The 56,349-nt window shown below is 71.0% G+C and carries 61 protein-coding genes and 1 riboswitch (2 of these 62 cut by a window edge); of the genes, 40 read left to right on the top strand and 21 right to left on the bottom strand.

All coding sequences use genetic code 11. From position 1 onward, the window contains the following. The 35 genes from ACWD5Q_RS06660 to ACWD5Q_RS06490 form a co-directional block, all read left to right on the top strand. Positions 1–563 carry the 3' portion of a helix-turn-helix domain-containing protein gene (locus tag ACWD5Q_RS06660; protein WP_451425926.1) on the top strand. Its footprint begins 244 nt before the window's first position, so the window shows 563 of its 807 coding nt (coding positions 245–807); the start codon falls outside the window, past its left edge; the stop codon is at positions 561–563. Beyond that, on the top strand, positions 560–721 hold the full coding sequence (locus tag ACWD5Q_RS06655) for a hypothetical protein (RefSeq protein ID WP_451425925.1): 162 nt from the start codon (positions 560–562) through the stop codon (positions 719–721). The genes ACWD5Q_RS06660 and ACWD5Q_RS06655 overlap by 4 nt, the downstream gene beginning before the upstream one ends. A gap of 88 nt (positions 722–809) precedes the next feature. Further along, positions 810–1,178, top strand: coding sequence for a hypothetical protein (locus ACWD5Q_RS06650; protein ID WP_451425924.1), 369 nt, complete (start codon positions 810–812; stop codon positions 1,176–1,178). Between the two features lie 53 nt (positions 1,179–1,231). After that, a complete protein-coding gene (locus ACWD5Q_RS06645) occupies positions 1,232–1,747 on the top strand; it encodes a hypothetical protein (protein ID WP_451425923.1) in 516 nt (171 codons plus the stop codon). Beyond that, positions 1,744–1,989, top strand: coding sequence for a hypothetical protein (locus ACWD5Q_RS06640; RefSeq protein ID WP_451425922.1), 246 nt, complete (start codon positions 1,744–1,746; stop codon positions 1,987–1,989). The genes ACWD5Q_RS06645 and ACWD5Q_RS06640 overlap by 4 nt, the downstream gene beginning before the upstream one ends. A gap of 96 nt (positions 1,990–2,085) precedes the next feature. Beyond that, positions 2,086–3,021, top strand: a complete 936-nt coding sequence (locus ACWD5Q_RS06635) for a hypothetical protein (RefSeq protein WP_451425921.1) — start codon at positions 2,086–2,088, stop codon at positions 3,019–3,021. After that, positions 3,018–3,161, top strand: coding sequence for a hypothetical protein (locus ACWD5Q_RS06630; protein WP_451425920.1), 144 nt, complete (start codon positions 3,018–3,020; stop codon positions 3,159–3,161). Before ACWD5Q_RS06635 ends, ACWD5Q_RS06630 begins: the two co-directional genes overlap by 4 nt. Then, positions 3,158–3,424, top strand: coding sequence for a hypothetical protein (locus tag ACWD5Q_RS06625; RefSeq protein ID WP_451425919.1), 267 nt, complete (start codon positions 3,158–3,160; stop codon positions 3,422–3,424). The genes ACWD5Q_RS06630 and ACWD5Q_RS06625 overlap by 4 nt, the downstream gene beginning before the upstream one ends. Positions 3,425–3,484: 60 nt before the next feature. Then, a complete protein-coding gene (locus tag ACWD5Q_RS06620) occupies positions 3,485–4,213 on the top strand; it encodes a hypothetical protein (protein WP_451425918.1) in 729 nt (242 codons plus the stop codon). Between the two features lie 84 nt (positions 4,214–4,297). Then, positions 4,298–4,702 carry a helix-turn-helix domain-containing protein gene (locus tag ACWD5Q_RS06615; protein ID WP_451425917.1) on the top strand — a complete coding sequence of 135 codons (405 nt, stop codon included), beginning with the start codon at positions 4,298–4,300 and terminating at the stop codon, positions 4,700–4,702. A gap of 300 nt (positions 4,703–5,002) precedes the next feature. Further along, positions 5,003–5,575, top strand: a complete 573-nt coding sequence (locus tag ACWD5Q_RS06610; RefSeq protein ID WP_451425916.1) for a DUF4352 domain-containing protein — start codon at positions 5,003–5,005, stop codon at positions 5,573–5,575. Between the two features lie 16 nt (positions 5,576–5,591). Next, complete coding sequence (locus ACWD5Q_RS06605) at positions 5,592–5,867, top strand: HNH endonuclease (protein WP_451425915.1); 276 nt, start codon at positions 5,592–5,594, stop codon at positions 5,865–5,867. Between the two features lie 2 nt (positions 5,868–5,869). Further along, positions 5,870–6,085, top strand: a complete 216-nt coding sequence (locus tag ACWD5Q_RS06600) for a hypothetical protein (protein WP_451425914.1) — start codon at positions 5,870–5,872, stop codon at positions 6,083–6,085. 6 nt (positions 6,086–6,091) lie between these two features. Further along, complete coding sequence (locus tag ACWD5Q_RS06595; RefSeq protein WP_451425913.1) at positions 6,092–6,529, top strand: AAA family ATPase; 438 nt, start codon at positions 6,092–6,094, stop codon at positions 6,527–6,529. Between the two features lie 180 nt (positions 6,530–6,709). Next, on the top strand, positions 6,710–6,988 hold the full coding sequence (locus tag ACWD5Q_RS06590) for a hypothetical protein (protein WP_451425912.1): 279 nt from the start codon (positions 6,710–6,712) through the stop codon (positions 6,986–6,988). Beyond that, entirely contained in the window at positions 6,924–8,453 is a 1,530-nt protein-coding gene (locus ACWD5Q_RS06585; RefSeq protein ID WP_451425911.1) for a terminase, read from the top strand. Before ACWD5Q_RS06590 ends, ACWD5Q_RS06585 begins: the two co-directional genes overlap by 65 nt. A 13-nt stretch (positions 8,454–8,466) precedes the next feature. Then, complete coding sequence (locus ACWD5Q_RS06580) at positions 8,467–8,682, top strand: hypothetical protein (RefSeq protein WP_451425910.1); 216 nt, start codon at positions 8,467–8,469, stop codon at positions 8,680–8,682. Further along, positions 8,679–9,854, top strand: coding sequence for a phage portal protein (locus ACWD5Q_RS06575; protein WP_451425909.1), 1,176 nt, complete (start codon positions 8,679–8,681; stop codon positions 9,852–9,854). Before ACWD5Q_RS06580 ends, ACWD5Q_RS06575 begins: the two co-directional genes overlap by 4 nt. Further along, positions 9,847–10,533: an HK97 family phage prohead protease gene (locus ACWD5Q_RS06570; RefSeq protein WP_451425908.1), complete on the top strand. Its 687-nt coding sequence runs from the start codon at positions 9,847–9,849 to the stop codon at positions 10,531–10,533. The genes ACWD5Q_RS06575 and ACWD5Q_RS06570 overlap by 8 nt, the downstream gene beginning before the upstream one ends. Before the next feature lie 135 nt (positions 10,534–10,668). Continuing rightward, complete coding sequence (locus ACWD5Q_RS06565; protein ID WP_451425907.1) at positions 10,669–12,177, top strand: phage major capsid protein; 1,509 nt, start codon at positions 10,669–10,671, stop codon at positions 12,175–12,177. Between the two features lie 67 nt (positions 12,178–12,244). After that, positions 12,245–12,583: a hypothetical protein gene (locus ACWD5Q_RS06560; RefSeq protein ID WP_451425906.1), complete on the top strand. Its 339-nt coding sequence runs from the start codon at positions 12,245–12,247 to the stop codon at positions 12,581–12,583. Positions 12,584–12,598: 15 nt separating this feature from the next. Next, complete coding sequence (locus ACWD5Q_RS06555; RefSeq protein WP_451425905.1) at positions 12,599–13,426, top strand: head-tail connector protein; 828 nt, start codon at positions 12,599–12,601, stop codon at positions 13,424–13,426. Beyond that, positions 13,423–13,887, top strand: coding sequence for a hypothetical protein (locus tag ACWD5Q_RS06550; RefSeq protein WP_451425904.1), 465 nt, complete (start codon positions 13,423–13,425; stop codon positions 13,885–13,887). Before ACWD5Q_RS06555 ends, ACWD5Q_RS06550 begins: the two co-directional genes overlap by 4 nt. Before the next feature lie 23 nt (positions 13,888–13,910). Continuing rightward, positions 13,911–14,120, top strand: coding sequence for a hypothetical protein (locus ACWD5Q_RS06545; RefSeq protein WP_451425903.1), 210 nt, complete (start codon positions 13,911–13,913; stop codon positions 14,118–14,120). Between the two features lie 3 nt (positions 14,121–14,123). Beyond that, on the top strand, positions 14,124–15,110 hold the full coding sequence (locus ACWD5Q_RS06540; protein ID WP_451425902.1) for a phage tail tube protein: 987 nt from the start codon (positions 14,124–14,126) through the stop codon (positions 15,108–15,110). Positions 15,111–15,117: 7 nt separating this feature from the next. Continuing rightward, a complete protein-coding gene (locus ACWD5Q_RS06535; protein WP_451425901.1) occupies positions 15,118–15,624 on the top strand; it encodes a hypothetical protein in 507 nt (168 codons plus the stop codon). Positions 15,625–15,632: 8 nt separating this feature from the next. Next, on the top strand, positions 15,633–16,088 hold the full coding sequence (locus ACWD5Q_RS06530) for a hypothetical protein (RefSeq protein ID WP_451425900.1): 456 nt from the start codon (positions 15,633–15,635) through the stop codon (positions 16,086–16,088). Between the two features lie 130 nt (positions 16,089–16,218). Further along, positions 16,219–19,410, top strand: coding sequence for a hypothetical protein (locus ACWD5Q_RS06525; RefSeq protein ID WP_451425899.1), 3,192 nt, complete (start codon positions 16,219–16,221; stop codon positions 19,408–19,410). Then, positions 19,410–21,854 (top strand): hypothetical protein, encoded by a 2,445-nt coding sequence (locus tag ACWD5Q_RS06520; protein WP_451425898.1) that lies wholly within the window; start codon positions 19,410–19,412, stop codon positions 21,852–21,854. The genes ACWD5Q_RS06525 and ACWD5Q_RS06520 overlap by 1 nt, the downstream gene beginning before the upstream one ends. A 9-nt stretch (positions 21,855–21,863) precedes the next feature. Next, on the top strand, positions 21,864–22,298 hold the full coding sequence (locus ACWD5Q_RS06515; protein WP_451425897.1) for a hypothetical protein: 435 nt from the start codon (positions 21,864–21,866) through the stop codon (positions 22,296–22,298). A gap of 2 nt (positions 22,299–22,300) precedes the next feature. Continuing rightward, positions 22,301–22,798 (top strand): hypothetical protein, encoded by a 498-nt coding sequence (locus ACWD5Q_RS06510; RefSeq protein ID WP_451425896.1) that lies wholly within the window; start codon positions 22,301–22,303, stop codon positions 22,796–22,798. Between the two features lie 69 nt (positions 22,799–22,867). Continuing rightward, positions 22,868–23,734, top strand: a complete 867-nt coding sequence (locus ACWD5Q_RS06505) for a hypothetical protein (protein WP_451425895.1) — start codon at positions 22,868–22,870, stop codon at positions 23,732–23,734. A gap of 2 nt (positions 23,735–23,736) precedes the next feature. Continuing rightward, complete coding sequence (locus tag ACWD5Q_RS06500; protein WP_451425894.1) at positions 23,737–24,597, top strand: peptidoglycan-binding protein; 861 nt, start codon at positions 23,737–23,739, stop codon at positions 24,595–24,597. 12 nt (positions 24,598–24,609) lie between these two features. Further along, a complete protein-coding gene (locus ACWD5Q_RS06495; RefSeq protein WP_451425893.1) occupies positions 24,610–24,837 on the top strand; it encodes a hypothetical protein in 228 nt (75 codons plus the stop codon). Beyond that, positions 24,834–25,124, top strand: coding sequence for a hypothetical protein (locus tag ACWD5Q_RS06490; RefSeq protein ID WP_451425892.1), 291 nt, complete (start codon positions 24,834–24,836; stop codon positions 25,122–25,124). Before ACWD5Q_RS06495 ends, ACWD5Q_RS06490 begins: the two co-directional genes overlap by 4 nt. 108 nt (positions 25,125–25,232) lie before the next feature. On the opposite strand, the gene ACWD5Q_RS06485 is transcribed toward ACWD5Q_RS06490, so the two are convergent. Next, positions 25,233–25,430 carry a GntR family transcriptional regulator gene (locus ACWD5Q_RS06485; protein WP_451425891.1) on the bottom strand — a complete coding sequence of 66 codons (198 nt, stop codon included), beginning with the start codon at positions 25,428–25,430 and terminating at the stop codon, positions 25,233–25,235. 151 nt (positions 25,431–25,581) lie between these two features. On the opposite strand from ACWD5Q_RS06485, the gene ACWD5Q_RS06480 reads away from it, so the two are divergent. Together ACWD5Q_RS06480 and ACWD5Q_RS06475 are read left to right on the top strand one after the other, a co-directional pair. Further along, positions 25,582–25,788, top strand: a complete 207-nt coding sequence (locus ACWD5Q_RS06480) for a hypothetical protein (RefSeq protein WP_451425890.1) — start codon at positions 25,582–25,584, stop codon at positions 25,786–25,788. Positions 25,789–26,065: 277 nt separating this feature from the next. Continuing rightward, entirely contained in the window at positions 26,066–26,266 is a 201-nt protein-coding gene (locus ACWD5Q_RS06475) for a DUF397 domain-containing protein (RefSeq protein ID WP_451425889.1), read from the top strand. A 68-nt stretch (positions 26,267–26,334) separates the two neighbouring features. Here the strand turns inward: ACWD5Q_RS06475 and ACWD5Q_RS06470 are convergent, their stop codons facing one another. The 14 genes from ACWD5Q_RS06470 to ACWD5Q_RS06405 all read right to left on the bottom strand — a co-directional run bounded on the left by ACWD5Q_RS06470 (position 26,335) and on the right by ACWD5Q_RS06405 (position 42,092). Then, complete coding sequence (locus ACWD5Q_RS06470) at positions 26,335–26,562, bottom strand: helix-turn-helix domain-containing protein (protein WP_451425888.1); 228 nt, start codon at positions 26,560–26,562, stop codon at positions 26,335–26,337. A gap of 195 nt (positions 26,563–26,757) precedes the next feature. Beyond that, the gene (locus ACWD5Q_RS06465; protein WP_451425887.1) at positions 26,758–27,726 is read right to left on the bottom strand and encodes a Ppx/GppA phosphatase family protein; all 969 of its coding nucleotides are present in this window, start codon (positions 27,724–27,726) and stop codon (positions 26,758–26,760) included. Continuing rightward, positions 27,723–28,403 (bottom strand): DUF501 domain-containing protein, encoded by a 681-nt coding sequence (locus ACWD5Q_RS06460; protein WP_451425886.1) that lies wholly within the window; start codon positions 28,401–28,403, stop codon positions 27,723–27,725. The genes ACWD5Q_RS06465 and ACWD5Q_RS06460 overlap by 4 nt, the downstream gene beginning before the upstream one ends. An 84-nt stretch (positions 28,404–28,487) precedes the next feature. Beyond that, positions 28,488–28,964, bottom strand: coding sequence for an FtsB family cell division protein (locus tag ACWD5Q_RS06455; RefSeq protein ID WP_451425885.1), 477 nt, complete (start codon positions 28,962–28,964; stop codon positions 28,488–28,490). 100 nt (positions 28,965–29,064) lie between these two features. Then, positions 29,065–30,351, bottom strand: a complete 1,287-nt coding sequence (gene eno / locus ACWD5Q_RS06450; protein ID WP_451425884.1) for a phosphopyruvate hydratase — start codon at positions 30,349–30,351, stop codon at positions 29,065–29,067. A 304-nt stretch (positions 30,352–30,655) separates the two neighbouring features. After that, positions 30,656–31,381, bottom strand: a complete 726-nt coding sequence (locus ACWD5Q_RS06445; protein ID WP_451425883.1) for a transglycosylase family protein — start codon at positions 31,379–31,381, stop codon at positions 30,656–30,658. A gap of 3 nt (positions 31,382–31,384) precedes the next feature. Then, positions 31,385–31,552: riboswitch (cyclic di-AMP (ydaO/yuaA leader) on the bottom strand. A gap of 198 nt (positions 31,553–31,750) precedes the next feature. After that, positions 31,751–32,830 carry a transglycosylase family protein gene (locus ACWD5Q_RS06440; protein ID WP_451425882.1) on the bottom strand — a complete coding sequence of 360 codons (1,080 nt, stop codon included), beginning with the start codon at positions 32,828–32,830 and terminating at the stop codon, positions 31,751–31,753. Positions 32,831–33,041: 211 nt separating this feature from the next. Continuing rightward, positions 33,042–34,328 (bottom strand): cytochrome P450 family protein, encoded by a 1,287-nt coding sequence (locus tag ACWD5Q_RS06435; protein ID WP_451425881.1) that lies wholly within the window; start codon positions 34,326–34,328, stop codon positions 33,042–33,044. A gap of 236 nt (positions 34,329–34,564) precedes the next feature. Further along, positions 34,565–35,647 (bottom strand): nucleoside triphosphate pyrophosphohydrolase, encoded by a 1,083-nt coding sequence (locus tag ACWD5Q_RS06430; RefSeq protein ID WP_451425880.1) that lies wholly within the window; start codon positions 35,645–35,647, stop codon positions 34,565–34,567. A gap of 113 nt (positions 35,648–35,760) precedes the next feature. Beyond that, the gene (locus ACWD5Q_RS06425; RefSeq protein ID WP_451425879.1) at positions 35,761–36,414 is read right to left on the bottom strand and encodes a SurA N-terminal domain-containing protein; all 654 of its coding nucleotides are present in this window, start codon (positions 36,412–36,414) and stop codon (positions 35,761–35,763) included. A 192-nt stretch (positions 36,415–36,606) separates the two neighbouring features. Continuing rightward, positions 36,607–37,434 carry a glycoside hydrolase domain-containing protein gene (locus tag ACWD5Q_RS06420; protein ID WP_451425878.1) on the bottom strand — a complete coding sequence of 276 codons (828 nt, stop codon included), beginning with the start codon at positions 37,432–37,434 and terminating at the stop codon, positions 36,607–36,609. A gap of 323 nt (positions 37,435–37,757) precedes the next feature. Then, positions 37,758–39,239 (bottom strand): protein kinase domain-containing protein, encoded by a 1,482-nt coding sequence (locus ACWD5Q_RS06415; RefSeq protein WP_451426002.1) that lies wholly within the window; start codon positions 39,237–39,239, stop codon positions 37,758–37,760. A 38-nt stretch (positions 39,240–39,277) separates the two neighbouring features. Beyond that, positions 39,278–39,832: a hypothetical protein gene (locus tag ACWD5Q_RS06410; protein ID WP_451425877.1), complete on the bottom strand. Its 555-nt coding sequence runs from the start codon at positions 39,830–39,832 to the stop codon at positions 39,278–39,280. A gap of 208 nt (positions 39,833–40,040) precedes the next feature. Beyond that, positions 40,041–42,092: an N-6 DNA methylase gene (locus ACWD5Q_RS06405; RefSeq protein WP_451425876.1), complete on the bottom strand. Its 2,052-nt coding sequence runs from the start codon at positions 42,090–42,092 to the stop codon at positions 40,041–40,043. Positions 42,093–42,370: 278 nt separating this feature from the next. Between ACWD5Q_RS06405 and ACWD5Q_RS06400 the strand changes: the two genes are divergently transcribed. Next, positions 42,371–42,610 (top strand): hypothetical protein, encoded by a 240-nt coding sequence (locus ACWD5Q_RS06400; RefSeq protein WP_451425875.1) that lies wholly within the window; start codon positions 42,371–42,373, stop codon positions 42,608–42,610. Positions 42,611–42,766: 156 nt separating this feature from the next. Next, complete coding sequence (locus ACWD5Q_RS06395; protein WP_451425874.1) at positions 42,767–43,510, top strand: hypothetical protein; 744 nt, start codon at positions 42,767–42,769, stop codon at positions 43,508–43,510. 85 nt (positions 43,511–43,595) lie between these two features. Here ACWD5Q_RS06395 and ACWD5Q_RS06390 read toward each other — a convergent pair whose 3' ends face one another. From ACWD5Q_RS06390 to ACWD5Q_RS06375, 4 genes are all read right to left on the bottom strand, one after another. Then, positions 43,596–44,360: an HNH endonuclease family protein gene (locus ACWD5Q_RS06390; RefSeq protein WP_451425873.1), complete on the bottom strand. Its 765-nt coding sequence runs from the start codon at positions 44,358–44,360 to the stop codon at positions 43,596–43,598. 188 nt (positions 44,361–44,548) lie between these two features. Beyond that, positions 44,549–48,091, bottom strand: coding sequence for a transcription-repair coupling factor (mfd, locus tag ACWD5Q_RS06385; RefSeq protein ID WP_451425872.1), 3,543 nt, complete (start codon positions 48,089–48,091; stop codon positions 44,549–44,551). Positions 48,092–48,468: 377 nt separating this feature from the next. Next, complete coding sequence (locus tag ACWD5Q_RS06380) at positions 48,469–51,048, bottom strand: ABC transporter permease (RefSeq protein ID WP_451425871.1); 2,580 nt, start codon at positions 51,046–51,048, stop codon at positions 48,469–48,471. Continuing rightward, complete coding sequence (locus ACWD5Q_RS06375; RefSeq protein ID WP_451425870.1) at positions 51,045–51,833, bottom strand: ABC transporter ATP-binding protein; 789 nt, start codon at positions 51,831–51,833, stop codon at positions 51,045–51,047. Before ACWD5Q_RS06375 ends, ACWD5Q_RS06380 begins: the two co-directional genes overlap by 4 nt. Positions 51,834–52,309: 476 nt before the next feature. Here ACWD5Q_RS06375 and ACWD5Q_RS06370 point away from each other — a divergent pair, with 476 nt between their 5' ends. Then, positions 52,310–53,812, top strand: coding sequence for an MFS transporter (locus tag ACWD5Q_RS06370; protein ID WP_451425869.1), 1,503 nt, complete (start codon positions 52,310–52,312; stop codon positions 53,810–53,812). Positions 53,813–54,054: 242 nt separating this feature from the next. Here the strand turns inward: ACWD5Q_RS06370 and ACWD5Q_RS06365 are convergent, their stop codons facing one another. Together ACWD5Q_RS06365 and ACWD5Q_RS06360 are read right to left on the bottom strand one after the other, a co-directional pair. Next, the gene (locus ACWD5Q_RS06365) at positions 54,055–54,939 is read right to left on the bottom strand and encodes a cellulose-binding protein (protein WP_451425868.1); all 885 of its coding nucleotides are present in this window, start codon (positions 54,937–54,939) and stop codon (positions 54,055–54,057) included. A 322-nt stretch (positions 54,940–55,261) separates the two neighbouring features. Then, positions 55,262–56,349, bottom strand: partial view of an SUKH-4 family immunity protein gene (locus tag ACWD5Q_RS06360; RefSeq protein WP_451425867.1) — the end only. The gene runs 1,537 nt beyond the window's last position; only the last 1,088 of its 2,625 coding nucleotides appear in the window; its start codon lies beyond the right edge, outside the window; it ends in the stop codon at positions 55,262–55,264.

Genomic DNA, 56,349 nt, shown 5'->3' with positions numbered 1-56,349 from the left:
GCGTCCTTACGCGGAAACGACGGCCGAACGCGTCCGCGGTCTACCAGTTGCTCATCCCGACCGGCCGCCTCGACTGGACTGCGCACATCCATCACATGACGGACACCCGGCAGCGTCGCGCACGCCAGTTGGAGAAGGAGCGGATGGTTGCCGAACTGACCCGGACAGCGTCCGTGGACGTCATCCGGACAGCGTCCGCGGATGATGTTCCGGATAGCGTCCGCGGCGGGGGTTCCGACCCCTCTGAAGAAGCCCCGGACAGCGTCCGCGGACGCCCCCGGACAGCGTCCGCGGACACCTTCCGGACAGCGTCCGCGGCGGGGGTCTACCAGTACCCCCCTACCTACGGTAGGGACCCCCTCCCCGACCACGACATGGCTGATCACTCACCCAAGCCACAGACGCGCGCGGGCGAGGCCGCCGAAGACGAGTCATCGAGGGGTGAAGGCCCGGAGCCCGCGCCCGCGTTCGCGCGCTGCAAGAAGTGCCGCATCCCGCTACTCCGCCCCGGGCGCACCGTCTGCCACCACTGCGACCACGCCCACGAACGGAGCGCCTCGTGACGCCGTACGAGCGCCTCCTCGCTGAGGCCATCCCCACCCGGCCCCCAGCCAAGCCCCCGCACGACCCGTGGACACCCGACGAGCAAGCCCAGCACCTCGCCGACCTTGAAGCCGAGCTCGCCGCCATCCACCGCGAACGCCGCCAGCCCGCCGCCTGACCCGGCCAACTGGACTCCACCCAACTGACCAGTCGGTCAGCAACCACTGCGCCCGGCCGAGCGGCACACACCACCGAGGAGACACACCATGACCGCCGATCCCCGAGTCCGTCGTCTCGCCGAGCACCGGCAACGCATCGCCCACGAAGGCATCGGCTACCTGCCTGCGTGGGACGACCTCACCCCGGAGCAGCGCGAGCAGTCCATCCGCGAGGCCGCCAACTGGCTGCGCGCCGCAGTCGAGGCAGGGATCGCCCCGCTCGCCGAACGCCCGTCCGACGAGCACGACGCGATCCTCCTCGACAACTACGGCCAGATCTGGGGCGAATACCAGACCAGCCCGCCCTCCCACGGCGACGCGATCCTTCGCCTCGTTTGGGCCTCGGAGCAGTGCAGCTCCAAGGAGGAACTGGAGAACGAAGGCACCGAGTTCCGCCTCATCGGCTGGAGCGAGTAGCCCACCCCCTGACCCCGCCACACCGCAAACCAAGGCACCGAAAGGACCACACCATGCCTGAGCCCCTCACCAACCAGCAGCTCGACGAGATCGACGCCCGCGCCAACGCCGCCACCCGCTGCCCCGAAGCCGTCATCAACGGCCGCCAGGACGGCCAGCACACGTGGACCGGGTCGATGACCCACCTGCGATGCGAGCTTTGCAACTACACCCGACCCCGAGGGGAACGCGCCGAGGAGACCGCCGCGCTCGTCGCCGAAGTCCGCCACCTCCGCGCCACGTTGGAGCAGATCCGGCACCTGCACAAGGACTCCCCGATGGGCCCCTGCCCCGTCTGCATCGACGCCGACGCCATTGCGGAAGGCCGGGACGGGCTGATGCCGTATCCGTGCCCGACAGGTCGTCTCGCGGGCGCACAGGACTGCGACCCGCCGGAACGGCACACCTGCCACAACCAGAAGACGGCGGCTGGCCCGGACTGGCAGTGCCCTCACTGCTCCACGCTGCCGCCCGCCCTCAACCCCGCCGCCGCTGGTTCGGCTGCCGCGAGCGAGGACGGTGGACAGTGAGCGCCGTCGCTCAGGCCCCGCTTTTCGAGGTCGACGACCACGGCCAAGCCGTGCAAGCCGTGTACTCGGTGCACTGCTTCTTCGACTGTGGACACCGGGTCAGTACCACCGATCCGCGCGAGTCCCACGACCGGATGGAACAGCACTACAGCGAGCGACACGCGGCCGACATCCGGCGCGCGCTGACCGTGGACCCGCCGTCCCCGACGGATCCCCCACAGCGACGTCGGCGACGACGCTGAACCGCCCGACCGCGTGGCCACCAACGCCACGGCCGGCCTCCTGTTGGAGCCAGGAGGCCGGCCGGGCACCCCGAACCTACCAACCTGGAGTTGATCGTGAATCAGCCCCGCCACACCCCGGCTGAGGCCGTGCAGTACTGGTACGACGCGGCCGTCGAACGGCGCGAGGAGCGCGACCGCCTGCGGGCCGTCGTCGCCCGCATTCGGCAGATGACCGACGCGTGGGAGCAGCAGCTCCCTGAGGTGATCCGGACCCCGGCCGTCGTGTCCGCGCTGCGTGCCGCGCTGGAGCCCGCCGCCGCGTCTGCCGTGGTGTCCCCGCCGACGGGCCGGACCGCTCTCCGCGACCGTATCCGCCGCGCCGTCTGCGAGGCCGAGGGCTTCGCCTGGGACAGCGACATGCTGGAGCCCGACGAGTACGGCGAGGTCGCCGACGCGGTGCTGGCCGTGCTCCCCGAGCCGACGAGCCGGGCCGCCGAGGAGGCTGCCGTCGTACCCCCACCCGCCCTCACCGAGGTCGGCCGTCTTCGAGCGCAGGTCGAGGTGCTGACGCAAGACATGGCGCGCAACCAGGGCTTGGCCAAGGTGGGCGCGCGGTGCATGCGTGAAGGGCACCAAGGGCTGATCGAGACGGGCCGTGTGGTCCTCGAAGGCCACCGTTTCGCTCTGTCAGTCAAGCTCGACCTCGGCACGGGAGCGCCGTGGGATGCGATCTACGAGCGGGTGCAGGAGCTGCGCCGGTTGGCCGCCGAGGCGCAGCAGCAGCGTGGCACCGAGGCGCCGACGTCGTTTGTGCTGTGGCTGGACGCCTCAGACGGATCGGTCCCCACGCACGACGGCGTCCAGTGGCCGGACGGAACAACAACCATCCACCACCGCCACTTCGGGTACACGACCACGCACCACGACCCTGAGGCGGCCCGCCGCGCGGCTCACGGCGAGCAAGGGCGCATCGTATGGCCCCACACCGCTACCGAGCCCGCCCCTGTGGCGCAGCAGCCCGCGGCAGCCGAGGAAGGGGAGGCGTCGTGACCGCCCCAACCGCCCCTGGCCTGTACGCCATCGCAGGCCTCATCTGCTGGACCCTCGGCTGGCTGTTCTTCCTCGCCGCCGGCATCACCGCCCTCGCGACCGCCATCCGCCAATTCCGCAACGCCCGGGGGAATCCGTGATCGTCCACGACGCCGCCGAGGCGTTCACCGACCTCATCGCCGCCGCGGTCGCCTGGGTGCAGATCCTCGCCGGACTCGCCGCGATCGTCCTGTGCGCGCTGCCGCTGTGCGTCGCCCCAGCCGTGAGAGCCGCACGACGGGCCGTCGCACGGCCGTCCTGGGCTCGCGGGCGCATCCTGGCCCGAATCATCGCCCGACGCACCCGCACAACGCCCTGGGCGCACACACAACCACTCGACCGCGACTACGAGGAAGCAGCATGACCGAACAGCCCACCACCTGAACCACCCCCGCACGCACGCCCGCAAGGAGCGCACCCCACGATGACCGCCCTGACGAAGGCCCGCCTGGAGACCATCGCCGTCCGCTGGACCGACCTCCAAGACGCCCTCGCCACCACCGGCACCACCACCTGGCCCCCCGCCGGCCGCATGAGCGACTACCTCCGCGCCCTCGAGCAGGCCGACGCCGAGCTGGTGGAGGCCGCACGCTGGCAGGCCGCCTACAACCGGCAATTCCTCGACCGAGACCCTAACCAGGTCGGCGAAACCCGGCCCCCGCTGCGCATCACAGTCCTCGACACCATGCGCGCCGTCGAGGCCGCGCTCGTCGCCACCGCGGACCAGGTCGCCGCCATCGTCCAGCGCTCCCCCATGACCCTCGCCCCCCGCTCTTGGCCGGCCGCCGACCGGGCCCGCCGCGACCAGCTGGCGCACGCCGACGCCACCGACCCCAGACGCTGGCGCTACACCAGCGACCGCACCGCACGGCGCGCCGCCCTGTGGCTCCTCGCCCGCGTACAAGGCGCACCCGGCCCGTTCCAGCCGCTCCCCGACCGCGAACACCAGCTCATCGCCAACGTTGCCGCAGGCGCAGCCGAGCGCATCGAACGCGCGCTCGACATCGGCGCCCGCACCGCCACCATCGCCACGCCCTGCCCCCACTGCGCCGGCCGCCTCGAAATGCACGGCGGCGCCGGCACCCAACCCGTCGCCCACTGCACCCAATGCGGCCGAACCTGGACCGGACGCGACGCGACCGCCGTAGCCTGACCCCCAGACAGCAGCGCGGGCCCGCACCGGCGACTCCACCGCCGTACGGGCCCGACTCACCACGAACGGGAGACCCCCCCGACCATGGCTATCACCCAGCCTACCGACGCCCTCACACGCGCCGAACGCCAGCGCCGCGTGCGCCAACTCGCCGCCGAAGGCATGACCCAGCGCGCCATCGCGCGCCACCTCGGTATCCACCACCGCACCGTGGCGCGCGACCTCAGCGCCACCCCTGCACCAACCGCCGCTACGCCGCCCGCGCCGCTCGCGCCGGACGACGCGCCAGCCGCGGCCACCAGCGGCGCACACCCCGCGCCACGCCTCCTCCACGAACTCGAACCGAGCCTGATTCAGGACCTCAACGTCCTCACCGACCCCCACACCGGCCAACTCCTTGCACCACTCCGCCAGTACATCCGCGCCGCAGCCACCCACCGCCGCGCCGCACTGCGAAGGGTGGCGCAGCGCTTCACCGACACCGCATAGGTTGCGGATCGCTGGCAGCCCTGCGATCATCGGCCTCACGTCCGGCGTGCCCGGACACAGAAACTCACAACGAGCCCCGGCCACTACATGCTCAAGCAGGCCGGGGCTTCGTCGTGCACACACATCCGCCGCCTGGCGATGAGGCCAGGGAGGTCTCCTCTGCGGGCAGGGGCACGGGTCGCAGAGAGTGCGCGGCGACCAGGCGGCGGATCCAACGTCACAAGACAGCCACAGCGCCCACACGGCGCCTCCACGCGGTGCATGATGCCCCCTCAGCAACAGCAGACCCGTGGGGGGATCATGCACGCCCGTAGAGCCGCCTGTACCGTCCTGCTCATCGCGGCCGCCTCAACCGCCTGCAGCAGCGGTGAGCCCGAGCCGCGAGTCACTGTGACAAAGACCGTCACCGCCACTCCCAGCGACGAGGCCGCCGCGGACTCGACCTCTGGTGTCCTCAAGATGGGCGTCAAGAAGACCATCGACGACAGCGGCAACAACATCCACATCACCGTCCAGGGTGTGGAATACCAGCAGCCCTACAAGGGGCCGCAGCCCCAGAAGCCAGAGGACTTCCAGGGCGGCGACATCTGGGCCACGGCCAACGTCAAGGTCTGCAACATCAACGGGGCGAACATCTCCGTCGATCAGACCGCGTGGTCCCTCGCCTACGCAGACGGGACCAGCATCGAGATCACAGGCAACACCGGAGGCGACATGCCCAAGCCGGAGTATCCGATGGGCAAGACCATCCAGCCCGGGCGCTGCGCGGCCGGGCTTATCGCGTTTCCCGTGCCCAGCAAGAAGCGGCCCGAGCGGCTCGTGTACGAGCCCGAAGGAGCCAGCCCGACCGAATGGGCCATCCCCAAGGGGTAAGTAGGAGGTGGCGCCCGTGGCCGGCAACCCGCGCAACGGGCGCCCCTACCGCAGGCTGTGCGCCTGGCTCCGTGCCCAGCGCCTTCCGTGCTGGTGGTGTGGCCACGAGATCGGCTACCAGCTGGACGCCCGGCACCCGCTGAGCTTCACCCTCGACCACGAGGTGCCGCTGTCCAAGGGCGGCAGCCTCCTCGACCCAGCCAACGCCCGCGCCGCGCACCGCCGATGCAACAGCGCCCGTGGCAACCGGACGAAGACGCGGCAGCCTGTACGGTCGTCACGGAGGTGGTGACCATGGCCATTCCAGCGCGCGCTGTACCGTTCGCTCTACGCCTCACCGACGGCCGAGTCTGGGGTGGCGCAGAGTTCCCCGACGGCTTCGTCTGCCTTCACCACCCCGACGAGCCCACGGTGTGCACCATCGCTACATCCCTCGACGCTCTGCTGGCGGACCGGACGCCTGGTCACCCGCTGCACGGCGCTGAGGTGGTGGAGCGCGAGTGGTGGTGACGCCCTGTGCTCTACGTCATCACCGGCCCGCCGGCCGCAGGCAAGTCCACGTGGATCGACGCGCACGCCAAGTCCACCGACATCGTCATCGACCTGGACCGCATCACCCGCGCACTCACCGGACCAGGCGCACCGGCCTGGAACCAGAACCCGCTGCAGCTGCGCGTCGCACACCGGGCCCGCTACGCAGCGATGCACGAGGCATTCGAGCTGCGCGACCAGGTGGACGTGTACCTCATCCACACCATGCCCAGCCGCAAGGCCCTGGCCAAGTACAAGCGCCTCGACGCACGCATCGTGACCGTCGACCCCGGGCGTGACATCGTCATGCAGCGGGTCGAGGCGATGCGGGACCCCGAGATGCAGCGAGTAGTCACCCGCTGGTACAACTCCCGGCCGGCCGCCTCCGCCGGGGCGATGCCGCAGGCCTCACGCGCTTGGTGATCACGATCGGCGCGGGGTGGCCGACTGCTTTTTGAGGCGGAGGGCGGGCGACCCAAACGCCCTTGTCGCCCGATTTTTTGCGCGGCCCGGATCACTCGCTGATCACCGTGAACTCAGTTCGACTGAATTAGCGGCCGTCACCCTGCGTGACGTGACGCTGTGTGACTGACAGGGGTGATCATGGGCGCCGTCACCGACAAGATCACCGACGAGATCGAGCGGCTCCGCGTCGAGGAAACGGCCCCCGGCCTCGCGCAACTCGCGATCAGCCTCGCCGAGTCGATCGACGAACCCGGCGGGCCGACCGGCAAGGCGAACGCCGCCCGCGAGCTACGCGCCGTGATGCAGGACCTCCGCAAGCTGGCGCCGGTCGACGTGAAGGGGGACGCGGTCGATGACATTGCTGAGCAGCGAGCGAAGCGCCGGGCCGCAGCCCAGCAGCAGGCAGCCGGAGAGTGACGACGGCCGGATCTACGGCTGGCAGACGCCGCCGATCGAGGTCGCGCCGCCAGCAGTGACGAGCGCCGGCCAGGAGGCGATCGACTTGGCGGCCCGCGCGGGCCTGCACCTGGACCCCTGGCAACAGCACGTGCTGCGGGTCGGCATGGGCGAGAAGCCCGATGGCAGCTGGGCGTCGTTCGAGGTCGCGGTCAACGTTCCGCGCCAGAACGGCAAGGGCGGAATCATCGAGGCCAGGGAGTTGTGGGGGCTGTTCATCGGCGGCGAGGAGCTGATCCTCCACTCGGCGCACGAGTTCAAGACGGCGAAGAACGCGTTCAAGAGGATCGAGCGCCTGGTCCGGCAGACCCCTGACCTGCATAAACGCGTCAAGACGTACCGGCAGACGGTCGGCGAGGAAGGCATCGAGCTGCACACCGGGCAGCTCCTGCGGTTCATCGCCCGGTCGAAGGGCTCCGGCCGTGGCTTCACGGGCCACTGCAACATCATGGACGAGGACATGATCCTCGGCGACAACGAGATGGACGCTCTGCTGCCCACCATGGCGGCCGTCGAGGACCCGCAGATCTGGTACCTGGGAAGCGCCGGCATCGGCGCCCCGTCCGTGCAACTGGGGCGCCTGCGCCGCCGGGCCCTGGCCGCGATCGAGGTCGGAGAGCCGGACCCGTCGCTGGCGTACTTCGAGTGGTCGGTCGACCCGCACGTCGACGAGTGCCCTGCCGACTGCACGGCGCACGACGACGCTGCCTCGGACGAGGCGGTACTGAAGTCCAACCCCGGCGTGGGCTACCGGCTGACGCTGGACAAGGTCGCCAAGGAGCGGTCCACGCTCAGCAAGGACGGGTACGCCCGTGAGCGGCTCGGTGTGGGTGACTACCCCTCCGACACCGCCGATACCTGGCAGGTCATCGGCGAGGACGCCTGGCGGGCCCTGGCGGCTGCCGAGTCCACGCCGTCCGATCCGGTGGCGTTCGCCATCGACATGACCCCGGAACGCTCGCACGCGGCCATCGCGGTCGCGGGCGAGTGGCGGGGCGGCACGCACGTCGAGGTGGTTGACCACCGGCCCGGTACGGGCTGGATCGTCGACCGGGCCGCGGAGCTGCACGAGAAGTGGCGGCCGCGGTGCTGGGTCGTCGACGCCGCCGGCCCCGCCGGATCGCTCATCGCCGCTCTGGAAGAACGGCTCGGTATCGAGGTCGTCCAGCCGAAGGCTCGCGAGGTTGCGGCGGCCTGCGGCCAGTTCTACGACGCCGTGACCGAGCAGACCCTCAGCCACCTCGACCAAGCACCCCTGTCGGCCGCCCTGGCGGGCGCGCAGAAGCGTCCGCTGGGCGATGCGTGGGCGTGGGCTCGCCGGATCGTCTCCGTGGACATCAGCCCGCTGGTGGCCGCTACGAACGCCAAGTGGGGCCTCGGGGTCGTGGTCGAGGACGACGTCGATCCGATGGACAACATCTGGTGAAAGGGGGGCGCTCATGCCCGGCAAGGAACCGCTCGCGGTGCGGCTGGCGGGCCCGCTCGGGGCCGCTGTGGGCGCCCTGTGGCGTGCGCTGCCGGTCCTGCTGGGCTGGGTGCTGGTGTCGGTCGGGGCGTGGCTGGCGTGGCCGCCTGCCGGGTTCCTGACGGCCGGCGGGCTGCTGCTGGCCGACCAGGTCGCCGACCGGCTCACGAGCCGTAGGAGGACTGGATGAGTTTCCTGCTCGGGCGTGAGCGGCGAGTGGCCGCCGTGTTTCCCAGTCCGCCGATTCCGCCGAACTCGCAGACGAACGGTCTCGGCGGGAACTACTCGCGGATCGACCTGTCGCGGACCGAGGCGAGCCTGCAGAAGGTTGCCGTCTGGTCGTGCGTGAACCTGGTGGCGACCATCGCCGAAGTCATGCCGCTGTCTTACTACCCGCGGCCGCGGGATCCGCAGCCGCTGCCATCGTGGATGGCCGATCTCGGTGGCGACGGGCACGGGTTGCCTGACTGGTGCTACCAGTACGTGTATTCGGCGATGCTCCGCGGCAACACCGTGGGACTGATCGGTGCGCAGGACAGCCGACGTGGGACGCCTACGCAGATCGTGCTGCAGCATCCGGACCTGGTGCACGTGATGCCCGACCAGGACGGCAAGCCGCAGTGGACGGTGAACGGCAAGTCGGTGGACACCGACCGGGTGTGGCACCGGCGCGTGCACCCGGCGCCCGGCACTCTGATGGGGCTGTCGCCGATCGCCCTGCAGGCCACCACGATCAGCACGGGTATCGCCGCGCTGCAGTTCGGCTACCAGTGGTTCCGGGAGGGCGGGCACCCGTCGGGGATCCTTACCTCGGAGAAGGATCTGGACCAGAAGCAGGCCCGCACGGCGAAGGAGCGGTTCATGGCGGCCGTCCATGGCCGCAGGGAGCCCGCAGTGCTCGGGGCCGGCTGGAAGTACCAGCAGATCCAGATCGCGCCGAACGAGTCGCAGTTCCTGGAGACGAACAACTTCACCGCGGCGGAGTGCTGCCGGATCTTCGGCCCCGGGTTCGCGGAGATCTTCGGGTACGAGACGGGCGGCTCGCTCACGTACAGCAACATCGAGCAGCGCTCCCTGGACCTGCTCACCTATGCGGTCGATCCGTGGCTGGTGCGGATCGAGCGGGCCCTGTCGGATCTGCTGCCGCGCCCGCAGAGTGTCCGCTTCAACCGTTCCGCACTGGTGCGCACAGACCTGCTGACCAGGTTCAAAGCGCATGCCATCGCGTTGCAGAACCAGTTCGAGACCGTCAACCAGGTCCGGGAGCACGAGGACTGGGCTCCGGTGGAGTGGGGCGACAAGCCCACGGCACCGCCCCCTGCTCCTGCCCTCGTCAGCCCGCTAGGAGGACATGGTGGCTGAGAAGAGTGAGCGCGCCTCCGCGACGGGCATCGTCCGGCGCGCCTTCCCCGTCCAGCTGGAGGTTCGCGCCAAGGCCGGCGCCTCCGGACTCTCGACGATCTCCGGCTACGCCTCGGTGGTCGATGAGCCCTACGAGATGTGGGACTTCCTCGGCTCCTACTCCGAGGTCGTCCGATCCGGCGCGTTCACCAAGACCCTGAGCGAGACCCCGCAGGTGCAGCTGCTGCTGAACCACGGCGGGCTGGCGATGGCGTACACGAAGGCGGGCAGCCTGCGCCTGTCGGAGGACTCAACGGGCCTGCACATGGAGGCCGACGTCACCGCGGCCCGCTCCGACGTCCAAGACATGCTCCTGGCCCTCGAGGACGGCAGCGTCGACGAGATGTCCTTCGCGTTCCGCGTGACGCGCCAGATGTGGTCTCCGGACTATGACCAGCGGGACATCCTCGAGGTCGACCTGCATCGCGGAGACGTCTCGGTCGTGAACTTCGGCGCCAACCCCGCCACATCCGTCGCCCCCGCGCTGCGGGCCGCCGACTTCGACAAGCTCGGCGACGACGACGCCCGCGCGCTCCTGGAACGCCTGCAGCGCCGCCTATCGCCGCCTGTGGATCCCGAGCAGCCTGCCGGGCATCTGCTGTCGCTGTACCAGGCTCAGGCTGCCGCTCTGGCCCTGTAGCCGCTTCATCGCCTGCATCACCCGACGCGCCGGACCCCACGCCGGAGCGCGCCTTGGCGCGCCACCACCTGGGGCACCACCCGGACGGTTCGCGGGCGCGACCCCATCACCATCACCGAACCCAAGGAGTGAGCCATGCTCGCATTCCTGCGCACGCAGCTGCAGGAGCTGCTGGAGCAGCGGGCCGCGCTGAAGACCGAACTGGACGAGGTCCTCAAGGCGCCGACCGCTGAGAAGCGCAACCTGACCCCCGACGAGGACAAGGCCTTCACCGAGAAGCGCGACGCCATCAAGGCCAAGGACACCGACATCGAGGCGGTGCAGGCCCGCATCGCCGAGCTGGAGGAGGTCGAGGAGCGCGGCACCAAGGCTGCCCAGCTCCGCGCCCAGTACGGCCAGAACACCCCTGAGGGCGGCCGCCCCAGCGTGCAGGTGCTGTCCGAGCCGGTGACCTACGAGCGGGGCGGTAGCCACAGCTACTTCCTCGACCTGGCCCGAGCCGAGCTGAACCGGGGCGACGGCGACGGCGGCCCCGCAGCGGCTCGTGAGCGTCTCCAGCGGCACGCCAAGGAGATCGAGGTCGAGATGCCCCGCCGCATGGCTGCCCGTGAGGCGGCTGCCCAGCAGGGCGTGCGGAGCCTGGAGGGTGTGTCCGAGCGGGCTGCCGAGTCCGCGTTCGAGAAGCGGACCAACCCGAACCGCACGGACGGCCAGGGTGGTTACTTCGTGCCGCCGCTGTGGCAGGTCGACCAGTACATCGACCTTCCGCGCTTCGGCCGGACGGTCGCCAACGCGGTGCGGAACCTGACGCTGCCGTCCGGCACCGACTCCATCAACCTGCCGAAGATCGCGACGGGCACCGCGACTGGCGTGCAGACCGCGGATGCCGCGGCCGTCACCAGCCAGGACCTGACCGACACGTCCGTCACCGCGCCGGTGCGCACCATCGCCGGTCAGCAGGACGTGGCGATGCAGCTGCTCGACCAGTCCCCGGCGTCGTTCGACGAGATCGTCTTCGCGGACCTGATCGCCGACTACAACCAGAAGCTGGACCTGCAGGTCATCAACGGTTCCGGTTCGGCGGGCCAGGCCACCGGCATCCTGAACGTGTCCGGCATCAACGCCATCACGTACACCGACGCGACGCCCACGTTCCTGGAGATGTGGCCGTCGTTCGCGCAGGCTGCCAGCCAGGTCGAGAAGAACCGCAAGATGCCCGCGCTGGCCACCTTCATGACGCCGTCCATCTGGTACTGGATCGCGTCCCAGCTCGACGGCGCGAACCGGCCGCTGGTGCAGATCGAGGGCGGGACGGGCTTCAACGTCCTGGGCCTGCAGACCGGCGCCGGCGCCGTCGGCGAGGGTCCCGCGGGCCGCATCATGGGGCTGCCGGTGCTGACGGACGGCAACATCCCGTCGAACCTCGGTGCCGGCACCAACGAGACCCGGATCGTCACCGCCCGCACCTCCGACATGTACCTGTGGGAGGGCAACATGCGGACCCGAGTGCTGCAGGAGGTCCTCTCCGGGACGCTGCAGGTCCGGTTCCAGGTGTGGAACTACTTCGCCTTCATGGGCAACCGCCGCCCGGAGGCCATCAGCGCGATCTCCGGCACCGGCATGATCCCGCCGGCCGGGTTCTGATCCCCCATCCCTCGCGGGCCCGCTGCCAGCTGGTGGCGGGCCTGCTCCGTCTGGAAGGAACAGCGGGATGCACGACCGCATCGCCGAACTGCGCGGGTTCCGCAACGAGCTCGCGCACTGCGAGAACGGGCCGCGGAGCGCCGCGGCCAAGGACGTCCGGGCAGAGATCACCCGTGTCCGCGGCGAGCTGGAGAAGCAGGCCGACCAGCTCGAGGAGCAGGCCAAGGAGCACACCGAGCAGGGCCAGGAGGGGCTGGGGGGTCAGGTCCTCGAGCAGGCCCGCGCTATCCGCGAGGCACTGGCGGCCGATGACGCCCTCAACGGCCGTGGCGGTCCGCGCGGCAAGGAGACCGCTGCCGACTCGCGGCCGAAGCAGACCGCGGCGGGCCGCGGCGGCAAGAGCTGACGGAAGGGGTGAGCTGTGCCGTTCGATCTCGGCGACACCGCGCGTCTGACCGCGACCTGCACCGACGCTGGCGGCACGGCCACCAACGCCGCCGGCGTCACCCTGACCATCAGCCTGCCGGACGGCACGGCCGTCACCCCGGCCGTGATCACCCCTCCGGCGACCACCGGCCAGTACAGCTACGACTACGTCACCAGCCAGGCCGGGCGGCACTCGGTGCGCTGGGTGTTCACCGGCCCTGCCTGCGCGTACACCGACGTCCTCGACGTGCGCCCGGCCGCGCCACCGATGCTGTTCTCTTTGGCAGACGCCCGGAAGCATCTGAACATCACGACGACCACGGACGACGATGAGCTGCGCACCTTCGTGGAGGCCACGACCGGCGCGGTCGAGTACTTCACCGGCCCTGTGGTTCCCCGCACGGTCACGGAGGTCACCGAGGGCGGCACCGAGCGGATGCTGCTGCACACCGCCCCGTTGCTGTCGGTCACCTCGATCACCGGCGTCGAGCCGTGGCAGCTGGCCATCCCCGTTGAGGCCCTCGACATCGACGCGGACACGGGGGTGCTGCGCCGAAACGACTGGCTGGTGTTCTGGCCCGGCCCGTACCGCGTCGTCTACCAGGCGGGCCGCACCTCGGTGTCGGCCAACATCGCGCTGGCCGGGAAGCTGATCCTGCAGCACCTGTGGCGCACCCAGTACGGCGCGTCGCGCGGCCTGACCGGGATCGGCGGCGGCGAGGACTTCGCCGTCACCGAGCCGATCCCCGGCCTGGGCTACGCGATCCCGAACCGGGCGCTGCAGCTGCTGCAGGGCGACCGCGACTTCGGAGGCATCGCATGATGACCTCCCGCGTGCCCGCGGCCGTCGACGCGCTCCTGGCGATCCTGCAGGCCGCGCCCGGACTGGCCGACGCGACGATCGTCGACGGACCGCCGACGGTGAACCTGACCGCGCTGAAGCACGTGTTCGTCGGCTGGCAGCCGGGCGCCGACTCCGCGGTCTCCCTGACCCAAGACTTCAACTCGGCCGGCGCCCGCACCCGGGACGAGGCGTTCACGGTCTCCTGCTACGCCGAGGCCCGCTCCGGTGACACCGACATGCAGGCCCGCCGCGCCGAGGTGTTCGCGCTCGTGGGCGAGGTGGAGACCGCGCTCCGGGCCACGAACGCGGCGCCGATGGCCCCGACCTTGAACGGTGCCGTCCTGTGGGCGCACCTGACCGCGGGCGACCTGACCCAAGTGCAGGCCGAGGGCAGCCTCGCCGGGCTCGCCTTCACGGTGACCTGCCAGGCCCGTATCTGACCGATCCACGCAAGGAGTGAGACATGGCGCGTGTGCGTTTTCTGGGGCCGGAGCCGGTGACCGTGCCCGAACTCGGCAACCGCATCGTCCAGCCGGATGAGGTGGTCGAGGTTCCCGACGAGCGGTTCGACGGCTACGTCTGCCAGACCGTGAACTGGGAGGCCATCGAAGAGCCCGGCGCGAAGAACGCCCGGAAGAGCGCGGCGAAGGCGCCGCAGAAGGAAGAGGGCTGATCCATGGCGATCGGATCCGGACTCGGCGCCCAGATCGGCATCGCGCCCGAGACCACCTACGGCACGTTCGTCGCGCCGACCAAGTTCATCGAGTTCACCAAAGAAGGCCTCGCCCTCAAGAAGACGACAGCCCAGAGCGCCGGCATCGCGGCCGGGCGGCTGCTGCCGCTGTCCACGCGGCGTGTGGTGACGCAGACGGAGGCCAACGGGTCGATCGACCTGGAGGTCACCAACAAGGCCATGGGGCTCCTGTTCCAGGCCCTGATGGGCACGACGGTCACGCCGGTGCAGCAGGCGACGTCCACGGCCTACCTGCAGACCCACACCCTCGCGGACACGGCCGGCAAGTCGTTGACGATCCAGAAGGGCGTGCCGCTCACCACCGGCGTCGTGACGGACAAGACGTTTCTGGGCTGCAAGGTCATCAGCGCGGAGTTCTCGTGCGAGGTGGGCGGCATGCTCACCGCGACGTTCGAGTTCGACTCGAAGGCGTGTGACGAGGCCCAGACGCTGGCGACAGCGAGCTACCCGACGATGTCCGTCTTCCACTTCGGGCAGATGGCACTCAAGACCGGCACGGTCGGGACGGAGACGGCTCGGGACGGTATCCGCAAGGTCAGCGTGAAGATCGAACGTCCGCAGGCCGTCGACCGGTTCTATGCGGGCCAGGGCGGCACGAAGAAGGAGCCCATCTCCAATGACCAGGTGAAGATCACCGGGTCGATCGAGATGGACTACGTCGACACTACCCTCGACGACCTGCACACCAGTGACGGCGCGACCAGCCTGGTGTGGGAGTTCATCGGACCGATCATCGCGAGCACGTATGCGGAGACGTTCCGGATCAAGCTGCCCGCGATCAAGTTGGACGACGCCCCGCCCACCGTCGACGGGTTCGGCGTGGTCAAGCCCACCCTGTCCTTCACGGGCCTGTACGACGGCACGAACCTGCCGGCCATCGAGTACATGGCGACCGACGTCACGCTGTGAGCCAGTCGTGACCCGGGATGTACGGATCCTCAACACCGGCAGCCTGCTGGAGCTGTCACGGCGCCTGCGGGCTGCCGGTGGAGAGAACATCCGCTCGAGCATGCACCGCCGCATCCGGCGTGCCGCCGAACCGCTGCGCAACGACCTGCAGGGCGCGATGCGCGGCCTGAACATCCACAGCCAGGGCCGCAGCACCAGGCCCGGCGGCCCGTCCATGAACGCCCGCCCGCTGCGCGCCACGATCGCCGACGCCATCCGTATCAGCGTCCGCACTGGCAGCAGCCCAGGCGCCACTGTGTGGCTCGACAAGGGCCGCATGCCGCCCGACCTGAAGAACGTCCCTACCCAGCTGAACTCCGGCCGTCTGCGGCACCCGGTGTTCGGCAACCGGCGCCGCTGGGCCAACCAGTACGCCTCGCCCCCCTGGTGGGACAACACCGTCCGCAACCACCAGTCCCGCATGGAGCAAGAGGTCGCCCGGGTCCTCGACGACATCCGGCATCGCCTCGAATAGGAGCACCAGTGATCATCGAGTACACGCCCGAGGGCGCCTCCTCCCAGCGTCTGGACGCCGGCCGCCTGCGCGCCTCCGAGATCCAGATCATCGAGCGGACCGCCGACGGGCAGTGGCCCGCTATCAAGGCGGCGATGACCGAGGGCGACGTCAACTCGCTGCGCGTCGTTGCGTGGGCCGTCAAGAAGCGCACCGAACCGGCCCTGCGGTTCGCCGACTTCGACCCGTTCGAGGACGAGCTGCGCGGGCTCCTGGACGCGAAGGAGACCCGAGCCTACGCGGAGCGGATCTTCGAGAAGTACGGCAGCAACCCCGAGGACCTCGCCTCGGCGTTCGACGAGCTGCGCGACGTGGCCGCGGACCGTGAGGCGTGCGAGGCCGCGATCGCCGACGTGACGGCCCCAAAAGACCCGGCCCCCAGCGCGGAGCCGGAGCCGATCCCAGCTTCTCTGAGCGGCGCCTGACCTACCTGCCGCTGTTCGGCCTCTACCTGCACTACACGGCCAGGGACGTCGACGACCTCACCGAGGGCGAGTTCGACCTGCTCACCGCCTGGATCGACCAGCACCAGGCCCAGATCCGCGGAGGTGAGTGATGGCCACGCAGCGCCTGCGGTTCATCCTCGACGGCGACGACCAGCTCTCCCGCGTCCTCAACCACGCCGGAGACTCCTCCGCCCGCCTGCACCGCCGCCTGAACGACGACATGGACGGCAACTCGCAGTCGGTGCGCCGCTTCACGCAGGACGCCAACGGACGCCTGCACGACCTGCGGGGCCGGTTCATCTCCGTCGCCGACGCGCAGCGCCTCATGGGCGACGGCCTGCCCGACCTCACCCGCCGTCTCGGCGACGTCGGGAATGCGAGCACGGACACGGCCGCGTCCATGGGCAGCTCCGGCGGAGGCCTGGGCGGCGTCATGCTGGGCGTCGCCGCCGTCGCCGGCGCATCATTGCTGCCCGCACTCGGCGCGCTGGTGCCGATGCTGGCTGGCGCCGGGCTCGCCGCGGGAACGCTGAAGCTCGGGTTCTCCGGTGTGGGCACCGCGATGGAGGCGCAGGGCAAAGGACAGAAGGAGTACGCCGCCGCCCTCAAGAAGCTGTCCCCGCCCGCCCGGGACTTCACCAAGGCGCTGGTGGACCTGAAGAAGCAGTTCGGGCCGATCGGCAAGGAAGTCCAGAAGGCGATGCTTCCCGGCTTCACCGCAGCGGTGAAGGCGGCCGGGCCCGTGGTGAAGATCCTCGGCCGGGCGATGACCGACCTCGGTGGCGCCTTCGGTGACGCGGCCGAGGGCGTGGCCCGGATGCTGCGGGACTCCGGCTTCCAGGACGCCCTGCAGACCAACCTGAAGCTGGGCACCGGATTCATCCGGGACATGACGGCCGCTTTCGGCCCCTTCATCCGCAGCCTGCTGGACTTCGGCGCGGCCTCCGGCCCGACCTTGAAGGCGTTCTCGGACGGCATCGGCGGGCTGCTCAGCAAGGGGCTGCCTGGCCTGTTCCAAGGGCTGACCCCCGGCATCGGCGGCGCCGCCAAGATGCTCGACGGCCTGTTCGCGTCGATCAACACCATCCTGCCTGCGCTGGGCCGCCTGGCGGGCGAGATGGGCAAGGTTCTCGGCCCGCTCTTCGGTGAGACGTTCCGGCTGCTGGGTGACGTCGTCGCGGGCGCCATGGACGGCCTGGCCGGTGGGCTGAAGCTGTTGAGTCCAGTCTTCCGGGATCTGACGTTCGGGCTGAAGACGATCCGGGACTTGGGCGCCATCATCGGCCCCACCATGGCTGGTGTCGGCCAGGCCATCATCGGCGCGTTCGCCCCGGCCGCAGACAAGATCAACGCCACGGCCGGCCCCCTGCAGCGTCTCAACCAGTGGGTGAACGACAACAAGATCGGGATCATGGAGTACTCCCGGATCTTCGGCAACATCATGCTCGACCTGGTGTCGGCAGCCGTGTCTGCGGTTCCGCCCATCATCAAGGCCTGGCAGATGGCCTCCACCGGCATCATTCTGGGCATCGGCGCCATCGTGCACGCATCTGCCAGCCTGTTCGGCTGGGTCCCTGGCATCGGCGACAAGCTGAAAGGTGCTGAGAAGTCTTTCAACCAGTTCCGGGACGGCTACCTCAACGGCCTCGACAGGGCCCAGCGCAAGGCAGAATCCTTCGCGGCCAGCACTCAGACGCGGCTGGCGGCAGGCAAGTTGAAGCTGGACATCAACAACTGGACGAGCCAGATCGAGGCGGCCAAAGCGAAGCTGAAGACGGTCCCGCCGTCGAAGCAGGCCGCGCTGAAGGCAACGATCGCCGACCTTGAGGCGAAGATCCGCGCAGCGAAGGCCGCGATCGCCTCGGTCAAGGGCAAGACGGTCGGGATCGGCGTCTACACCACCGAGTACTACAAGAAGGTCCAGTCCGGAGACAACGTCCCTCCCCTGTTGCGTAGGCGGGCCCACGGCGGCATTGTCCATGGCTACGCCGGCGGCGGCATGCCAGGGCTCGTGCGGGGCCCGGGCACGGGCACCTCGGACAGCATCCCCGCGCTGATCTCCAACGGCGAGTACGTGGTGCGTGCCTCGTCCGTCGCGAAGTACGGCACCGGGTTCCTCGATGCCATCAACGCGGGCACGTACAGCAGCAGGGCAGGCGGCGCGGGGATGGCGGCCGGGCAGGGTCTCGCTGCGGGCCTGGTGGGCTCGCTCGCTCTTGTCACGGGCGCCGCCCGGCAGATGGCTGCCGGGGTCACGGCCGGCATCAAGGACGAGATGCAGATCGCGTCTCCGTCCAAGAAGACGAAGGCGCTGGCAGCGGACATCGGCAAGGGCCTCATCGTCGGCCTGACCGGCACCCGCGACAAGATCAAGTCCACGGCCGCCGGCCTGGCCAAGGACATCAAGACCGCGTTCTCCGGGCGCAAGGAGTCCGGGCTGCTCAAGATGGTCGACCAGCAGACGAAGAGGCTGCTGAACGCCGCCTCGAAGCGGGACGCGATCGCGGCGAAGATCGCCGAGGCGAAGCAGTTCGCCTCCGACACGACCAAGACCGCCCGCGACAGCGCGAGCCTGGGGAACCTGGGCATGTCCGCCGAGGAGGTCACGGCCGGCGGCATCAAAGCCGGACTCGCCTCGAAGCTGGCGAAGATCAAGCAGTTCACGCGGTACATCGACATCCTCGCCAAGAAGGGCCTCAACAAGGGACTGCTGCGGCAGATCCTCAACATGGGCCCCGACGACGGCTACGCCTACGCCTCCGCCCTCGTCGGCGCGGACAAGGGCACGTTCAAGTCCATCAACTCGCTGCAGTCCCAGCTCGACACGGCCACCACCAGCCTCGGCCGCGTCGGAGCGGACCGCCTGTACGACTCGGGCAAGAACGCCAGCAAGGGCTTCCTCAAGGGCCTGGAGAGCCAGCAGAAGGACCTCGAGAAGCTCATGGAGAAGATCGCCAAGGGCATGCAGAACGCCCTCCGCAAGGCCCTCGGCATCAAGTCGCCCGCACGGAAGCTGATCCCCGACGGCATCAACACCGCACGCGGTATCGCCGTCGGCGTCCTCCAGGGCCTGCCGCACATCGACAGCGCCATGCAGGCCGTCGCCGGGCGGGTGACCGGAGTGGTCGGCCGGCCCTCGACCGTCGGCCGGCCCGCCGTAGCGGGCGCGGGTGGCGGCACATTCGTGCAGATCGACGTGCACGGAGCCATGGACCCGGTCGCGGTCGGCCGGGAGATCCGGCGAACGCTCCTGGAGCTGAAGCGCGTGCACGGTCTCAACGTGACCTTGGGGGTGGCGTAGTGGCTCTGCTGGTCGAGATGGGCTGGGGCGGCCTCGTGCAGGCCCCGGACACCATCACCTGGACCGACGTCAGCCAGTACGTCGATGGCATCACGAGGGGCATCACGGTGACCCGGGGCGCCTCGGACGAGCTGTCCGAGACGCAGCCCGGCACGGCCACCCTGACCCTGGACAACGCCGACGGCCGCTTCACGCCGGGCAACGCGGCGAGCCCGTACTCCCCGTGGGTGAGGCGCAACGCGCCGATCCGGATCTCGGTCGCCATCATCCCGACCACAACCGGATCGGCGCCCTACCCGCTCGCCATGCTCGGCGACGACTTCGACGACGGGCGGATCAACAGCACGCTGTGGCCAACCCTGGCCGGCGGCCCGACGGAGACCGGCGGCCGGCTCCGGATCCCCGTCAGCACGGCCGCCGACGCAAGCGTTCTGTCTGCGCGGACGTGGACCCTGGTCGGCAGCAAGCTCACCGCCAAACTGGCCACGGTCCCCGCGGCGGGCACCTCCACCAACGCGGCCGCCTCGATGTGGGTCAACTCCACCACGAGCGGGACCCGCATCGGGTGGCGGTTCGACGCGCTGGCCGGCGTCATCGCCGCCATGTCACAGACCGGGTTCTCCGACGGGAGCCCCACCAACCTCACATACTCGGCCATCGATCACGCGTGGCTGCGGGTGCGGGAGGCATCGGGCACCGTCTACTGGGAGACGTCCCCGGACGGCTACACCTGGGTGGTGCGCCGCACGCTGGCCACCCCCAGCTGGGTCACCTCGCAGACGCATGCCGTCGAGTTCCCCACCACCCGCACCGGCGGGACCAGTGACTACATCGAGTGGGACCTGGTCGGCGCCACCGTGAAACCCCGCCTCTACGGCATGGTCAACGAATGGCCGGTGGACTGGGAGGGCCTCAACAGCAAGGTCACCGTGTCCTGTACGGATCTGTTCAAGCGGCTCAACCGGCTGCCGGCCCTGCGGTCGATGGTGACGGAAGAGATCATCAATCTCGTGCCGGTGGCGTACTACCCGCTCACGGAACCCTCCGACTCCACCAGCGCCGGCGACCTGTCCGGCAACGGCCTGCCCTCGATGGCTATCACGCAGGCCGGGTCCGGCGGCACCCTCACCATGGGCGCCGGCACGGGCCCGGCCGCCACCGGCGACAGCACCCCCGTCCTCACCCCGTCCACCGCGACCGCCGGAAAATACCTGGCGGCCGACCTGGGCGTGGCCGCCCAAGCGCAGCTCACCACCAACCGCCCCGCGTTCGAGGCGTGGTTCCAGACCACAACGACCGGCCGGGCCATCTTCGGCCTGTACTCGCCCGACCTGCAGTACGTGCACGTGATGTCCCTGTCGGCCACCGGCGCCCTGCAGATCGAATGGACCGTCACCGGGGCGAGCGCACTGACCGTATACACCGTCAGCGGCACGAGCGGACTGGCGGACGGCAACTGGCACCACGTCGTCTACGACCAGCGCCTGAACGTCGTGTGGGTCGACGGCGTCAACAAGGACCCCGCCGTCTCCGTCACCTTCGGAGCCGACCAGCGGGTCCTGAACATCGGCGGCTATCGCGGCACCCGCCTGTGGAACGGCTCCCTTGCCCATGTCGCCGTGTTCGGGGCGAGTGCCGCCATCGGCTCCGCCCTGGCCCAGCACTACAGCGCAGGCACCAACGGCTATGCGGGCGACACCGCGGACACACGGATCTCCCGGTTGGCCGACTACGTGGGCCTGGTCGACGTGACCATCGTGGGCAGCACCTTCGACCCGATCGCGTCGCAGGGCCCGGGCGGCACGCAAGTCGTGGCACGGATGCGGGAGGTGGAATCCACCGAGTCCGGGAAGCTGTTCGCCGCCCGCGACCAGTTCAACCTGACCTACCAGTCCCGGGACGTGCGCTACAACCCGACCGCGGCCGCCGAAGCGTTCCAGATCGCCTACGCGGACCTGGAGCCCGGCACCAGCTTTGCCGATGACGATCAGAAGATGGTCAACACGGTCGACGCGTCCCGGCCGGGAGGCGCCACCCAGACGGTCACCGCGCCCCAATCGGTCCTCGCATACGGCCCGTACCCACAGACCCTCGACATCCTCAAGACGTCCGACAACAGCGTCCTGGACGCGGCGTACTGGCTGGTGTCCCGGTACGCCGACCCGGGCCCGGAGCTGCGCGAGGTGGCGATCGAGGCGTACACGATGGCCACCTACCAGGCCATCCTCGACGCCGATATCAGCTCGTACTTCACCGTCACCAGCCTGCCCTCGCAGGCGCCCGTGTCCTCGATGCGCGTCACGGTCGAGGGCTACACCGAGACGATCAAAGAACGCAGCCACGTCATCCAGTTCCACACCAGCGCCTCGGTCACCGACTCGGTGTGGGTCATGGACGACCCCGTCTACTCCGTCCTCGACTCCACCACCCGCCTCGCCTACTAGGGATCCCGCATGCCCATCGCCGTCGTGCGCGCCGAGACGTTCTACCTGCCCCCACCCGGCACGGACCCCCACGCCTGGGACGACGTGCCGCCCGCCGAACGGGTCTTCAGCTGGTACGAAGCCCGGGTGGGCCGCCGCGTCATCCCGCCGGCGGACCCCGTCGACGAGTCGTACTACGCCCGCGTCAACCAGAACCGGTGGCTCGCCGACTGCTCCTCGTGCGGGTCCGCACAGGTCGTCTCCCCCGCCGATCCCCGGTACGCGTGCACCGAGTGCGGCTGGGGCTGGTGCGCGATCGTCTTCCCTGCGGACGTCGCCGCGGTGGAGGACAGCCTCGCCGCCGAGACACCGGTCCTGCGGAACTGGTGGAACCCCGATGACCCGACCAACCCCTACCTGGTCCCCGACCCGCTGCCGGATCCCGGCCCGCTGAACGAGGTGTAGGCGTGACCTTCGCACCACGTACCTGGGTCGTCGGCGAAGTCGTCAGCGCGGCGATCATGAACCAGGAGATCCGGGACCAACTGAACAGCTTCTTCGGCGCCTGGACCGTCTACACCCCGGCCTGGACCGCCTCGACCACCAACCCCGTCATCGGGAACGGCACCATCACCGGCCGGTACATGAAGGTCGGCCGCACGGTGTACTGCCACATCAACGTCACCGCGGGCAGCACCACCACCTTCGGTAGCGGGAACTACTCGTTCAGCCTGCCGTTCGCCGCCGCCAACAACAACGTGTTCATGATCGGCAACGCGGAAGTCCTGGGAAGCAGCCGGTGGGCCGGCCACGCCGTCATCGGCACCGGAGCCACCACCACCAGCGTGTTCATGAGCACCAGCAGCACCAACTCCACGCTGTCGTGGATGACGCCCGCTGTCCCCGAGACGCTCGCCTCCGGCGCTCAGATCCGCATCACGCTCATGTACGAATCCGCCACCTGATCCCTGCCGTTCCTGCTCGCCCCGCGCCTCCGGCCGGGGCTTTCTTCATGCCCTGGAGCCACATTGACCGTGACCTTCCGCCCCGGCCTGCTGCCGCCCGTCAAGGCCAAGCCGCGCCTGAAGCTGGGCGACTACCTCACCGGCGCCCTGCCCGCCCCGCCCGCCACCGCGGACTGGGCCAGCCGCGTCCCCGACTGGCCCATGTACGGGAACGACCAGATCGGCGACTGCGGCCCGGCCGGCGGCGCCCACATCATCGAGACCGTCACCACCTACGGCCGCGGCCAGACCGTCGAGGTCTCCGAAGCGGACGTCGTCTCCTTCTACTCCGAGGTCTCCGGGTACGTGCCCGGCCGGCCGGGCACGGACGTCGGCGTGGTCCTGCAGGAGATGCTCGAGCACTGGCTGAAGAACGGGTTCGCCGGGCACGAGATCCTCGCGTTCGCCGAGGTCGACATCACCAACGCCGACGAGCTCGCTCTCGCCGTCGATCTGTTCGGCGCGGTCCTCGGCGGGTTCTCCCTGCCCAAGAGTGCCGAAGACCAGTTCAACGGCGACGAGGTGTGGGACGTCGTCCGCGGCTCCCGCATCCTCGGCGGGCACTGCGTCCCGGTTGTGGCCTACGACAAGGACGGCCTGGACGGCGTCACCTGGGCCCGCCTGCAGCGCATGACCCGCCGCTTCTTCAACCGGTACGCCTCCGAGGGCTGGATCGTCATCACCCGCGAGTGGGCCAACGCCGCCGGCGTCACCCCGACCGGCCTCGATCTGCATGCCCTGGGCGCTGACTTCCAGGCGATGACCGGCCAGGCGAACCCCTTCCCCGACGCGCCGCCCGCGCCGCAGCCGACCCCCACCCCGACGCCTACGCCGGCGGATCCCGACATGGCGATGGCGCTCGCCGCCCACGCCTGGCTCACCGCGAAGGGACTGTGACCATGGTCGACCTCTGGATGCCCGGCGCTGTCAGACACGACGTCGGCGACCACGCACCCACCGACAGCCAGTACCCGGCCCGCGCCATCGCGCACATCACCTGGGACAAGAACGCCACCCCGGCCAAGCCCATCGACCACATCAGCTTCGAGACGCTGGTCGACTACTTCACCGGCTCCGGCGTCCAGATGGCGCCGCACCTGGTCTGGGACCCGTTCACTGGGCAGATCGCGCAGCTGTACCCGGCCGACTCCCGCAGCAAGAGCGTGGTGGACCTGGCGGGCGGAACCCGGACCAACAGGGCCGGGAAGTACGTGATCCAGATCGAAGGGGTGTTCTTCCCCTACACCCGCTACAACGGCAAGACCTACGCCACCCTCGCGGACACCCCCTGCAAGGGCTGGACGGACATCAACGCCTGGACCCGCTCCCTCGGCATACCCGACGCGTGGCCGATGGGCCACCCCACCGACTTCACCCCACACCGCTCCGAGCACGTCTGGGAGACCGCCGGCGGCTGGTACGCGCACAGCCAGGTGCCGGAGAACGACCACGTTGACCCGGGCAGCTGGCCGTCGTTCACCACGCCGGTGAAGCCGCCGCAGCCGCCGACCTACGAGCCGTTCCCCGGCGCTGGCTTCTTCGTCGCGGGCCGCAAGTCGCCGATCATCCGGGCCATGCACGCCCGGCTGGTCGCGGTCGGCTGCAATCTCTACCGCAGCTCGGCCGACGCGGACGTGTGGGGGCCTGGCGATGAGCGGTCGTACGCCGCCTGGCAGCGCAAGCTCGGCTACAGCGGCTCGGCCGCCGACGGCATCCCCGGCCCGACCTCGTGGACCGCGCTCCACGTCCCCAACGTCTGAGAGGAACGATCCATGAAGGACTCGACGAAGCGCACCGCCCGCACCGTCCTGCAGACGACGGTCGGCATCGCGGTGACGCTGCCCGAGATCGTCGACGCCTCCGGCGTCCCGCAGGCGCTGCCGTGGGTCGCGGGCGCCCTCGCGGTCGCCGGCGGCCTCGCCCGGGTGATGGCGCTGCCCGGCGTCCAGGCGCTGCTGCCGAGCTGGCTGCGCGCAGACGTCCCTGCGAGCCGCCAGTGACGGCGCCGGAGTCCACTGCCGCCGTCGCGGTCGAGCTGGCCGAGCTCAGGGGGGAGATCCGCACGGGTCTGACCGAGATCAAGGGATCGCTGGCCGTCCTGGTCGAACGGACGGCCCGCACGGACGAGGACGTGAAACAGCTGCGGACCGACGTAGAAAAGGACGTCGCCAGCCTCCGCGTCGAGGTCGAAGCGTTGAAGACCCGGCGGTGGCCCCTCGGCGCCATAGGTGCCATCAGCGGTATGGCGGGCGCGGCCGCCGGCGTAGCTGCCCTTTTCCAGCGCTGAACTACGAACGCCCCCTGCACGGCCCAACGCGGGCCGTGCAGGGGGCGTTTCGTCATGCCCGGGGTGGCGAGTCCACCACAAAGCTGCCTTTGCCCCGCACCGTGACGATCAGGCCTCGCTCGACGAGCAGCTGCACGGCCGCCCGGGCGGTCGGGCGGTCGGGCGGGAGACATCGAACTCGTCACAAATGCCAGCCTCGGAGGGCACCCGGCGCCGAGGCGGATACGTGCCGTCGGTGATGCGGGCAGCGAGGATCGCGGCGATCTGCTCGTACAGAGGTTCAGGCCCGTCGAGATCCAACGTCATATATCGACCGTAGGGGCCATACGACAATGCTTCTCGTCAGGTGACGTCACCTGACAACACCTAACAAGTAGGCGTACCGTCAGCATGAGAAGACCCCCGCGACCGCGCTAACGGCCCGGGGGCATGGCCGACGCTACGAAGGAGCGACGACATGACAGAGGGTACGCGCCGCCAGACCACCATGAGCCCCCCTGTCCACCTCCCAGAACCCACCCCGCCGCCCGAGCCCGTGCCCGGCTGTGACATCTGCGCCGCCCTCGACCGGCAGCGCGCCGCGGCCATGAAGGCTGGCGACTACTCACTGGCCAGCGACTACAGCGTGGAGATCAGCCGGCACCCCCATGAGGGCCAGTCGTGAGCGCCACCGAGGCGGAACGACCGCCCGCTCCGAGGTCCGAGTTCCTGCCCCGGCCGGAGACACTGCCCCAGCCGGAGCCCATGGCGCTGATGACGCTGCGGGTATCCCGCGACAGCGGCCGCACCTGGGGGCCCCGCAGGGACGTCCGCGGCGGCGAGCCGCTTATGACGTCCACATGGCCGCCCTGCGCATGCCCCCGCTGCCGCCACCGCTGAAGACCCCCGGCGCGCGCTGACGTGCCGGTAGTTCAAGGAACCACCAACCGAAAGGCACGACCATGCACAACGCCGACGATCTCGTTTGGGCCACGTCCTCCTACACCAACGGCAACGGGGCCTGCGTCGAGGTCGCCAAGCTGCCCGACGGCGGACGAGCCGTCCGCGACACCAAGGACCGCGACGGCGGAACCCAGTTCTACAACCGCGCCGAGTGGGACGCGTTCATCGCGGGAGTGAAGGACGGCGAGTTCGACAACTGACCCACGCGCCACGTACCGCGGCCCCTGCCGGGAACCCTGGCAGGGGCCGTTCCATGTGCGGGCGCCGGTCAGCGCACGAGGTCAGCGAGGGGTACGTCAAGGGCCCAGGCGATGGCATACAGACTGTCCGTGCTGGTGCCGACACGGCCGGACTCGACCGCGCCGACAGTGCGGGGGGCAAGCCCGGCAGCGTGCGCGAGCTGCTCTTGGGAGAGACCCCGCCCAATGCGGGCCTCACGGATGCGGTCGGCGAGTAGGCGCCGCCACTCGGTGAGGCCGGGCGGAGGATTGAGCACCCGTCTACGCTCACGGCCCCATGATCATCCTGTCACGGCAGAAAGTTGCCGAATTCCCTTGCCTATTGCAGTTACGTTTACGGGCCGGATACGGTGGCGCACGTTCCGCATCGGGGCCGCACAGCGGTGCGTAGACATCCCGGCGCGGAAACGGCAGGGCCCCAGACGGCGTACCGTCTGGGGCCCCATGTCGTGTCAGCGCGCGTTTCTGCAGGTCGTACCCTCTGCCAGTTTGTAGGCGATGCCGTCGAGGATGTCGTGCTCGCTGACCACGACCTCGGCGGCCCCTATCCGCTCCATGATCGCGAGCAGGACGAGGGCGCCCGCGCCGATGACGTCCACGCGTCCCGGATGCATGGAGGGGATCGCCGCCCGCTCGGCGTGCGTGGACGCGAGGAGCCACTCGGTGATCTCACGGACGCGGTCCAGGGAGATGCGGGAGTGGTGGATCTTCTCGGAGTCGTACTCGGGGAGGTTCTGGGCGATCGCCGCGACGGTGGTCACCGAGCCCGCGAGGCCGACCAGCGTGTGCGCCTCGCGCAGCGGCACGGTCCGCTCCGCCTGGTCCAGCGCGGCCTCGACGTCGGACCGTATGGCGGCGATCTGCTCCTCGGTCGGCGGGTCGCTGACGACACCGTGGTGCACGAGGTGACGCTCCGTCATGCGCACGCAGCCGACGTCCACGGACCGGGCACCGCGCACCAGGTCGTCGCCGACGACGAACTCCGTGGAGCCGCCGCCGATGTCCACGACCAGAAAGGGCCTGGCGAGGTCCTCCCGGCCCGTCAGCTCCTTGGTCGCGCCCATGAAGGAGAACTCCGCCTCCTGGTCCCCGGAGATGACCTCGGGCTCGACGCCGAGGATGTCCAGGACCCCGCGGACGAACTCCTCCCGGTTCTCGGCGTCCCGGGTGGCGGACGTGGCGACGAAACGCAGCCGCTCGGCGCCGTACCCCTTGATGATCTCCGCGTACTCCCGACAGGCGGCGAACGTGCGCGCGAGCGCCTCCGGGGCGAGGCGCCCGGTCCGGTCCACGCCCTGCCCGAGCCGGACGATGGTCATCCGCCGGTCCAGCTCGACGAGTTCACCGGTGGCGGGGTCGGCGTCCGCCACCAGCAGCCGGATGGAGTTCGTACCGCAGTCGACGGCGGCGACGCGTGTCACTTGCCCTTCTCCTTCTCCCCGGACCCGTCTCCCGCGGGCCGCTTCTCTCCGGTCCGACTCTCCCCGGCCTGGCTCTCCCCGGAGGCGGGGAGATGAACGGGCTGGACGGCGAACCAGCCGGTGTCCGTCGTCTCCACCTCCCACTCGTCGTCGGGCGGCGGCCCCGCGGGCGTCACACACGACCCCTTGCGCCACCACTCCGGCAGCATCGCGAGCGCCTCGTCGCCGAGCGGGTTGACGCCCGGACCGGCGGCCAGCGAGTGCGCCACGAGCACATGCAGGCACTTCACCCGGTCCGGCATCCCGCCCGCGCTCGGGAAGCCCGCCAGGACCTCGATGGCGTCGCGGCGGGCGATGTAGTCCTCGTGCGCGGCGCGATAGGCGGCGGCCAGCTCCGGGTCGGCCGCCAGACGCTCCGTCATCTCCTTCATGACGCCGCCCGCCTCCAGCGTGCCGATCGCGGAGGCGGCGCGCGGGCACGTCAGGTAGTACGTCGTCGGGAAGGGGGTCCCGTCGGGGAGCCGCGGCGCCGTCTCCACGACGTCCGGCTGCCGGCACGGGCAGCGGTGCGCGATGGCGCGCAGCCCGCGCGGCGCGCGGCCGAGCTGCTGCTGGATGGCCTCGACATCCGCGTCCGTGGGCTCGGTGCGCGGGGTGGGCGGCGGGGGCGTTTCCATGCGGTACGAAGTCTCTCTTGTGTCGCTGTCGGGCTCCGGTGCGCCTCTGTCAGGCACGGTCGGGCTCTGTCGGCTCTGTCGGGTTCACTGCTCGGACGCGTCGGCCTTGTCCACCCCGTCCCAGACGCCCGTGTACCAGGGGCGCGCGAGGGCCGTCCGGTGCACGCGGGACTGCCTGGCCGGGTCCGGGTCGACCACGATGTACCCGGTCTCGCCCGGCATCACATAATGCAGCCGCTGCCGGATCTGCTGCTCCGCGTACGCGTCGTCCTGCCAGCGCGCCTTGAGGTCGCGCAGTTGCTCGACCCGGTTGCGGGCCTCCTGCCGCTGCCGCTCCAGATCGGCGATCTGGGCACGCTGGGAGACGTACTGCCGTATCGGGTACGCGAGCGCCACGATCAGCGAGCACAGCACGAGGGCGAGCAGGGCGGCCCGGCCGGTCAGCCGGGAACGGCGGGCCTGCCGTCTGGTCTGGGAGCGGTAGACCCGGGCCGCCGTCTGCTCTCCGAGCAGCCGCAGCCTGGTCGCGGTGGAGAACCGGTCACGGTCCTTCACGGCCATGTCTTCCGCCTCCCCTTCACACGTGCGTACGTCCCCGCACACGGTACGGGACCGCGTACGGGGACGTACGGACGACTGGCTAAGGCGTTGCCCTGCGTGCTCAGCCCTTGAAGCGCGGGAACGCGCTGCGGCCGGCGTACACCGCGGCGTCGTCGAGGATCTCCTCGATGCGCAGCAGCTGGTTGTACTTGGCGACGCGCTCGGAGCGGGCCGGGGCACCGGTCTTGATCTGGCCGCAGTTGGTGGCGACGGCCAGGTCGGCGATGGTGACGTCCTCGGTCTCGCCGGAGCGGTGGGACATCATGCACTTGAAGCCGTTGCGCTGGGCCAGCTCGACGGCGTCGAGGGTCTCGGTCAGCGAGCCGATCTGGTTGACCTTGACCAGCAGGGCGTTGGCCGCGCCCTCCTCGATACCGCGGGCGAGGCGCTCGGGGTTGGTGACGAACAGGTCGTCGCCGACCAGCTGGACCTTGTCACCGAGCTTGTCGGTGATGACCTTCCAGCCGGCCCAGTCGTCCTCGAACAGCGGGTCCTCGATGGAGACGAGGGGGTAGGCCGCGACCAGCTCCTCGTAGTACTTCGTCATCTCGGCGGCGGAGCGCTCCTCGCCCTCGAAGACGTACTTGCCCTCCTTGTAGAACTCGGAGGCAGCGACGTCGAGGGCGAGGGCGATCTGCGTGCCGGGGGCGTAGCCGGCTTCCTTGATGGCCTCGAGGATCAGGTCGAGGGCCTCACGGTTGGAGCCGAGGTTCGGGGCGAAGCCGCCCTCGTCGCCGAGGCCGGTGGACAGGCCCTTGCTCTTCAGCACCCTCTTGAGGGTGTGGTAGACCTCGGTGCCCCAGCGCAGCGCCTCGGAGAAGGACTCCGCGCCGATCGGGGCGATCATGAACTCCTGGATGTCCACGTTGGAGTCGGCGTGCGAGCCGCCGTTCAGGATGTTCATCATCGGCACCGGCAGCAGGTGCGCGTTCGGGCCGCCCAGGTAGCGGAAGAGCGGGAGGTCGCTGGCCTCGGAGGCGGCGTGGGCCACGGCGAGGGAGACGCCGAGGATGGCGTTGGCGCCGAGGGAGCCCTTGTTGTCGGTGGCGTCCAGGTCGAACATCGCCTGGTCGATCAGGCGCTGCTCGGTGGCGTCGTAGCCGACCAGCTCCGGGCCGATCTGCTCGATGACCGCGAGGACGGCCTTCTCGACACCCTTGCCCTGGTAGCGGTTGGGGTCGCCGTCACGGAGCTCGATGGCCTCGAAGGCGCCGGTGGAGGCGCCGGACGGAACGGCGGCACGACCCGTGCTGCCGTCGTCGAGGCCGACCTCGACCTCGACCGTGGGATTGCCTCGGGAGTCCAGGATTTCCCGGGCTACGACGACGTCGATGGACGGCACGAGCATCTCCTTCTTGGATGTGACACGGGAAGTGCGGGGCTGGTGTGCCCAGCGACTAGAGCCTAACCGCCCCGGGGCATCGGCCAGCCGACCGACCGTCCCGTGGAGAGGATGACGGTCCGCATTGTTCCACAACGGAACAAAGGCGAGGTGGCGAAGAGGGGACGCAAAAGCAAAGAGCCCCGCTCCGGTGCGTACGGGGGAAACGCACCGGAGCGGGGAGCCCGTGGGGACGGGGGCGGTCCTCAGGTGACGCCCGCCGCGAGGGCCGCGGCCAGGGGGACGCCGGGGGCCCGCCGCCGGGCGGCTGTCACTTCAGGTGCAGCTGCTGGCCCGGATAGATGAGGTCGGCGTCCTCGACGATGTCCTTGTTCAGCTGGAACAGCTTCTCCCAGCCGCCCTGGACGTGGTGCTTCTCGGCGATCGCGCTGAGAGTGTCGCCCTTGACCACCTTGTACTCGCCGTCGCCCTTCTTGACCTTCTCGCCGGTCGGGGTGGTGACGGTCTTCTGGGGAGCCGGGCGCTGCGCGGAACGGCTGGCCGCCTGCTGCTCGGTCGAGCGGGTGGTGGTGCTCTTCGGGGCGGCACTCTTCGGCGTGGCGCTCTTCGTGGAGGTGCCGGAGCCGGCGGAGCTGCCCGTGGCGGCCGGGGTGCCGTCGTAGGGAGTGCTGGACAGGCCCGTGCCGCAGACCGGCCAGGCGCCCTTGCCCTGACCCGCGAGGACCTTCTCGGCGACGGCGATCTGCTGGGACTTGGAGGCCAGGTCGGCGCGCGGGGCGTAGGCGGTGCCGCCGTAAGCGGCCCAGGTCGAGTTGGTGAACTGCAGGCCGCCGTAGAAGCCGTTGCCGGTGTTGATGGACCAGTTGCCGCCGGACTCGCACTGGGCGACGGCGTCCCACTGGGTGGCGGTGGCGGCGGAGGCGTTGCCGGCCGCCATCAGCGGGGCGGCGACGGCGGCGCCGGCGACACCGGCGAGCGCGAGGGCGCGGACGACCTTGGACGGACGGCGGTGCTTGTTCTTGCCGGAACACAGCATGATGGATCCCCTCACCGACGCCTGCGAGGTGAGCTGTCGGGTTCGGGCCGGTTGAGTTGCCCGGCCGCACACCTCCCCGGTGCGCGGCTCCACCCCAAGCCGCACCCGGTCAACTCCCGGGCGCGGCGCCTACCTTGGGTCCCCCGCTCCTGCCTACGGCGCTTGACGCGACGACTGTTCCCACACGGCCGCTGGCAGGATTCGGCGTTGCGACCGTCGGAGCCCGCTGTGGCGAGCGATCACGACCGTAAGCAGTCGTTGCGCCGAATTCCAAAGACGATCAGGGCTTATGAGACTCATATCTCACTCTCATCAAACCGGACATTCGACGCGAAGTGGGACGTGAAATGTCTTCGCCCAGGCGGCAGTTCAGGACCCGCCCCCGGACAACCCGACCGTGACCGCAAGGCTCTGACCGGGGAGGATGAGGTCGGGGTCGGCTCCGACCGTCTTCTTGTTCGCGTCGTACAGCGCGGTCCATCCGCCCTTGAGGTCAAGGGAGTCGGCGATAGCCGACAGATTGTCCCCGCGGTGGACGGTGTACGCGTCGTCGGCCGCCTCGCGTGCGGCGGCGGAGCCGCGCGAGGCATGACGGCCGGACGACCCGTCCGCACGGCCGCCCGCGTCACCCTCGTCGCCATTGCCGCCACGGTGGCGGCCCCCGGCCGAAGACGCCCCGCTCTGCCCGGCCTTGCCCGAATCGTCACTCTTCGTCGCGACCGAGAGCGGGTCGAGGGAATCCTGGGACCCGCTCGTGTCGCCGACGTCACCGCGCGAGTCATCGGTCGCCGTCGAGGACGGCGAGGACGGCGAGGACGAGGGAGAGGAGGGGGACGACGGCGATACGGAGGAGGAAGGCGACGAGGAGGACGACGACGTGGCCGAGTCCGACGCTCCGGACGAGTGCCGCGAAGGGGATGAGTCGGACGAGTGGGACGAGCCGGAAGAGTGGGATGAACCGGCCGAGCCGGATGAGCCGGACGGCTCGAAGTCCACCCCGGAGTCCGAGAAGAAGACGGAGTCGCTGCGGGAGGAGTGGTCGCCCACGCCCGTGTCGACGTCCGCGGCGGCCGAGTCCTTGCTGAGCCCGGAGGCCCGGCCGCAGGCTCCCCAGGCGGAGGCGCCCCGCTGGTCGAGGATCTTCTCGGCGACGGCGATCTGCTGGGAGCGGCTCGCCTGGTCGGGACGGGGGGCGTAGTCGAGACCGCCGTACCGGTCCCAGTCCTTCTGGGTCAACTGAAGTCCGCCGTACCGGCCGTTGCCGTGGTCGGCGCTCCAGGAGCCGCCGCTCTCACACTCCGCGACCTGGTCCCAGGTCGTACCGCTGGCCGCGCTCGCACCGGTGGCACCGAGGAGCGGGATCGCGATCGCTGAGCCGGTGACCCCTGCCGCGACAATGAGAGCCGGAGCCTGGCGGGGGCGACGGTGCCGACCGTTCCCGGAGATCATGCGGTTGCCTTTCGCGCGACAGCGGTGACCAACGCGGCGGCTGTGGCATACCGCCGCGTTGCTGCGTGAAGGTATCCGCAGTCGAACGCTTGTCACAAGTTAATGCAGCGTAGATCACGTGAACATCACGGAATTGAGAAAGTGTCACCCTTCCGCGGCCGTCGGCGTGTCCGCCACCTCACTCCGCGGCACCGCCGGTACGGCGATGACCTCACTTCGGAACCGGCGTGAACTCCACCGGAAGCGTGCGCAATCCCCGCATGATGAGCCCGCCACGCCAGCGCACATCGGCTGAATCCACCGCGAGTCGCAGGTCGGGGAGACGGGTGAGGAGCGTGGCGAGCGCGGTCTGTCCCTCCAGCCGGGCGAGGGGGGCGCCGAGGCAGTAGTGGATGCCGTGCCCATAGCCGAGATGCTGGTTGTCACGGCGGGAGAGGTCCAGGACGTCGGGGCCGGCGAACCGCTCCGGATCCCGGTCCGCGGCGGCGAGCACCACGAGGACGGGGTCGCCGGCGGCGATGTCCTGCCCGCCGATGGTGACCGGCCGGGTCGCGAACCGCCAGGTGGCCAGCTCGACCGGGCCGTCGTAGCGCAGGAGTTCCTCGACACCGGTCTCCAGGAGGTCCCTCTCGCCACGGGTGAGCGAGGTCTGGAGGCGGGCCCGCTGCCCGGGGTGGGTCAGGAGGGCGTACGTCCCGTTGCCGATGAGGTTGACGGTGGTCTCGAACCCGGCGAAGAGCAGGATGAAGGCCATGGCGGCGGCCTCGTTCTCGGTGAGGTGCTCGCCGTGGTCGAAGGCGCGGATGAGCCCGGAGATGAGGTCCTCGCCGGGGCCGGGCGTCTCGGACAGTGCCTCGCGCTTGCGGTGGATGAGGTCGGCGAGATAGCCGCGCATCTTCTTCACGGACCGCGCGACCCCGCCCCGGGGACCTCCCCCGTGCCGGATCATCATGCCCGCCCAGTCCCGGAAGTCGTCCTGGTCCTCGCGGGGGACGCCGAGCATGTCGCAGATCGCGTAGATGGGGAGCGGGAAGGCGAACTCGTGGATGAGATCGGCGGACCCGCGGTCCGCGAACCGGTCGATGAGCTGATCGGCCAGCTCCTGCACCCGGGGGGCGAACTCGGCGACGCGGCGGGGCGTGAACGCCTTGGAGACCAGCCGACGCAGCCGGGTGTGGTCCGGCGGGTCGATGTTGAGCAGGTGTGTCATCAGCTCGGCCTTGCGCTCGCCGGGGATACCGGTCTTCCCCCTGGCGTGTGCCGGCTCGTCGTGATGCGCCGGGTTCTTGCTGAGCCGCGGGTCGGCGAGGGCCTGCCGGGCGTCGGCGTAACGGGTGACCAGCCACGCCTCCACACCGCTCGGCAGCCGCGTCCGGTGCACGGGGGCGTGCTCGCGGAGCCAGGCATAGGCGGGGTAGGGGTCGGCGGCGAACTCCCAGGTGAAGAGTTCGGGGCCGGGGGTGGAAGCGGGGCGGGCGGGCTGGTGCTGGTCGGTCACTCCCCGACCGTATCCACGGCGGCCCCGCCCCGCCCTGCCAGGTCCGTCTCCGGCACCCCGCCCCGGCCCGAGCCCCGCCCCGGCTCCACCGCCTAAGCCTCCGCCCCGAGCCCCCGCCCCGGCTCCAGCGCCCAAGCCTCCGACCCGAGCCTCCCGTCTCCGGCCCCACCGCCTACGCCGCTCCGTCCCGAGCCGCCGCCTCCGGCCTCCGGCCCGCACCCCCTTGGTCCCCGCTCCTACGCCTCCGGCCCGTGCCCCTCGGCCTCCGGTCCCGGCTCCCCGGCCTCCGGTTCGGTCTCCTCGGTCGTGGGTCCGAGCCCCTCGGCGGCCCGTACGGCGTCCCGGTAGGCGCGGGCGGCGGCGCGCAGGGCCGCCTCCGGGTCCACCCCCTCCGCCTCCGCGTGCGCGGCGAGCGCCAGCAGTTCGTAGCCGATGCCCTCGCCCTGCGGGAGCGGCACGTCCAGGCCCGCCGAGCGCACCCGGGAGGACAGCTTCGCCGCCAGGGCCAGGCCCGGCTGCCCCAGGGGGACGCCCTCCGTCACCGACGTGCGCCGCTTCTCGATCGCCTTGGTGCGCAGCCAGTGCTCCTTGACCTCCTCCGGTGTCGTCGCGGTCTCGTCGCCGAAGACATGCGGATGGCGGTGGATCAGCTTGGCGACGATGCCGCCCGCCACGTCGTCGATGGAGAAGGGGGCGTCCGGGTCCTCCTCGGCTATCCGGGCGTGGAAGACGACCTGGAGCAGGACGTCGCCCAGCTCCTCGCGCAGTTCCTCCCGGTCGCCCGCCTCGATCGCCTCGACCAGCTCGTACGCCTCCTCGATGCCGTACTTGGCGAGGCCCTTGTGGGTCTGCTGCGAGGACCAGGGGCACTCGGCGCGGATGCGGTCCATGACCTGCACCAGGTCGAGCAGGCGAGAGCCCGGAAGGTCGTAGGAGGCGGGGAGCAGCTCCAGCTCCGGCATCCGCACCCGCCCCGAGCCCGCCAGCCGGGCCAGGCCGTCGGTGAGGTGCGGCTCGCCCTCGCCGGTCGCGACGACGACCACCGTGCGGCCGCCGGCACAGGCGTCGACCAGTTCCTGCGCGGTCGGGGTGCCCTGCTCGACGGCTATGCCCGCCTCGCGCAGATACGGCACCTGCGGGTGCGCGCCGTCCGCGCACAGGACCCGGTCGGCGTCGCGCAGCACCTGCCACGCGGGCCAGGACAGCAGCCCGGGAGCGACCCGGTGGCTGGTGGTGAGCAGGACGGCCCGGCCGGGGGCGGCGGATGCCTCCGCGTCCCGGCCCTGGTCGGGGGCGCCTTCGAAGCTGGTTGCGTTCACCCCTCGAACGTAACCCACGGCACCGACGCCCCCGGAGGTTTTCCACAGGCCGCTGGACGGCCCCGCCGGGTTCCGGCGCCGTGCGTCACCGACACGCCGTCCGGCGCGCCCGGCTACGCCGTCTGCCCCGCCCCGGCCGCCGTGGCCTCCTTGACCCAGGGCGTCTTCGCGTCCACCCGGCTGCTCTTCTGCACGTCCCAGGTGCCGTAGCGCGGATTGAGGTCGATGTTCAGTTCCTTGGACGCCTGTGCCATCGCCTTCCAGAAGGTGGCCTTGCCGTCGGTCGTGTTCATGTCGGCGCCGAGCGCGGCGGCCAGCTTCTGCGCCTCGACCTCGGTGCGGAGGTTGTCGTCGATGCGCCGGGGCGCCACCCCGTACTGCTCCAGCCAGATCGACTGCAGCGCCCGCGCGCCGCCCGCCTGCTGCTCCAGGCCGGTCCGCATCTGGTCGACGTCGCGGCGGCTGACGGACACGCCCGCGTCCTTGGCCGCGCGGGCCAGGACCCGGTCGAGGACCAGGCTGTGGAGCGTGTCGCGGGCAAGGGCGCTGGTCCGGGCGATCGTCTGCTGGTACTGGGTGTCGTCCGGGGTGGCGGCGCGCTGAGCCGCGCGCACCTCCTTCACCCGGCCCTCCAACTGGGCGACCGTGATCCGCTCGCCTCCGACGACGGCCGCGGCACCAGGGTGCTCGGTGTCACCGCACGCGGTGAGGACAGGGGCCGCGACGAGGGCGGCGCTGACGGCGATCGCGGTGCGACGGCGGTGCAAGGTGGCCTCCCGAGGAGATTGTGCGACGGTGCACAAGGTCTTGCGATGATCGATGGTAGGCAGTGGCCAGGCTCTGGCCAACCCGTACGACCAACGATTCACCGGGACTTCGGGCACCCTCGGCCCGTGCACACCCCTCGTTCCGCCGGGGGCCCGGTGGCCCGGGCCCCTTCTCCGGCCGGTCCGGCCGGTTCAGCCGGTGATGGCGACCGGTGCGTCCCAGGCGTCGCGGTCCACGGTGAGCGTGTAACCGCCGCGGGTCTCCTTGCTGTTGACCATGTACTGGTGGCCACGGCTGTGGTTGGTGTACTGGGTGGAGCCCCACGGCCAGTCCGTGGTGGTGGTGTAGTTCTTGTCCCACAGGGCGTACCAGAGGTTGCCCGGCAGGTCGGTCTTGTCCTTGGCGGTGGCGATGGCCTTGGCGCTGGAGCTGGTGAAGCCGTAGAAGCCGGCCCGGTACGTCTTGGCGTGCAGTTGCTTGTCGAAGGCGCGCACATAGGCCAGCACGGCGTTGTTGCACGACGTGTTGGTGGTGTCGTACGGCTCCATGTCGAGGTAGATCGGGCTGCCGGCCTTGATGCCGAGGGCCGACGCCTTGGCCACCGCGTCCGAGGCGTCGCTCGTCCCGAGGGAGGTGGCGGTGGCGGCGGTGAGCTTCTCGGGGTTGGAGCTGGTCTGGCAGGGCGGCTGGGCGCCGACGTAGATCGGGATGAGCTTCCAGCCCACGGAGCTGACCGACTTCACCCAGGAAGCGGTCAGGTTCGGCTGGTTGCAGCCGCGGTTCTTGCCGCCGACGTAGACGGCGGCGGCACCGTAGAAACCGTCGTGCCAGGCCTTCATCGCGGACAGCGACGGCGCGGTGCAGGTGTCGAAGGCGTGTCCGGTGAACGTCTTCTGCGCGGGCCAGGTCGTCGCGGCCATCGAGGTCTGCGCCGCGATCCCCGCGCCCGCGACGACGGCGGCCCCCGCCGCCGCCCACGCGATGTATCGGAACTTCCTGGACTGCCGATGGCCGGCCATCCCCACCCCACTTCACGACAGGCGGCACGCGCGGCGTCCGCCGGAAAAGGAACCCTGAGCCCCCGGCAGCGGCGCGACTCCCGCGCGACCGCGTCCGTGACGGTGCTCGCACAGACATCCGAGGATGGCTGAAAACTACACCGGCGGGACCGGGGCGCATCCGACGGGATCCTCCTGCCGCCGCACGTGGCAGGCGACTTGGTGAACCCTTGACGATTCGCATATCCGCGCATGACCTGTGTACCGCCCGGCCGCTGCGCCTTCCGGTGCGGCCGGCGGACAGTCCCGGGCGAAGGCGTGGCCGCTGAGGGACCCCGGCCGCCTCAGCCGCGGACCTGTCCCAGCCACTGCAGGGTCCGCCGGAGGTCCCCGGCCAGCGGATGCCCCGGTCCGCGCAGGCGTTCGACATCGTGCAGCAGCCGTACGAGGGTGTCGTGGGCTGCGGCGCGGTCGCCGAGGGCGAGCAGCAGATGACCGATACGACGGCGGACGTCATGGGCGAGTTCCGGGTCCCCCGCGACGTACTGGTTCTCGTAGTACGGCAGCAGCGCCCGGTACTCGGCGAGCGCCGCCGCCGGTTCGCCCAGTTGCTCCAGGCACTGCGCGATCTCGTAACGGAAGCGCAGGGACTGGGGATCGGCCTGGCCGGCCTCGGTCGCGCGTTCGTCGGCGAGGCGGCGCAGTTCGGGCAGCGCGCGCCGGTACTGGCCGTCGTCCATGAGGGTGGCCGCGTACTGCTTGCGCAGGGTGCGGACGACCGGCGAGTGCTCCCCGTGCTGGGCGGCTGCCGCCGGGAGGATCGCGCCGAGGATGTCCACCGCCTGGGTGATACGGCCCTCCCCGAGGAGGCGCTTGACCTCGTCGACGGCGCCCGCGACATCGGTTTTCCCGGCCGCCGGCGCGGCCTGCGGCCGGGGCGCCGGAGTGCGTGCCCGGTCCGGCCATGGGGCGTGCGGGCGCAGAAAGGGGCGCGTGGGGTCGAGGGGGGCTCCCGAGGGCATGCCGCGAGCGGGCAGGAGCGGGAGCAACTGCTCGTATGTCTCCTGCGCCGAGGCCGGGCGGTGCTGCGGGTCCTTGGCGAGCAGCCGCAGCACGAGCGCTTCCAGCGCCTCGGGCACCTCAAGGCGCAGCCGGCGCAACGGCACCGGGGGCTCGTACAGATGGCGGTGCAGCACGCCGAGCGCGGTCGACCCCGCGAACGGCACGTCGCCGCTGAGGAGTTCGTGCATGAGCACGCCGAGCGCGTACAGATCGGTGTACGGGCCGACCGCGCCGCCCATCGCCTGCTCGGGGGCCATATAGGCGGGCGAGCCGATCGGGGAGCCGGTGTGGGTGAGGCGGGTCGTGTCCGTGTCCATCACCGACGCCACACCGAGGTCGAGGACGGTGACCGTGCCGTCCTGCTTGACCATGACGTTGCGCGGCTTCAGATCGCGGTGGACGATCGGCACCGCGTGCACGGCGGACAGCACCGCGCACAGCTGCGCCGCGACAGCCACCGCCCACGGCCAGGGATACGGATCGTGCTCGGCGAGATGGTCGGCGAGGTCGGCCCCGTCGACGTACTGCATCACGAGGTACAGCTCCTCGCCCTCGCTGCCCGCGTCGTGGACGGTGACCAGACCCGGGTGGTCGACCTGGGCGGTGACCCGGGACTCACGCAGGAACCGGCGGCGCAGCTCGTCGGCCTCCTGGCCCGCGACCTTGTCCGGCCGCAGCAGCTTGACGGCCACGCGCCGGTCCAGGCGCTGGTCGTACGCCGTCCAGACCTGGCCCATGCCGCCCTGGCCGATGAGCGTGGACAGCTCGTAGCGCTGTGCGACGAGGCGTCCGGACGTCACGCTCACCTGCCGTCCTCGTTCCTGCGCAGATAGTCGCTCAGTTCGTCGAGTTCGGCCCGGACCTGGTCGATGCGGGCGGGCGCGGGGCGCTGCGGCTGCGGAGGCGGCGGGTACAGGGGCGGCGGGGTCTGCGCCGGCGGGGTGGCGGGGTAGGGCGCCGCGGCGGGGTAGCCGTAGCCCGGCTGGGGCGGCGCATAGGCGGTGGCCGGCGGGGGCGTCATGCCGGTGGGCGGCAGGGCGCGGTGGTGACGTATGTCGAACGTGACGAAGTACGCCCCGCTGGCGGCGCCGAGGATGAGCGCGGCCGCGATCGCCACGTCACTCCGGTAGTCGCTCTCCGGGACGGAGCCGACGACCACGAGGAAGCCGATGGACACGGGGATGCTGATCCAGGCCAGGAGCCAGTCCGTCCATTTGTCGCGCAGCACGGCGACCCGGAACAGCGGGACGCACGCGAGGAGTCCGCAGCTGAGGAAGCCGGCGGTGGCGAACAGCACGCGCAGGACGATGACCGCGCCGAACGAGCGGGGTGGCGGTGCCGCGCCGTGGCCGTACATGACTGCTCCTGGGACCGGATGGGGACGGACGTACGAGTGTCCAGGTCCGAGCGTATAGCCCGGCTCCAACAGACGGTCCAGAGTGGTCCGGAACCGTATCCGTACCGGATCCCGGGCGCGGGCGGGGGCGCGCGACGGCACGGGCGCGGGGGTCCGGGCCTCCGGTGCCGTCGGTCCGGCGCGACCGTGCCGTCCGTCAGTCCGTCGTTCAGGCCCCGACCGTGCCGTCCGTCAGTCCGTCGTACAGGCCGCGGACGAGCTGCTCGCCGAGGCGGCCGGCCAGACGCAGGGCGTCCTCGAACCCGGCGAGCGCACGGAACCGCTCACCGTAGCGGCGCTGCTGGTCCAGCGGCAGCCGGGGCAGTTGGAGCCGGCGCACGTCGAGCCGGGTCGCGGTGGAGGCGTAGCTGCTGGCCTGCCGGTTGTTGGCGGTGCCGCGCAGAAAGCCGGCGAGGAACCAGGGGTCGAGCGCCGCCGGGTCCGGGCGCAGCAGCGTCAGATTGCGCCCGAGTGCGGCTCCCGCGGTCGCCGCGTCGATCACGCGGGCGACGGCACCGCCGCCGAGCACGGGCACGACCACGTCGCCCTCCGCGACGAGGACCGGATCCTCCCCCGTCCCGGGCAGGGTTCCGGAGGGCACGGTGCCGGCGAGGACGTCGTGGTCGGTGAGTACGCGCGTGTGGGGGCCGTGTCCACCGGTGCGCATCACCAGGGCGCCGCCCCGGGCGAGTTCACCGACGGTCGTGAGCGGCCAGCGGGTCCCCTCCGCGGTGCCGTACGCGGGCGGGTTGAGGTCGACGGTGAGCCGGAGGGTCTCGTCGAGGCGGGTGCGCAGCGCGGCGAGTTCGCGGGCTCCGCCACCGGCCGAGGGCGGCGGGAGGTGGCGGGCGGGGGCCAGGTCGACGTCGTCGTCGAGGAGTTCGATGACCGGCACGGAGCGGCTCACCCCCGGCACCGACGGCGCGGTGCCGGTCCGGGCGAACGGGCGCCAGGCGCCGAGGACGGCGTCGCGCACGGCCGGCCAGTCCGGGCCGCCGCGCCCCTCGGGGTCGAGCGCGCCGGCGTCCGTGAGCAGCAACTCGGGCTGCGCGGGCGCCTTCCCGGGTCGGCGCAGCACCCACAGGTGCAGCGGGATGTTGTACGGGGGCGCCGCGCCCGCCGGCAGGGCGATCACCGCGCGCAGGGCGCCACGGCGCAGCAGGTCGGCGCGGATACGGCGGCCCGAGCGCCGGGAGGCGGCGGCGGGCGGCATCAGCAGCACGGCGGTGCCGCCGTCCCGCAGACGGGCCAGCGCATGCTGCACCCAGGCGAGTTCGGACTCCGTGCGCGCCGGGAAGCCGTACTCCCAGCGGGGGTCGTAGGCGAGTTCGTCGTGACCCCAGTTGCGCTCGTTGAACGGCGGATGGCACAGCACGGCGTCCGCCCTGAGGGTGTCGAACGCGTCGGCCCTGAGGCTGTCGCCCGCGGCCGTGCGCACGACGGCCTTCGTGTGCAGTGTCAGACGCAGAGCGGTGAGCGCGGCCAGCCCGGGATCGCTGTCCTGGCCGCGGAGTTCCCGGCCGCTCGGCTCCTGGCCGCTCGGCTCCCGGCCGGGCGTGGCGGCGGCGGCGCGCAGCAGGGCGCCGGTACCGCAGGCCGGGTCGAGGACGCTGCGGGCGGGCCCCGCGAGGTCGGCCATCAGCGCGGCAAGCCCGGCCGGGGTGAGCGTGTACTGGCGGGGGTTGGCGTCGAGGTGCCGGCCGAGCAGGAACTCGTACGCCTCCTCGGGGCCCAGTTCCGCGGCGAGGTCCGCGGCGCCGCGCAGCAGCGGGGCCGACGGGAGGAGTTCGTCCGGTGTCGGGAAGGGCACGCCCGGCCTGCGGAGGATGCCGAGGCGGGGGGTGAGCACCTGTTCGAGGGCGGTGGGCAGCAGTGCGGCCAGGCGGGCGTCGGAGCCGGCGCTCGCCTCCTTCCAGACCGTGGGCCGGTCGTGGACGAGCACGAGGACACAGCCCGCGTGGACGAGCGCCGTGACGGGGCCCTCCGGGTGGCCGGCGACCTGCTGCCAGACGCGCTCCCGCAGGGGCACCTCGGCGAGCTTGCCCTGACGGCGCAGCCAGTTCTCGACCTCGGCGAGCGCGAAGGAGGGACTGGTCTCGGTGCCCCCCACCGGCTTGGGGAAGTCGGCGTGGCGTCGGCGCCAGTTGCTCACGGCGGCACGGCCGACTCCCGCGAGCCGGGCGATTCCGGCGGCGGTCACCTCTGTCCCGTTGTCCTGCACCCGCCCGGCTCCCCTCTGCCCTGTTCGGCACCGGGCGTCGTCCGGCGCTCCGGCCTTTGCGCCCTTCGCCTTTCGCCCTTCGCCTTCCGGCTCCCGGCTATTGGTCTGTGGCGTCGAGCATACCGAGATGCACAAGATCCACCCCTTCACGCCCGTGTATAGAGACCGTCGCGATACTCATGTTGACTCGGTTCACAGCCTCTGCTCTTATTGACCTCGTGAAAGGGTGCTCGCCGCAGCGGCGAGCACCCCGAACAGGGGAGGGAACAACCGTGGCCATGAAGGGCAGAATCGCGCTCGGGGCCGTCGTCGGCCTCGTCGTCATCGGCACGGTATCGGCTCACGCCGACAGAGTGGACAGGCAGAAGGCGCCCCGGCACGAGACCGGCGGAACCCCGTCCGTGTCCGCCGGTGCGCACCCGGAATCCTCCTTCGGCCCCACGGCCGGGGGCACGTCCGGCCTCACGCGCGGGGACGGCGGCGCGCCGGGGACGTCCCGGGCGGCAGCGACTCCCTGACCGCCCGCCCCGCGACCTGGCCGCCCTTCGGCTCGGCTCCTCCTGCGCCCTCTCCACGCACAGCACTCGGCGCACGGCACTCACCGCACGGCAGTCAGCCCACCGCACTCACCCCACGCCACCTCACCGCACGTCACTTCACCTCAAGGAACTCTCATGCGTCGCACCGCAATTGCCGCCCTCTGCCTCGCCGCCGCGGCCACCGCGGGACTCACCGGCTGCCTGCCCGGCCAGAACTCGGCGGACGACAAGCCCAAGGGCCCGTTCGCCGGACTCAGCGGCGGCGAGATCGCCGACCGGGCCGTGAAGGCCACCACCGGCGCCACGTCACTGCGCATGACGGGAGACGTCCCCGACGGGGAGAGCACCATCCGGATCGACATGGCCCTGAACAAGAAGGGCGAGTGCGCCGGCACCCTGGCCATGGGCGGGCAGGGCAAGGCCGACCTGATCAAGACCGGCGACACCGTCTACATGAAGTACGACGAGGCGTTCCTGCGTGCGCAGGGCAAGGGCGACTCCAAGGCGAACACCGACGCGGTCGTGTCCATGATGGCCGGCAAGTGGACCAAGATGGCGGCGAAGGGCAAGGACGCCAAGGAGATCGCGGGCTTCTGCGACCTGGACACGGTGCTGGGGGACGCCCAGCACGTGAACTCCGACGCGACGCGCGGCGCGACGACCACGGTCGACGGCACCCCGGCGATCGTTCTGCACGAGAAGGACGGCAAGGACCGCTACACGCTCTACATCGCCACGCAGGGCAAGCCGTACCTCCTGAAGATCACGAGCACCTCCAAGAAGGATCCGGGCACGCTCACCTTCACCGACTACGAGCAGCGGGTGCCGGCCGACGCGCCCAAGGGCAAGGTCCTCGACCTGGACAAGCTGGGCGGCTGACCCGCACGGCCCGGCCCGTCCCCGTGCGCCGCCCGTGCGGTGGCGCACGGGAGCGAGGCGCCCCCGCAGCCGTCGGCCCGGCGGGTCAACCGCCGCACTGCTCCAGCATCATCCGCTGGTCCGCCACCGTCACGGGAAGCTCGTACTTCAGCGACACCTGGGCGAAGCGCACCGCGTAGGAGCAACGGATCCGCTTGTCCGGGGGCAGCCAGGTCGCCGGACCGGAATCGCTCTTGGCCCCGTTGGCCGCTCCGTCCACCGGGATCAGGTTGAGCGGATCGTTGGCGATGTCCTCCCGTTTGCCCTTCGTCCAGCGGGAAGCGCCCATCTGCCAGTCGTAGGACAGCGGCATGACGTGGTCTATCTGGACCGTGGTGGCACGGGACTTGGTCCACTCGATCGTCTTCGCGGTGTACGGGTCGTGCAGCGTCAGGGAGGTGACGACGCAGTCAGAGCCAGCCCGGAAGCGGACTTTCTCGCCATCGCGTTTCAAGAGATCGTTCCGCGTGTCGCACCCGTTGTGGGCGTAGGGGATGCCACCGGGGGCCGAGTCCATCCACGCGTATCCGAACTTGTCCCGGGCATAGCCCGTCTTCGGGCCGCGTCCCTTGGTCGCCACCTTCCCGATCAGCGCCCGCGCCTTCGCCCGGTCGGCGTCCGAGGTGATGGCCGCCAGCCCGGGCTTCGTGCCGTCCGGGTTGTCCAGCGGGCTGACGGCACGGCCGTCACCGGCCCCCGCCGCGGAGGAACCGGAGGACGAACCCGCCTCCGGCACGTCGATCCCCTGGCAGCCGGTCACGGTGACCACGACCAGGGCAGCGACGACGACCCCACCCCTCAACTGCTGCACACCAAGCCCTCCCCTTGCCCCTACCGCTCGTCCGGACCGCCCCGCACGAGCGCGGCGTGCCCCGTCTCACCGTAGCCGCCGGTACGTCCGCTCATACGACTGCCCCGTGGGCAACCGATGCACGCCGGGCGTGCGGTCGGTGGCGGGCCGGCCCGGGAACGGCACGATGGCCCGAACGGCGGCCCGGCCTACGACCCCAGGATCGACGTCAGGAACTCCCCGACCCAGCCCAGCAGTTCCCGCCCGACCAGTGGTTTTCCGCCCACCTTCGCGGTCTTGGGGCGGGGCACCAGGATCTGGTGGAGGGCCGGCTTGATGACGGTTCCCGGATACAGGCGCTTGAGCCGCAGCTCCTGGGACTCCCTCAGCTCCACCGGTGCGAAGCGGATGTTGTTGCCCTGAAGGACGACCTCGCCGACGCCGCACGCGCGGGCGAGCATGCGCAGGCCGGCGACCAGCAGGAGGTTCTCGACGGGCTCCGGGAGCTTGCCGTAGCGGTCGGTCAGTTCCTCGCGTACGTGCCTGATGTCCTCCTCCGAGTTCACGGAGGCGATCGCACGGTAGGCCTGGAGGCGCAGCCGCTCGCCGGGCGCGTAGTCGTGCGGGACGTGCGCGTCGACCGGCAGCTCGATCTTGACCTCCAGCGGCGGTTCCTCCTCCACGCCGCCCTCCAGGGACGCGCGGTAGTCCGCGACCGCCTCGCCGACCATCCGTACGTACAGGTCGAAGCCGACGCCCGCGATATGGCCCGACTGCTCACCGCCGAGCAGATTGCCCGCGCCGCGGATCTCCAGGTCCTTCATCGCCACGTACATGCCCGCGCCCATCTCCGTGTGCTGGGCGATGGTCGCCAGACGCTCGTGGGCCGTCTCCGTCAGCGGCTTCTCCGGCGGGTACAGGAAGTAGGCGTAGCCGCGCTCGCGGCCCCGGCCGACGCGGCCGCGGAGCTGGTGCAGCTGGGAGAGGCCGAAGTTGTCGCCGCGCTCCACGATCAGCGTGTTGGCGTTGGAGATGTCGATGCCCGACTCGACGATCGTGGTGGAGACCAGCACGTCGTACTTGTTCTCCCAGAAGTCCACGACCACCTGCTCCAGCGTCTGTTCGGACATCTGGCCGTGGGCCGTGGCGATGCGCGCCTCCGGCACGATCTCGCGCAGCCGCGCTGCGGCCCGGTCGATCGACTCCACCCGGTTGTGGATGTAGAAGACCTGGCCCTCGCGCAGCAGCTCACGGCGGATGGCGGCGCCGATCTGCTTCTCCTCGTACGGCCCGACGAAGGTCAGCACCGGGTGGCGCTCCTCCGGCGGGGTCGTGATCGTGGACATCTCGCGGATGCCCGTCACCGCCATCTCCAGGGTTCTGGGGATCGGGGTCGCGGACATGGTCAGGACGTCGACGTTCGCGCGCAGCTTCTTCAGCTGCTCCTTGTGCTCGACACCGAAGCGCTGCTCCTCGTCGACGATGACGAGGCCGAGGTCCTTGAACCTCGTCTCCGACGAGAACAGCCGATGCGTGCCGATCACGACGTCCACCGAGCCCTCGTGCAGGCCCTCCAGGACCCCCTTCGCCTCCGTGTCGGTCTGGAAGCGGGACAGCGCCTTCACCTTCACCGGGAACTGGGAGTAGCGCTCGGAGAACGTGCCGAAGTGCTGCTGCACCAGGAGCGTGGTGGGCACGAGGACCGCCACCTGCTTGCCGTCCTGCACCGCCTTGAAGGCGGCCCGGACCGCGATCTCCGTCTTGCCGTAGCCCACGTCGCCGCAGATCAGGCGGTCCATCGGGACCGACTTCTCCATGTCGTCCTTGACCTCGGCGATCGTGGTGAGCTGGTCCGGGGTCTCCGCGTACGGGAACGCGTCCTCCAGCTCCCGCTGCCACGGCGTGTCCGGACCGAAGGCATGGCCGGGCGCCGCCATCCGCGCGCTGTACAGCTTGATCAGGTCCGCGGCGATCTCCTTGACCGCCTTCTTCGCGCGCGCCTTCGTCTTCGTCCAGTCGGCGCCGCCCAGGCGGTGCAGGGTCGGGGCCTCGCCGCCGACGTACTTGGTGATCTGCTCGAGCTGGTCGGTGGGGATGTAGAGCCGGTCACCGGGCTGGCCGCGCTTGGCGGGGGCGTACTCCACCACCAGGTACTCGCGGGTCGCGCCCTGGACGGTGCGCTGCACCATCTCGATGTAGCGACCCACGCCGTGCTGTTCATGGACGATGTAGTCGCCGGACTCCAGGGTGAGCGGGTCGATCATCTTGCGGCGGCGGGCCGGCATCCGGGCGCCGTCGCGGCCGGCGGTCTTCTGGCCGGAGAGGTCGGTCTCCGTGAGGACGGCGAGCCTGAGGGCCGGATCCACGAAGCCGTACTCGATCGAGCCGCACGCCACGTGCACCAGTGACGGGGACGGCGCACCGAGGTCGGCGTCCAGGCGGGCCGCGATGCCCTCGTTGCCCAGCACCTCGACCGTGCGGGAGGCCGGACCGTGCCCCTCCGTCACGAACACCGCGCGCCAGCCGTCGGCGAGCCAGCCCTTGGTGTCGGCGAGCGCCTTCGCGGTGTCACCGCGGTAGGTCTCCGGGGCGTGCATGCCGAGCTTGAGGGTGTCCCCGTCGAGGGAGCCCAGGTCCTCGTCGCCCGCCGCGAACGGCGACACCGACCACCACATCATGCCCAGCTCACGGGCGCGCTCCCGGACGTCCGCGATGGACCGCAGGGAGGCCGCGCCGACGTCGATCGGGGCGTCGCCCCCGCCCGCCGTGGCCGCCCAGGACGCCTGGAGGAACTCCTGGCTGGTCGCGACCAGGTCAGCGGCCCGTGTCCGCACCCGCTCCGGGTCGCACACCACGGCCATCGCGCCCTGGGGCAGGACGTCGAGCAGCAGCTCCATGTCGTCGACGAGCACGGGGGCGAGGGACTCCATGCCCTCCACGGCGATGCCCTCGGCGATCTTGCCGAGCAGTTCGCCCAGCTCGGGGTGCTGTTCGGCGAGCGCGGCGGCCCGCCCGCGCACCTCTTCCGTGAGCAGCAGCTCACGGCACGGCGGCGCCCACAGGCCGTGCTCGGCTACCTCCAGGGAGCGCTGGTCGGCGACCTTGAAGTAGCGGATCTCCTCGACGTCGTCGCCCCAGAACTCGATGCGCAGCGGGTGTTCCTCGGTGGGCGGGAAGACGTCCAGGATGCCGCCGCGCACGGCGAACTCGCCGCGCTTCTCGACCAGCTCGACGCGGGAGTACGCGGCCGCCGCCAGGGCGTCCACCACGTCGTTCAGATCGGCCTGCTGTCCGCTGCGCAGGGCGACCGGCTCCAGGTCGCCCAGGCCCTTGACCTGGGGCTGGAGCACGGAGCGGATGGGGGCGACGACGACGGAGACCGGGCCGGTCTCCGGGTCGTCCTGACGTGGGTGGGCGAGGCGTCTGAGGACGGCGAGGCGCCGGCCCACGGTGTCGCTGCGCGGGCTGAGCCGCTCGTGCGGGAGCGTCTCCCACGACGGGTACTCCGCGACGCGGTCCGGCGGCAGCAGGGAGCGCAGCGCGGCGGCGAGGTCCTCGGCCTCGCGTCCCGTCGCGGTCACCGCGAGGACGGGCCTGCCCGCGTCCCGGGCCAGCGCGGCCACGGCGAAGGGGCGCGCGGCCGGGGGGCCGACCAGGTCGACATGCATCCGGTTGCCGTCGGTCGCGGCCGTGACCGCTTCCGCGAGTGCGGCGTCCTTGACGACGGTGTCGAGCAGACCGTGCAGGCTCATGAGGGCATATCCCGTCCCGGGTGGGCAACACGAACACCCGGCCACGAGGTTTCGGGGGCCGGGGGTGTCCAGCGTACGACGCCGGATTCGCCGATGCCGGGGCTTGCCGTGGACAAGCCCCTCCCCCTTGACGTGCTCCCTGGCCTGAGTCCAGGGATTCCGGTAAGGACGAGAAGCCGGAGGGACCGAGGGGCGCCGCCCCGCCCTGCGGCACGGTGCGAGGAAGCCACGGCCCAGCGGCTGCGGGGCGGGGCGGCGCCCGGTGCCGGAGAGCCGCTGCTCCCCGGCACCGGGCGCGCCCCCGTGTCCGCGTATCCCCGTGGTCCCCGTATCCCCGTATCCCCCTGTCCCTCTGTCCCTCTGTCCCCGTCGGCCGGCTACTCCGTGGCGATCGCGTTCAGCACGTTCATCCGGCCTGCCCGGAACGCCGGGACCAGGGCCGCGAGCAGACCCACGAACGCCGAACCGATGAAGACCGCGATGATCGTGGGCCACGGGATCTCCAGGACCTTCAGGCCCTGCAGGGCGAGGAGCTTCTGGGCCGTCGCGCCCCAGCCCATGCCCAGGCCCAGCCCCAGCAGGGCGCCGAAGAGGGCGATCACCACCGACTCCAGGCGGATCATCCGGCGCAACTGGCGGCGTGAGAGGCCTATCGCGCGCATCAGGCCGATCTCCCGTGTGCGCTCCACCACCGACAGCGCCAGCGTGTTCACCACACCCAGGACCGCGACGATGATCGCGAGGGCCAGCAGACCGTAGATCATGTTCAGCAGCTGGCCGATCTGGTCCTTCAGTGTCTTCTTGAAGTCGGTCTGGTCACGGACCGTGTACTGCGGATAGTCGTGCAGCGCCGACTTCAGCGACCTGTACGCGGCGGCCTGCTGCCCGTCCTCGGCCGAGGCGAAGACCAGCATGTCGAGCGGCATCCTGTCGGCCGGCACATACTTCGCCACCGTCGCGGTCGACACGTACATCGCGCCCTTGTCGATCACGACATCGTCGCTGGTGATCGCGCGGACCGTCAGCCTGGCCGTCTTGCCGTCCCGGAAGTCGACCGTGACCTTCGAGCCGAGCCGGATGCCGTGCTCCTTGGCGAAGCCCTCGAAGACGGACATCGAGTCGGGCCGGTAGGCGTCCGCGAGGTTCCCGGCGACCGTCGTGGTCCGCAGGTCCTGCGCATACGTCGGGTCGGCGGCGTTGACCGTCTCCTTCGCGGTCGTACGGCCGTCGGGCGTGGTCAGCGAGACGTCCAGGATCCGGTACTCGGTGACCCGCTTCAGGCCTGGCGTCGACTTCACCGCCCGCACCGCCTGGGGGGTGAAGAGCTGGCCGCTGTCCGACTGCACGATGAAGTCGGCGCCGACCGTCTTGTCGAGCTGGTCCGTCGCCGAGGCCACCATCGAGGAGCCCACCACGGACAGGCAGGCGACCAGGGCGAGACCGATCATCAGCGCGGCGCCCGTCGCGCCGGTGCGGCGCGGATTGCGCAGGGCGTTGCGCTCGGCCAGGCGTCCGACCGGCCCGAAGATCCGCAGAATGACCGCGCCGAGCGCCCGGACCACACCGCCCGCGAGCAGCGGGCCCACGACGACGAAGCCGATGAGCGAGAGGACCACACCGAGGCCGAGCCGCAGCGAACCCGCCTTGGCCTGGCCGCCGACGGCGGCCAGATACAGGGCACCGGCGCCGGCACCGGTGAGGAGGACTCCGAGGACGGCCCGCACCCGGCCGGCCTTCGCGTCCACGGGCCCGCCCGAGTCGCGCAGCGCGGCCATCGGGGAGACCTTCCCGGCACGCCGGGCGGGCAGGTACGCGGCCAGGACCGTGACCACGACACCGAGCACGATGCCGATCACCGGAGTCGTCCAGGCGACCGTCAGGTCGTCGGTCGACAGCTGCATGCCCATCGACCCCATGAGCTTCATCAGGCCCACCGCGATGCCGACGCCCGCCCCGACGCCGAGCACCGACCCGAACACTCCGAGCAGCAGAGCCTCCACCAGCACGGAGTTGTTGACCTGCCGCCGCGAGGATCCGATGGCCCGCATCAGGCCGATCTCGCGGGTGCGCTGGGCGACCAGCATGGAGAAGGTGTTGATGATCAGGAAGATGCCGACGAGGAAGGCGATCCCGGCGAAGCCGAGCATCGCGTACTTCATCACGTTCAGGAAGCTCGCGATGCTCTTCTGGTTGGCATCCGAGACCTCCTTGGCGGTCTGCACCTTGTAGCCGCCGCCGAGTCGGGCCGCCACGCTCCGCTTCAGCTGTGCGTCGCTCACCCCGGGGGCGGCCGTGACATTGACGTTCGTGAAGACGCCCGTCCTGCCGACCAGGGTCTGCTGGGCGGTCGACGTGTCCAGGTAGAAGATCGCGGCACCGGGGTTGGTGACGGTGAACGCGGCGATGCCCGAGATCTTCGCGGTGTGCGTGCCGACCGCGCTGATCACGCCGATCTCGTCGCCGAGCCGGAGACGGTGCTTGTCGGCGGTGTCCGCGTCGACCATGACCTGGCCGGAGCCGTGCGGTGCCGCACCGGAGGTGATCTTCATGGTGCGGGCGTCGTTGCGGTTCCAGCTTCCGACGATGGTCGGTGCGCCGCTCGTGGGCGACAGGCTGTGCTTGCCGGCGTCGACGACGGTCACCGAGGTCGAGAAGACCGTGCCCTCCGCCGACCTCACCCCGGCGGTCCGGCGCACCTCACCGAGCACCGAGGCCGGCATGGCGGGCGGTCTGCCGTTGCCGGAGCGGGTCTCGCCGGTGTCCGAGGCGCCCTGCGCGCTGACCGTGACATCGGACGCGGTCGCCGCGAAGAGTTTGTCGAACGTCGTGTTCATCGTGTCGGTGAACACGAGCGTGCCGCAGACGAACGCCACCGACAGCAGGACCGCGACGGCCGACAGGGCCATGCGCCCCTTGTGCGCGAAGAAGGTGCGCATCGAGGTCTTCAGCACGGTCATGACGTACGCCCCCGGGCGTCGAAGTCCTTCATGCGGTCCAGGACCTGGTCCGCGGTGGGCTGGTGCATCTCGTCGACGATCCTGCCGTCGGCCAGATACAGCACCCGGTCGGCGTAGGACGCGGCGACCGGGTCGTGCGTGACCATGACGATGGTCTGGCCCAGCTCGTCGACCGAGTGGCGCAGGAAGCCCAGCACCTCCGCGCCGGCCCGCGAGTCCAGGTTCCCGGTGGGCTCGTCACCGAAGATGATCTCGGGGCGGGCGGCCAGGGCCCGGGCCACGGCGACGCGCTGCTGCTGGCCGCCGGAGAGCTGGGCGGGCCGGTGCTTGAGGCGGCCCGCCAGGCCGACGGTCTCCACGACCCGGTCCAGCCAGGCGCGGTCGGGCTTGCGGCCCGCTATGTCCATGGGAAGCGTGATGTTCTCCAGCGCGTTCAGCGTCGGCAGCAGGTTGAACGCCTGGAAGATGAAGCCGATCCGGTCCCTGCGCAGCCGGGTGAGCCTCTTGTCCTTCAAGCCCGTTATCTCGGTCTCGTCGAGGAAGATCTGACCGCTCGTCACGGTGTCCAGGCCGGCGAGGCAGTGCATCAGCGTGGACTTGCCGGACCCGGAGGGGCCCATGATCGCGGTGAACTGGCCGCGGGCGATGTCCACGTCGACGTGGTCGAGGGCGACGACCCGGGTCTCCCCGGCCCCGTACGCCTTGACGACCTGTCGCGCTCGCGCGGCAACGGCCGTACGCCCTCCAGTGCCCCCGTGCCTGGGAATGGTCACGGCCGATGTCATGACAAATCTCCTCTTTCGATCAGCGAATGAGACGCGCGGTGTCGCGTCGTGTGACAGGGGACGAGACGCGTGGAACCGCGCCCCGTGAGTAGCCCCGTGAGTAAATGACCGGTCATGACCGGCCACGTCGATCAGTCTGGCGGCGGAGGGGTCCGGTCCGCGCTGGTGCCCGGCCCCGTCTCCCGCTGGGGAAAACCCCACCCCTTCCGCTGTGGTCGGCACGACCCCCGTGCGTCCCGGCCGCTCCCCAACGGCGTAAAGCCAGGTTAAGGACGCCCGCCCGCCCGCTCGTCCTCCGCCGGGACGACCTCTCCCCGAGCCCTTGTACGGAGGTCCCCCTAGGGGCCGTCCCCCGACAGGTGGAGCCCTTCTCAGGGTCGGCTCCACCCTCCGGCGGAGTGAGCTTGCACCCTCCCGTCCCGTCAGGGTCAAGTGGGAAGCTTGCATGCAGCGGACAACAGACAAGAGGGGAACCGGTGGACAGGACGAAACCCGCGATAGGCGCAACCGCACAACGCGTCGGAACCGACCGGCGCGGCGCCGTGGTCGCCGCCCTGATGCTGGCGATGGCGCTCGCCGCACTCGACTCGACGATCGTCTCGACGGCCATCCCGCAGATCGTCGGCGACCTCGGCGGCTTCTCCGTCTTCTCCTGGCTCTTCTCGGGCTATCTGCTGGCCGTGACGGTGACGCTGCCCGTCTACGGCAAGCTCTCCGACACCCTGGGCCGCAAACCGGTGCTGATCGCGGGCACCGCCATCTTCCTGCTCGGCTCACTGCTGTGCGCGGTCGCCTGGAACATGGGGGCGCTGATCGCCTTCCGCGTCGTGCAGGGCCTGGGCGGCGGCGCGCTCCAGGGCACGGTCCAGACCCTCGCAGCCGACCTGTACCCCCTTGAGGAACGACCGAAGATCCAGGCCAAACTGTCCACGGTGTGGGCGGTGTCCGCGGTCGCGGGCCCGGCGCTCGGCGGGATCCTCGCCGCGTACGCGGGCTGGCGGTGGATCTTCCTCGTCAACCTGCCCATCGGGGCACTCGCGCTGTGGCTGATCGTCCGTCATCTGCACGAGCCGCACCGCGCGGTGCGCACCCGGCCCCGGATCGACTGGGCGGGCGCGCTCGCGGTGTTCGCCTGCGGAGGCGTCCTGCTGACGGCACTGGTGCAGGGCGGGGTGGCCTGGCCCTGGCTGTCGGCGCCCTCCCTGGCACTGTTCGGCACCGGGCTCGCCCTGGTCGCGGTGGTGGTGGCGGTCGAGCGCCGGGCGGCGGAACCGATCATCCCCGGGTGGGTGTGGCGGCGGCGTACGATCGCCGCGGTCAATCTGGCGCTCGGCGGGCTGGGACTGCTGATGGTGGCCCCGACGGTCTTCCTGCCGACGTACGCACAGGCGGTGCTCGGACTCACCCCGGTCGCAGCCGGATTCGTCCTGTCCGTGTGGACGCTGAGCTGGCCGCTCTCCGCGGCACTGAGCCAGCATGTGTACCGGCGCATCGGGTTCCGCGACACGGCACTGCTCGGGATCGGCGTGGCGGCGCTGCTCCTGCTGGCCTTCCCCTTCCTGCCCTACCCGGGCAAGGCGTGGCAGCCGACCCTGCTGATGCTGTTGCTGGGCGGCGCGCTCGGCCTCTTCCAGCTTCCGCTGATCGTCGGCGTCCAGGCGACGGTGGGCTGGGCCGAACGCGGCACGACGACCGCCTCGGTGCTGTTCTGCCGTCAGACCGGCCAGACCCTGGGAGCGTCCGTCTTCGGCGCGGTGGCCAACGGCGTGCTGGCCGCACGCCTGGGCGGCGCGGGCGACCTGGACTCGATCACCCGCGGCCTCGACACCGGCACCGCGGCCGAGACCACACGCCGGGCGATCGCGGCTGCCGTCCACGCCGTGTACCTGGGCGCGGCGGGCGCCGCCGCGCTCGCGTTCGTGGTCCTGCTGTGCGTGGCACCGCGCCGCTTTCCGGTGCTGGAGGACCCCGCGGACTGAGAGCTCCGGTGCGCGGCCGGCCGACCGGGAACCCGGGTGCGTACGCATGGGAACCGGGTGCCGGCCGGGACGGTCGGCCGACTGCCCCGGCCGGGACGGCCGGAGTCGAAGCGAGCCCGGTGACACCGAGCGGCATCGGCCGTACGAGGTGGTGGAGGGCCGGATCATCCGGGCCGGGGCGGCCCGCAGAAGCGGCTGACCGTCCCGGCTGCGGGGTCCCACTCGGCCCACTCGGCAGGGGTCTACTCCGCCGCGGCCCGGCCCGTCAGCATGGCGAGGCTGTTGCGCACATGGTCCATCTGGGCCTGTACGCAGTCCCACATCTCGCCGTGCTCCCGCAGCACCCGTTCCGTCTCCCGCGCGATCCGGTCCTCCCGCAGCCGCGCCTCGGCGACCAGCTCCGCGGCGCGCGCCTGGGCGTCCCCCTGCACCCGCCGGGCCGACTCCCCGGCCTCGACGAGCGCCCGTTCCGCCTCCGTCAGGGCGCTCTCCGCCTGCGCCACCCGCTCCGCCTCCCGCGCCTGAAGCTCCGCGAGCCGATCGGCCTCCGCCCGCTCCTCGCCCTCCCACCGCTCGGCGTGCTCGCGCTGCTGCTCGACGAGCAGGGCCTCGGTGCGCTGCCGCACCTCCCGCAACGCGGCCAGCACCTCCGCACGCCCCTCCTTGACCTCACGCCGCGCCTCGACCCGTACGTCGTCGGCCTCGGCCCGGGCCGCCAGCAGCCGGGTGCGGATCCGCTCCTCGGCCTCGGCGCGCACCTCGTCGGCGTACGCCTGCGCGGTCTCCCGCACCCGCCGTCCCGCCTCCTCCGCCTCCGCGACCCGGTGCACCGCGTCCTGCCGGGCGCCCTCCCGCACGGCCTCGGCCTCCTCCTGCGCCAGGCCGAACACCCGCCGGGCCCCGTCGCCGAGCGCCTCGTAGGTCTGCGGGGGAAGCTGCGCCACCGTCTCGTGCAGCCGCGCCAGTTCGGCCTCCATGTCCCTGGCCAGCACGGTCAGCCGGGCGGCCCGCTCCCAGGCGGCGTCACGCTCCCGCGAGAGGGCCGCGGTATACGCGTCGGCCCGGTCGGGACGGTAGCCGCGCCGCACGGACACAAAGCCGTGCGGCGACCCCGATGCGCTGCTCATCGTGGAACCCCTCTCCACCTGACCCACACGAAGCGACGATTCGCGCACATCCTTATGGATCAGACGGAAGTGTTCATAACACGACACTCCGCGCATAAGCAATGGACAGGGACGGAGCGGGAGGTGCGCACGGGGTGTTGCGCGCGGGGTCGCACCGGGAACCCCGCACGCCGTCGCACGCCACAGCGCACACACAGCGCACACACAGCGCACACACCGCGCTCCCCCTCCCGCGTCCGCCGGCACGGAAAAGGGCCGGGCCCGAGTCGCACGAAGGTGTGCGACCGGACCCGGCCCTTGACGGAACGTCAGCAGAGGACCGTCACAGCAGGCCGTCCCACATCTGCTCCAGCAGCACCGACCACCAACTGTCCGGCGAACCGAGCGCCGTCGGATCGAGAGCGGCCAACTGCGCCTGGAAGTCGACGGTCCAGCGGCCTGCCTGCTCCTGGTTGAGCCCGTACCTCAGCCGCCACATCCGGCCGAGCAGCGCCAGGGCGCGCACGAACTCGGGCAGCCCCGCGTTCACGTACTGCGGCGGTACGGGAGCACCACCGGGTCCGGCCTCCACCGGCACCGCGACGATGTTCGCCGTGCCGTACTGCACACAGATCGCCTTGCCGAAGTCGCTGCCGAGGACGAGGTACGAGCCCGCGTCCGACGCCGGCGGCAACCCGCGCTCCTGCGCCAGTTCGGCCAGCGTCGGCACCGGCCGGCCCGGCTGGGCCTGCGCCCAGAAGAACGGCCGCATGTCGAGCGGCAGTCCCGCCACCAGCAGGACGTGCGCCACGATCGGCGGCACACCCTGCCGGGACACCGCGGCCTGCTCGAACCGGAAGACACCCGGTCCGAAGGCGGCGGCCAGTTCCTGCGCGATGCCCTCCGGCGGGATCGGCGGCGCGGGCTGCACGGGCGGCAGCGGCGCACGTACCGGACCCGGACGTGCCGGACCATCCGCGACCTGGTGCAACTCACCCTGGTGCGCGAGCAGTTGCCGCATGCCCTGCTGACGCGAGGCATGGTCGGTGCCGTACGGGGCGATGCTGGCGAGCCGGGCCTGCGGCCAGTTCTCCCGGATCATCCGCGCGCAGTAGGCGCCCGGCAGCTCGCACGACTCCAGCTCCGTGTGCAGCTCCAGCACCTGGTCCGGCGGGACGTTCAGGGCGCGCAGCTCATGGAAGATCTGCCACTCCGGGTGCGGGGTGCCCGGCGCCGAACGCCGGATCAGCTGCTGCTCCGAACCGTCCTGCGCGCGGTAGCGCAGCACGGCCTGGTAGCCGGGGCCGACGGTCGGCCTGCCCTGCGGATAACCGTACGACGGCTGCTGCCCCGGCACCGGCCGGCCCGGCACCGGCTGCGGAGCCCCGGGCGGCACACCTGGAACCCCCGGAGGCGGCGGGGGCGCCGCCG

This window comes from Streptomyces sp. NPDC002513 (assembly GCF_053595355.1).
Note: the sequence above shows the minus strand (reverse complement) of the source record. Positions and strands in the feature narration are given on the sequence as shown.

Bases quoted from the DNA above. Each gene is read 5' to 3' on its own strand.
- ACWD5Q_RS06540 (WP_451425902.1), top strand. From the start codon at position 14,124: ATGGCGATCGGATCCGGACTCGGCGCCCAGATCGGCATCGCGCCCGAG.
- ACWD5Q_RS06525 (WP_451425899.1), top strand. From the start codon at position 16,219: ATGGCCACGCAGCGCCTGCGGTTCATCCTCGACGGCGACGACCAGCTC.
- ACWD5Q_RS06580 (WP_451425910.1), top strand. From the start codon at position 8,467: ATGCCCGGCAAGGAACCGCTCGCGGTGCGGCTGGCGGGCCCGCTCGGG.
- ACWD5Q_RS06600 (WP_451425914.1), top strand. From the start codon at position 5,870: ATGGCCATTCCAGCGCGCGCTGTACCGTTCGCTCTACGCCTCACCGAC.
- ACWD5Q_RS06560 (WP_451425906.1), top strand. From the start codon at position 12,245: ATGCACGACCGCATCGCCGAACTGCGCGGGTTCCGCAACGAGCTCGCG.
- ACWD5Q_RS06410 (WP_451425877.1), bottom strand. From the start codon at position 39,832: ATGTACGGCCACGGCGCGGCACCGCCACCCCGCTCGTTCGGCGCGGTC.
- ACWD5Q_RS06380 (WP_451425871.1), bottom strand. From the start codon at position 51,048: ATGACCGTGCTGAAGACCTCGATGCGCACCTTCTTCGCGCACAAGGGG.
- ACWD5Q_RS06455 (WP_451425885.1), bottom strand. From the start codon at position 28,964: ATGGCCGTGAAGGACCGTGACCGGTTCTCCACCGCGACCAGGCTGCGG.
- ACWD5Q_RS06445 (WP_451425883.1), bottom strand. From the start codon at position 31,381: ATGCTGTGTTCCGGCAAGAACAAGCACCGCCGTCCGTCCAAGGTCGTC.
- ACWD5Q_RS06500 (WP_451425894.1), top strand. From the start codon at position 23,737: ATGGTCGACCTCTGGATGCCCGGCGCTGTCAGACACGACGTCGGCGAC.
- ACWD5Q_RS06565 (WP_451425907.1), top strand. From the start codon at position 10,669: ATGCTCGCATTCCTGCGCACGCAGCTGCAGGAGCTGCTGGAGCAGCGG.
- ACWD5Q_RS06460 (WP_451425886.1), bottom strand. From the start codon at position 28,403: ATGGAAACGCCCCCGCCGCCCACCCCGCGCACCGAGCCCACGGACGCG.
- ACWD5Q_RS06375 (WP_451425870.1), bottom strand. From the start codon at position 51,833: ATGACATCGGCCGTGACCATTCCCAGGCACGGGGGCACTGGAGGGCGT.
- ACWD5Q_RS06620 (WP_451425918.1), top strand. From the start codon at position 3,485: ATGACCGCCCTGACGAAGGCCCGCCTGGAGACCATCGCCGTCCGCTGG.
- mfd (WP_451425872.1), bottom strand. From the start codon at position 48,091: ATGAGCCTGCACGGTCTGCTCGACACCGTCGTCAAGGACGCCGCACTC.
- ACWD5Q_RS06495 (WP_451425893.1), top strand. From the start codon at position 24,610: ATGAAGGACTCGACGAAGCGCACCGCCCGCACCGTCCTGCAGACGACG.
- ACWD5Q_RS06475 (WP_451425889.1), top strand. From the start codon at position 26,066: ATGCACAACGCCGACGATCTCGTTTGGGCCACGTCCTCCTACACCAAC.
- ACWD5Q_RS06550 (WP_451425904.1), top strand. From the start codon at position 13,423: ATGATGACCTCCCGCGTGCCCGCGGCCGTCGACGCGCTCCTGGCGATC.
- eno (WP_451425884.1), bottom strand. From the start codon at position 30,351: ATGCTCGTGCCGTCCATCGACGTCGTCGTAGCCCGGGAAATCCTGGAC.
- ACWD5Q_RS06645 (WP_451425923.1), top strand. From the start codon at position 1,232: ATGCCTGAGCCCCTCACCAACCAGCAGCTCGACGAGATCGACGCCCGC.
- ACWD5Q_RS06650 (WP_451425924.1), top strand. From the start codon at position 810: ATGACCGCCGATCCCCGAGTCCGTCGTCTCGCCGAGCACCGGCAACGC.
- ACWD5Q_RS06395 (WP_451425874.1), top strand. From the start codon at position 42,767: ATGCGTCGCACCGCAATTGCCGCCCTCTGCCTCGCCGCCGCGGCCACC.
- ACWD5Q_RS06400 (WP_451425875.1), top strand. From the start codon at position 42,371: ATGAAGGGCAGAATCGCGCTCGGGGCCGTCGTCGGCCTCGTCGTCATC.
- ACWD5Q_RS06485 (WP_451425891.1), bottom strand. From the start codon at position 25,430: ATGACGTTGGATCTCGACGGGCCTGAACCTCTGTACGAGCAGATCGCC.
- ACWD5Q_RS06615 (WP_451425917.1), top strand. From the start codon at position 4,298: ATGGCTATCACCCAGCCTACCGACGCCCTCACACGCGCCGAACGCCAG.
- ACWD5Q_RS06575 (WP_451425909.1), top strand. From the start codon at position 8,679: ATGAGTTTCCTGCTCGGGCGTGAGCGGCGAGTGGCCGCCGTGTTTCCC.
- ACWD5Q_RS06515 (WP_451425897.1), top strand. From the start codon at position 21,864: ATGCCCATCGCCGTCGTGCGCGCCGAGACGTTCTACCTGCCCCCACCC.
- ACWD5Q_RS06610 (WP_451425916.1), top strand. From the start codon at position 5,003: ATGCACGCCCGTAGAGCCGCCTGTACCGTCCTGCTCATCGCGGCCGCC.
- ACWD5Q_RS06545 (WP_451425903.1), top strand. From the start codon at position 13,911: ATGGCGCGTGTGCGTTTTCTGGGGCCGGAGCCGGTGACCGTGCCCGAA.
- ACWD5Q_RS06480 (WP_451425890.1), top strand. From the start codon at position 25,582: ATGACAGAGGGTACGCGCCGCCAGACCACCATGAGCCCCCCTGTCCAC.
- ACWD5Q_RS06590 (WP_451425912.1), top strand. From the start codon at position 6,710: ATGGGCGCCGTCACCGACAAGATCACCGACGAGATCGAGCGGCTCCGC.
- ACWD5Q_RS06420 (WP_451425878.1), bottom strand. From the start codon at position 37,434: ATGGCCGGCCATCGGCAGTCCAGGAAGTTCCGATACATCGCGTGGGCG.
- ACWD5Q_RS06440 (WP_451425882.1), bottom strand. From the start codon at position 32,830: ATGATCTCCGGGAACGGTCGGCACCGTCGCCCCCGCCAGGCTCCGGCT.
- ACWD5Q_RS06365 (WP_451425868.1), bottom strand. From the start codon at position 54,939: ATGAGCAGCGCATCGGGGTCGCCGCACGGCTTTGTGTCCGTGCGGCGC.
- ACWD5Q_RS06585 (WP_451425911.1), top strand. From the start codon at position 6,924: ATGACATTGCTGAGCAGCGAGCGAAGCGCCGGGCCGCAGCCCAGCAGC.